Genomic DNA, 57,671 nt, shown 5'->3' on the forward strand with positions numbered 1-57,671 from the left:
CTGCCGTTTAGGCAGCATTTTTTAAAAATAAAATTCTGCTAGCGCTTCCAACTTCTCTGTAACAATTGGAAATTCTAACGGAATGATATCGTGGAAAAATTCCGGCACAGTAGTGTGAGAAACAACATTTTATCAAAGCCTGGACGCTTCAGGCTTGTACCGCTACGCCCACAATCGCTATATAGTTCGACAAGCTCATAATTATCACTCTCGCCAAACTCACGCTGAAAATAACTCATTTGATTTTCAAATGAGCTTAACTGTTCCTTGTCCTTTGTGCTTACCCGACAGTAACCACATATTTTTTCTCTTGCCATTTTCACCGCTCCTTTATCTAAGCAGGGCAGAGTTGCACATATCTACAAAATGCCGTAATTTGCTCTTGCTCTTTACCTCTAAAGCAATCTCGCCATACTGCGTATTGCTTTTTAGTACAAAATACAGATGATTTTTCGTCTTGTTTTTCGTTTCGGACTGATTTCTCTTTTTGCCGACTACTGCCCCCGCTACCAATCCCGCAGGACCGAGCAACGCACCGCCGACAGCCGCCGCACCGACACCGCCTTTTGTTGTGCCTTTCGTGATACTGCTGATAATCTCTTTTTCAGACCTTGAAGAAATAGCGATAATCTGCTCTTTTGTTATGCTCAATATATCGTTGCCGTTCTTTGCTCTGAAAGCAATTCCATCATTAGACAGGTCTATAAACACCTTTGCGTTTTCGTTTGCGGGAAGTCCGTACCAATGAGTACCCGCTAATTCAGCAAAAATACCTCGCTCGGTCATTTCCTGTTTAGCTTTGGAAGCGGCTTTTTTCTTTATGTAAACCAGAGCCACCACACACGCAACTACGAGAATGGGAAATATTATTGCTCCAATATTGCCAAATAAATCTTGTAACATCTTTCTGCACTCCTTTTATACTTTGATATTGTTATTCGGTACTAAGCTAAAGCGTGTGCTTTAGCTTTATTTTTTGCTGATATTATTTCTCTGCTGTTTTTATTCTTGACTTCCATTCATCATCAACCATAAAAATCAGTCGAGATTTTTTCTTTGCCAGTTTTGCCTCCTTTTTCATCTGCCTCCTTTTCTTCCGCAATTCTGGAGAGAAAAAGGGACAGCGCCTGTGTGGGTTGGCTTCTGCAATCCGCAACAACCTTTCGTTTATCTTTGCAATTTCAATTTCATTTTCCGTCTTAGCACTTACCGTAGGACATAATGGTTTTTCAATCTGGTACAGAGGATGAGGGGTCAATGTGCTTGAATCTTGTTTGTTTTTCTCCATTTTCAATCTCCTTTTCTTTTCGTTCGTTGATTGCCTTATATAGCGTACCCTGTGAAATATTGCAGACTTCACAGATTTCTGAAACGCTCATAGCCTTTGCGTCATGGAGTTTTAAGGCTTTTTCGATTGTTTTTTTATCTATCGGCGGTCTGCCGCCTTTGCGCCCCCTTGCCCTTGCCGCCGTTAAACCCTCATTTGTGCGCTGCACCGTTAAATCACGCTCAAACTGGCAGAGAGCAGAAAGGACTGTAACCAGTAGCTTGCCTGTCGGTGTGCTTATATCTATATTTTCTTTTAGGCTAACTAACGTAACGCCCCGCTCATTAAATAACTCCACTAAAGATAATAGGTCTTTTGTGGAACGTCCTAACCTTGACAGGCTTTCTATAACAACGGTGTCGCCCTCACGCATTTTGTCTATTAGCCTGTCTAATTCTGGGCGGCTTTGTTTCGTGCCTGTCATTTTTTCTTGGAGGATTTCATCAACGCCATATTTGCTTAGAGCATCTAATTGACGGTCTAAACTTTGTGCGTCGGTGCTGACCCTCGCATATCCAAACTTCATTTTTCATCACCCCCCTTTTTCAAATATACTCGGACAACAGCATTATAATATATTAACGTGTTTTTGTAAACCTTTATTTGCACTATAATTACAGTTGCAATAATGCTGTATGTCATACTTACGCAAAAATAAGTAGAATTATATAAATGGGAGGTGGTAAATATGTTTATCATACAAAAGCAAGAAACGACAAATAAGACGCTTCGTCTGCCAGATGACTTAATAGAACAGCTTGAGGAGATAGCTACATTTGAAAATATTTCATTCAATCAGCTTGTAGTGCAATGCTGTGAGTACGCTATAAATCATTTGCCGAGAAAAAACAATTCCATGAAAATAACAAGTACCGAGGATTTTAGACAAAAAAAGAAGCTGTATAGAACAGCTTTCTTAAAGCATATGGCGGAACATTCAAATGCAAGTCCTCAATCTGCGTCCCAAGCCTATACTGACGCTACCTTTGCCAGCCGCCCGCAACACTCCGAGCTAAATATAGACTTCTATAAACTGCTTAAAGGTGAGATTTCAATAGAGGACTATCAAAAGGCATTGACAATATATCTTGAAAAAATCGGTAGAAAGCGTCCTGCCCTTGATGTTCGCGGCTATGTCGATAGCTTTAAGAAATTGCAGGAGTTCTTTAAGCAAGCCGACTATATTTGAAATAGCCGAAAATTTTTAGTGCGCATCTTTGAAAATCCTCGAAATAAATCCCGCTATGCTGTGCGAGCGACCATCTATATCCATCTGTCGCATATATCGGGTACCCCACCCCCGCCATGCGGGTAACTGCTTCGTGTCGGTTATCGGCTCGGCGTGTATTGGTGTGTCATGCTTGTATTAGTAGATAGTTAATGCTATATAGGTATGCTGTCATGTTTTTATAATCGCTGTTGTATATCCATATACTAAAAAACGATGGTTTATTGTAATGTAGTTAATGCTCTATTTTCGGAAGGCTCTTTCGTATGGATTTATTACATTTACTTTTATATTTAACTATTTACATTTAACCACCGTTATTTATACTATTGCTATGACTTGTATATTATGTTCTATCTTCTATGTCTACCCCTCGGCGGTTTGTGGCGGCTGTGCGGCGTTATGCACCACGTTTATACACTTCCATATAAAATTACAAAACAACGTAGCATGGGCGTGTGCTACGTTGTTTTGTTTATATATAAGCCATTTTATTAAAAGACTGGAGGATTTGAAATGAAAAGACTATTAAGCGTACTACTTACCTTGACCCTGTTGTTTAGCATGGCAACGACAGCTTTCGCCGCTGAAGAACTATCCGAGCCAACAATATTTTCTGTCGGCTCTATGGAAGAACTGGAAACTGCTGTTGCCGCCGCTGTGGACGGTGATACAATAGAGGTAAAACAAAGAATTATTGTTACTGCCGCTATTAGCACCGATAAGCAAGTTACCATCACAAGAGCAAGCGAGTATTCAAGCGGCGCATTATTGGAATTGCGTGATAATGCTGTATTAGATGGATTTGCCTTTTTAGACAATGCAAGCGAGTTTAATACCATTGCTATAAACTTCTCGACCTTGACCCCCGCCGTTATTCAAAACTGCACCTTTAGCATGACAGGAGAGCAGGGGAGTAATTATATCAATATCAGCGGCAATATGGATATAAACAAGGCTGTTATTGAAAACTGCTCTTTCTCTGGGCGTATGGAGAGAGCCATAAAAATTATGTCGAATACGCAAGTAGAGATAAAAGGCTGTACATTGAATGGCGGTGGTATTAACAATAACGGTGAACTTATCGTAGACAATACCACTATTACAGGTGGCATAGGCGAATCTGGCGGCGGCATTCTAAACGGTGGCGTTCTTACTGTTTCCGATTGCCACATATACGGAAATACAGCGACTAATGATGGAGTGGGAACGGACATTCATTCTTATGGTACTTTGAGCATTACAGGCAGTATGACAGATGGCGAGGGCTTTTATGATGAAGCAACAGGGCAGAAGCTGACCTTGCCTATCTCTGAATACACCACTTTAGCAAAATTAGTGTATCTGACTGATGAAGCGGCGGCAGAAAGATTTAACCCGCCTGCACCTGACCCCGACCCTGTTCCAGATCCAGAGCCTAACCCGCAACCCAACCCACAGCCGGACGATAACGGCGATGATGACGATTATACGCCGCCGGTACATAGACCCTCCCGACCCACTACAACCACGACTGCGCCCGTTGTGCAGCCTACTGCAACGCCTGTGCGTGCTCTTGCCTGTGGCAATGCTGTACTTGATGTTTCTCGCTCCATTGCTCTGGACGGATATAGCGGCGGCAAAGCTGATGATTATTTGACAAGAGCGCAGTTGGCTACAATTATTTATCATCTGTTGGACGCTAATACTCTGGCTAAATATGATACAGCACAAAGCACCTTTACTGATGTTCCCGCCAATGCTTCATATAGCCGCCATGTGGCTACGGTTACAAAGGCGGGAATTATAGATGGTGTCGGAAACGGCTGTTATAACCCGAATGGACGGTTAACATGGGCACACGCTTTGACCGTTTTAACTCGCTTCGTCAAAAGTGAGAATTATACTCTGCAAAATATCAAATATGACGGTTGGGCGGTAAAGGCTGTGCAAACCGCCGTTGCCCACGACTGGATTAGAGATAGAGCGGATTTTAAGCCGACTGCCGCTATTACACTCGGCGAGTTCGTAGAGTTTTTTAACAGCATACTCGGCTTGTATCAGACTATATAAATAAAGGCGGCTATGCAGAATGTTTCCAAACTGTATAGCCGCTTTCTTTAATCTTCAATTTCATCTTCGCCTGTATAGACTATGACATCTGCACCCTCTGGAATCTTAGCAAGTTGTGCTTGTGTCGGCTCTTCAAAAAAGACGAAAAGTGTCTTTTCCTTGATTAGCTTCTTTTCAAGCTTTTTTACTCGCTGTAACAATACTTTACTCTGCATTGAAAAGTTCCTCCAATCTGTCCATTCTGGCTATAATCTCTCGACCGTCAACGTGTCGGGCAGTATAAGTAAATACGAGTTCTGCCGCCCGCAGTTTTGCGTTGGTGGTTGTGTTCGGGTCATTTAGAATAGACAATACCTTTCCCACAGCCATTTCTAAGTTACTCGACATTTTAGTCCATGCGGCATTGACAATCTTTGTTTTCATTTCCTGCAAAGCGAGTTGAAAATCCTCGTTTTCTAAATACTTATATCCAGTTGACCGATTGATATTTGCCACTCGGCAAGCCTGTGAAAGATTATCGGTCTTGGCATACTCGATTAGAAACGCCGATTGCTTTGTTGTTAGTCCCGCTATCTTCTCAATTTTATCGTTATCCATGTAAAACACCCCCTAAAATTATTCTTTGTTGGATTGTAATGGTCTGTACCTCTTTTTGCGTGTATCAAAATATTCTCGCTTTAGCAAAGTTAGAGGAAGGACGTTGGCTATCTGCTTGTATATCGGCGTTTTCTGTGTTATCAATGGTAATACTGGTGTCAGTATTATCAAACGCCGTAGCGGGTAAATCTCGTGGTTCTGCGTGTACAGTATCAACTGGTTTTGTATTACTTTCAGTATCGCTGTATATAGTTTCGTTTGATTTGCTATGACTTTGGTGTGGTTTTTTAGGGTCTTTTTCACCCCTCATGAAATCGAGCGTGGCTGTTATACTACCATCTGGCTGTATATCTGGCTCTTTAGGCTCGGCAGTTACATTGTAGCTATAATTGCTCAGCTTTTTTTCTGTGAAGTCCATATCGAAATATCTATCGAAAAACATATTTATTCACCCCTTTTCGCAGCACTGATAATGGATTCAAACCACGGATTTACTTCTTCCATACTGGGCAACCTCGGCTGTTTCAATTCGTGAAAATAGAAATCACCTGCTTTTTCTGCTTTATCCATGCCCACCCACTCGGACGCTTCACTGAGCATAGCAGTTCCAATCACGTCATTAACTGTCAGCGGGTTAATTTCACTCATCATCTTATCGAGTGCAGCTTCTTTATCCGCATAGAAGCGTTTTTCTGCCGCCGACTGTGCATTCTGTGTGGCGGTGTTGTAGTGGCTTTTTAACATTTCGCTAATTTTGGAGTCTTTGCTAATGTCGGGGTCATTAGCTAAAAACATAATCGCCCTTGCGCCTTTCTGCGTATTGATATATTCTGCAATTACCCGCTCCGCCAATACAGGCTGATTCTTGCACTCATTTACAAGGCGTGTTTTAATGAGCGTCTGCAAAAACTGTAAATCTGTATAGTCGGCGGCTGAATAGTTATGCTCAAAGTAAATATCTTTTGCCTGCTTGTATTCTTCCATCGCCTTGTCAAGTTTCTGGCGGTTCTCCATAACAGCTTTCAGACAAAAATCGTAATATTCCTTGTTAAGCTCCGCAGTCTGCTCTTTCAGCCATTTTGCTGTATACCCTTTATCCTCGGCAATCTGTTTCAACTCCGCAAGCATACGGCGATACGGCTTGTCCTCAATCAGCTTTTGAATTGAGGGGCGGTTGTTCTGACTGTCAATATACCTCTTCATTGCTCCAAAGTTACTCATTTTCTTCAATCTCCTTTATCAATTTTTTTAATTTGGTTGTGGTATCGGCAAACCGACCCTGTTTTAATTTACCGATTATAATTTTCATCTCAACGCCATTTTCCAGATTTTTGTCGCAGTTGCTATATAGGCGAAAGAGGTCATGCACAGTATTTATGAACCCCATTTCTATATCTGTTGGAATATCTTTGCGTTTTCCGCGCATGACCTCACCCTCTTAGTTGACTACAAGAGAAGTAGCCATTCCTTCTTCAACCATGTCTGTAAGCTTTTCCATGATTTTGTTGAGGTCTGCCGTTTCTCTAATATCACCGAACTTGTTATTCTGAACAGGCGTAATGTGTTGCAGATTAAGCAAGAAATCTCTTGCCGCCATATCCCTAAGCAGTTTCAAATCCTCGTCTTTAATTTCAACATCACTGTTGATTTTTCCAACGGAATCCAAATTGCCGCCGTTGATACCGATTGTGCCGTTGCCGCCGATTAGCTTTTCAAGATTGAAATCGAAATTTTCCATCTTGTTTGCAATATCAGCACCGAATGTATAACCGCTATCCCAACCGTCCATAGGATTTAGCATTGTAGCGTTACCCCAATCCGCAATACCCTGTATCATTGCAGTACCGCCATTCCATACATCACCCATTTTGTCAGTTATGTTCCAGTCATCGTATTGCCCTTTTCCTGCAAACATATCTCCTAAAGTGCTGTATGAATCTTTCCACTGGTCGCCTATGCTTTCAAACTCGCCGAGCGGGTCAAGTGCCTTGTTCAAGTCCTCAACCGATTTTCCTAAACCATCAATCCACCCACCGACTGTTCCCGACAGGTTAGAGCCGAAAACAAAATCAATAGCCTTTGCAATCGCCCACAAGATACCGAGAACGCCTTGACCGAGCCAAACGAACACTTGATAAATGCCGACTATTGCGCCCTTGACAACGCCGTATGCGCCCTTTACGATAGAGAATAGAACATTGTAGACGGTTACAAGTGCGCTCCATATAGCAAGTACCGCCCATAAAACAATCTGAACAATACCCTGCACAGCCATTATGACAAGCATACCCGCCCCGACACCTATAACGCCTACCGCCACAAGTGCACCGATCAGCACGTCATACAGTAGATAGGCGAGGAACAGGAAACCGCCTGCAATACCGCCGACTATTTCCCCCGCCGTTACTCCCGCTTGCAATAAAGCGTAAATCAGAACACCTACAAGAGCAACGACAAGCAAAATCGGCCACGCAGCAATGCCCCAAGCTATGGCAGCTTGTATGGCGGCGTATGTAGCTACGACACCAAGCGTTATAAATGCCGCCTGTAAAATATGTGAGCTGTTTTCAAGACCGTTAAACCAACTGATTAAATCACCTATCCAGTCGATAAGCTGAATAATGCCATCTACAACGAATGTAATTCCTGTTGCGAGTGTTTCTAAAAACTTCGTACCCGAAGCCGATTCCAACCACCCGACCAGTTGCCACGCCTTATCATTTATTCGGGCAAGTGCGCCATCACCCGCCGACAGCATTTTAAGAAACCTGTCCCAAATGTTACCGACCATTGTCATAGCCTGTCCAAACTGTTTAGGCGAATCTTCAAAAGTGCTGTCAATGTAACCGCCCATTTCTTGAAAAGCGGCGATAATGCGCCCTGTGGTTAGTTCACCCTCTGCGCCGAGTTGCTTCAAATCTCCTATTGTAGTATTCAAGAACCTGTCAGACAGTACGCCCCTGTCAGCAAGAGCAGTCAGACCCCTTGAAAGTACATCAGTTAATCCAGGTGCATTTTCTCTAATAGAGCGGAGTTCATCACCCTGTAATGCACCCGAAGCAAGAGCTTGTGATAACTGCATGAGTGCATTTCTGGATTCCTGCGCCGACGAACCGCCCAAGAAAGACGATTTATTCAGCAGTTCCGCAAGTCTGATAGCCTGTGCGCCGTTACCGTCCGTTGCTCCTGTTGCTAAAACACGAGCGGCGAGATTAGCCGTACTGTCCAAGTCGGAACGTGAGTTCATAGCCGCTATATACGAAGCGTCAAACAACTGTTGCGGCGTTGCGCCTGTCTTATCGTATGTAGCAAGCCGATACTGAATAGCGTTTAAGCTGTCGGGCGTTTCCATAATCCCTGTCAATGCGTTTGCCGCATTTTTCAGCAGATACACCCCTGCGGCTAAGTTGGCGAGATTAAAGCCATGTGAGCCAATGCGTGACATATTGCTGTTAATCTGCCCTGTGGACTTTGACAGATTACCCGCCATTTTATCCGCTCTGTCTAAGTTGTTCTGCATCTTGATAAGCTGATTATTTGCTCTCTGAATATCCTTTTGCGCCGCTTGATATGCCTTGCTCTGGACACCCTTATTAGATTGCCTGTCCAAGTTCTGCATAACCCGCAACGTGCTGTCCATTGACTTCATCACCGAGCGGAGAACAGGGGACATTCTATCCTGTAAGCTGATAGAGTTTTTAATATTTGCCATTTGTTACACCTGCCTTTCGCTAATATCTACCACCGAGGGGTGGCGGGGAGCAGGGGAAGAAGTCTTTTTAATAGCTTCTGAAAAACTCTGCTCTTTTTGCCGCTTGCGATATTCAACCATATATTTCTGCATATATTCTCTATGCCGCTGTTTCTTTAGTTCCTCTGGAACTTTCGGTCTTGCCATTTAACTCGCCCCCTTTGTCTAAACTTTCTGATAATTCACTCGCCACATTTCCCGAATGTGAGCGTAGAGAATACTCATTTCACTTGCTATAATCGCTATCCACATTTTCACAGTGCCGATTAACAGTAGAAACGGTAATCGAGCGAAAATAATGATGTGGAATGCGATTGCGCTAAGCGCAACGATAATAGCGACTAAAACTGTTTTAATAATTTTCATGTCGGTTTTTCCTTTCTTTATCGAGTTTTTAATCGAGTGCTTATGCGTATGAAGCTATGTGTGTATTGAGCATATATAATATTACATTACACTTCGTTTGCTATTTCAGAGAGCCTAAAAAGCACCGCCGTTACTGGCTTTTCCGCACCTTGCCCCTGAATGAAAAACGTACAATTTTGCTCATTACACATGGCGTAAAATTGTACTCTGTTCTTCGATATATGAGGTTACTTGTGCTATCCGTTCGGGAGTTGATAGATGGGTCTTGCTAAAGGTGGTATCAGCATTTCGCTTCCGCAGGTTCTTCAAAATCTTTTCGGCACAGCTACTTGCTCCGTAACCCTGTATCATGATGTGAATATGCGGGTCTGTTTGGTGGGGAGCAGGAACAACGACATTTTTACCTGTTTCTGGATTCCATGTCAGCCTACTATCAGCACAAATAAACTGTTTTTTGCCGCCTTGGTTTTTAGGCTTGTCATAACCCATCTTGCCGATATAATTAGTGTTCGTAACTGATACGCCGAGAATAAAACTGATTTCTTCTTCCTGCTTATTCTTCAACCGCACACATACTGCCCGAAGTCTGTTTAGCTCTTTTTCAACATCGCATACGCTCTGAAACTTGCGTTCATCACATATAAGATAAGCTGTGTTTACTTTGCTACGCATTACGACCACCCGCCTGTCTGATTTCTATTGCTTTTTGAATAAAGGCGGCGTGCTCTTCGGAGCAGTTAAATAGTTCGACATAATTTGAAAATGTGCCATCAATATTCTTTCTCGTCTTGAACACAGCAACAGGCTCACCTTTTTTAACAAGAGCCGAATAGTTTTCGGTTTCCATCATCAAGTTTAGTTCTCTGAAACTCATTGCCCATGCCCTCCTTCCGTTAAATAAATTATACGACCCTCTTGTGATGAAGTAAACCCGAAAATACTATATATAGTGTTTATTTCGCAAGTTTATAGGAATTAACAACTACATATAGAAAAAGCTAAGGAAAAAGCCTTAGTTATTTTTTTGACCTCTATACAAAATACACAAACAAAAAAGCAAGCTACTCAATGTAACTTGCTTCACAAGGTTATGACCACCACGAGATTTGGGCGAGCTGACACTTTAAGGCGGTGGGTGGTGTGTTTGTACCTCTAAATAGCCGCCGTTCTTCTCGTGGTTATATCGTGGTTGTGTGTGTACCGTTGAAATGTAGTATATAACAGTCCTGTAAATAGCTTAAAAACACCGTTGAAATGTAGTACATAACAAATGATATTTTTGTCAACTTCCGTTTCCTCACCGATGATCTCTAAACGCACTTCTTTGTTCAGCTTCTTACTCATATCGCGTACGATTCTGTGCATTTTGTGAAAGGTCGTCGACAGCGGAACCATCCGGATCGCCATGACCATATCCTGCAATTCCCCGGTGATTTTTCCGAACTGCCGGGCTGCCTTATAGAAATTATCTAGCTGCAGCCCTTTAAGGTCAGGGTTTTGGGTAACCATGGCCTCGGCAATCACCATTTCTCCGACCAGGTCCATCAGTCTGTCCAGCTTGGCGACATTGACACTGATGATGCTCTGCTGGGCAGAAGAAAGAGAGACTTCCTTCTCGGCCTTTTCCTCCCTTTCAACTGTCTGTAGGACAGGAATCTGTGGGGTTAAAGCATTCTCATGTTGATTCATCACCGGTTCGTCTTCCTGATCTTCGATCTGCTCCAACTTCAGCTCTCTGAGGAAAATCGTCTGCATGAAGAATTCATGCATTTCTTCATAGCTTTTATCTGTCCTTAAGACTACTGTAAAGCCCTGTTCTTTAATGACCTGAGCACTCAGATCATTTTCAATAATATCTTCCGGGGTGAAAATGTACTTGTCCACAATTTCTTTCAAATTATGGATGACGGTGTAGGCTCTGATATTTTCCATTTCACAGCCGTCCTGATAGAAAATTACAGCCTTGTACCAGTTCTTTTTAGACAGGGCCGCCGGGGGCTCTGTTATGTTCGGGGCAATATAATATCTGGGTTTTTCTTCAGGTATTTTTTCAGTTATTTCTTCTATGTCTTCCGGCATGTCCTTCAGATCTTCTACTGAATTTTTCTTCGTTTCTTTCCTGGATGTAAATACTTTTTCTGCTGAAGAATTTTGTAATTTCAGTTTGTTCAGGAAATCTGCAATCGTCTCTTTCAGACGCTGTGCATCTCCGTCAACGGGGTCTTTGGCTTTGACTTTTTCCAGTTCGACTTTGAGAAAATCGACACCTTCGAGCACAATATCCGAAAGCGCGGAGCAGTCGACCTCCCTGGGATCGTTTTCGCGGATGAAATAAAACAAGTCCTCGATTGAATGGGCAAGAGAAGCGATGTTGTCAAAAAGCATCATTGCAGATGAACCCTTAATGGTATGCATGATCCGGAAGATCTCATTGACATCGTCTTTGGAAATATGATTGGATTTTTCACTGGCCAGAATGGAATGCTCTAGCTGTTCAAGCAGATTGGACGTTTCGAAAATATACAGGTCTAACATGGATTCATTGGAATAATTACCAGCCATTTTTATCTGCCCCCCAAACATATCAACTGACTATTTTAATGCATTCACCTGATTTAAGGTTTTGACTACGACATCCTCTTTGAACGGTTTGATAATAAAGGACTTCGCACCAAGCGCAACAGCCTGCCTTACCATACTTTCCTGTCCCATCGCGGAAACCATCACGACCTTGGCTTTCGGATCAAATTTCATGATTTCAGGTAATGCTTCCAAACCGGACATTTCAGGCATCGTAATATCCATGGTAACGACATCAGGTTGCAATTGTTTATAGCTTTCCAGGCCTTCCAACCCGTTCGCAGCCTCACCGACGACCTCAAAACCGTTGTTCTGAAGCATATTTTTGATCGCCAGCCGCATAAATGCCGCATCATCTACAATCAGTACTTTAATCAATGGACTCCCTCCTTTGAGGATTAATCTTGTCTTGAATGAAAGAACCCAGGATCGTGTTAACTGCCTCCAGGCATTTTCCCCGTAAAGAGAAAGAATACTGCTGTAGTCTCCACCTCGCGCAAAGCGCTACGCAGGTTCCGATAATAATATCAGTCAGCATCTCACTCGATAGTTTCGGAGATATTTCCCCTGTCTCCTGGCCTTTCTGAATAATTTTCTTTAAAAAAACAAATCGCGTTGAATAAATGTCTTCGACTTTTGATTTTAACGCTTCGTCATAGCGCATAATTTCCAAAGATAGAAGTACTGCGGTGATTGACGGGTAATTTTCGTAATACGAAGAAAATGATTCGACAAGAAAAATAATCGCTTCTTCCGTGGTTTCTTTCTGCTGGGCCGTAAGGAACAGGTCGCTGTCATACTGCGAGAAATAATCCAGGACGCCGAGCATCAGTTCATTTTTGCTTTTAAAATGCTTATAGATGGCTCCCTCGGTGATATTCTGCTTTTTGGCAATCTCGCGTGTTGAAATTTGGTGGATTCCGTATTTATCGATCAGATCAATTGTCGTTAAGATGATGCTTTCTTTCCGATGTATTAGTAAATTCATATGGTAATAAACTCCTATCTTGGAAAGTAAGTGTTTACTTACCATCTTTTACACCTAATATACTGCATAATTTGTCGAATGTCTACAATTTTTGACATAATATTTTAAATATTTTGATATATTCTTCGTATGGCTAAATATATATTTGGATTGGCTTACATACAATTTTAGGGGATAAAAAAAGGCTTCCTGTTAAATCAGATAAGCCTGTTTCCCTATTTAATATTTTTTCGTTGAATTTGGATTAAAGGAATCAAAAAAGAGATTGATGCAATTTGATTGATTCAATCTCTTTTTTGAGCTTTATGATTCGCAGCTTCCTGAACTGCAGTCCGATCCGCACTCACCTTTTAAGGGTGATTTGATTTCAAATTGGTCCCCATCGGGGGTGTCAATATAATTGATTACAACACCCTCAAGAACTTCTGTAAATTGCTTGTCTGCGACAATTTTTAGTCCATGCTGTTCATCAAATATATCGTCAGGGGTCTTTGACTCATCCAGAGTCATGCCGTAATTCGGCCCCCTTCAGCCAATGCCGGCTACATAGAGCCGCAAGTAAGAATCATCCATATTCTGAGTCACCATGATGTCTTTAATTCTCTTGGCCGCGATTTCAGTAACTTCAAACATAATCGCACCTCCTTTTTAGTCTGACAATCATTATTCATATTACATGAATGAGAAATGCTTGTCAAAACTGATTGAAAAACAAATTGAAAAGTTGTAGTATGTCTAATTAATTAGCAGATTTTTACGTATCCTCAAGCAGCGTATTAAACCGGTTTGTTGCCTTGATATATTTCACCAGTTCATTAATAATAATTCCGGTTATGATTCCGGTAGGCACTGAAAAAAGTAGCATAACAGGCAAGTAAAAAAAGATCCCTGAAAACCTTAGAACCAAGGCTGCCATGGCCAATTGCCCGAGATTATGGGCTACAGCCCCTGCTACACTGATACCAACCATACTCAGACCTGTAAATAGATATAACAGCACTGCCATGACGATCGCAGCTGCAACAGCGCCTAAAAAGCTCATAAAAAAACCCATGCCGAATAAGGTCCCACTGAGCAGAGAGCCGAGAATTGTCCGCAGTACGGTAATCTGTAGGGCCGTCTTAAAGTCAAAGACAACCAAAGCCACCAGGGTAATAATATTGGCCAAACCCAGCTTCACTCCCGGTATAGGCAGCGGACTAGGGAACATACTCTCAAGATAATGAAGAACGGAGGCTTGCGCCACGAGAATGGCAATAACAGCCAGTTTCTTTGTTGATATCACATTTTTGACATGTTCCATAACTGGATCTTCCTCCGAATTATGCAATCCCCTTCAGATCATGCAATTTTTATTTGATGTCTTGTTTTAATCGAAGTCTTATTTTAATCAAATAGATTTATTTTATTTGCATTAAACCCATATAAGTACTATTATTCATACGAAACAGAAATTGTCAAAGGAGCCTTTTCAATGATCGGTATGAAATTAGGCCAATACGTCTATGGGAATTCCCTGCTCCATTTGTTGGATCCCCGAACGAAAATATTGAGCTGCTTATTGGTCATTTTTTCCGTCATAATTACCGATAATTTGTATTTTCTGCTTTTCTTGATTCTATTAATGGCTGCTGCCATTATTTCTTCCGGATTAAGCTATCAATTAATTCTGAGCAGTTTATTGAAATTAAGATATCTGCTTCTTTTTACGCTGGTCTTCCAGGGATTTCTCACGCCGGGCGAGACCGTTTTGATGGTTGGAAAGCTCAGTATGACCAGAGAAGGTCTGATCTTAGGGCTGATCAATATATCGCGGCTGGTTATTTTATTTTTAGGCTCTATGATTTTACTGATGACAACATCATCCCTCAAATTATCCGCAGGAATCGAATACTTGCTGCTACCATTAAGGAAATTACATATTCCTATTCATAATTATACAACCATCCTCAGCATTTCTTTTCGCTTTCTTCCTACTTTATTTGAAGAAGCGGCCATCATAAAAAATGCTCAAAAATCAAGGGGAGCCCAATTTGATTCATCAAATATTGCCGTCCGGATAAAGAGCTATACTGCCATTCTCATCCCCTTATTTGAAGCGTCCCTGGTTCGGGCCGCTGACTTGGGTGAAGCGATGGACAGCAGGTGCTTTACTTCCCATCCCAATCAGTTAAGGTTAAACCGTTTGCAAATGAAACGTCGGGATATCCTGTTCTTAATCCAAATGACCGCCGTTTTAGGTACAGGTATTACGATTAGCATTCTTCTATAAGTCAGGAGCCGAAAGTATGACTGCTCAAGGTATCGAATTCGTCAATGTCACAAAGCATTATATAGATTACTCTCAAGGGAAAACACCTGCGCTGAAAGATATCTCCTTGTCGATCAGGAAGGGCGAATATGTCGGTTTGCTTGGGATGAATGGTTCGGGAAAATCTACCCTGGCCAAACTATTAAATGGCCTGCTTAAACCAACGGATGGAAAGGTCTTTATCAATGGGCTTGATACGGCAAACATTGAACAACTGCCTGAAATCCGCAGACTTGTCGGTATGGTTTTCCAAAACCCCGATAATCAATTAATCAGTCCTGTCATTGAGGAAGAAATTTCTTTTGGCCCTGAAAATTTAGGGCTACCAATTTCAGAAATCAATCGCCGGATTAATTGGGCACTCCAGGTGTGCGGCCTCGAAGACAAAAGGCATCATGCACCGCATCTGCTTTCAGGCGGACAAAAACAAAAAGTGGCTCTGGCCTCGGCCTTGGCGATGCTGCCGGAATACCTCGTTCTTGATGAGCCGACTTCGATGCTGGATCCGACAGGAAGGAAGGAACTGCTCGAACAGCTGAAGGTCTTAAATAAACAGGAAGACATGACCATTCTGATCATCAGTCATAATCCCGAGGATTTGGTCCAGGCAGACAGGCTGATTGTTCTGGATCACGGATCAATTTTTTTACAGGGAACCCCAAAGGAAGTCTATGCCAGTGCAAAGTTGGCAGAACTGGGACTGGATACCCCAACGGTTTACCAATTGATCAACCAATTAGGATCAAACGGATATTCTGTTCCCGAAAATGTCAAATCTGTCCGGGAGTTGGTGGATTATCTATGCCTGCAGTTGTAGAAACGAATCATCTTTCTTATACGTACTTACCCGGTTCAGTTTACGAACATCAAGCCCTCAAAGACATTAATATCTCTCTAACAAAAGGAGAATTCCTTGGCATACTCGGACCTAACGGTTCCGGTAAATCGACACTTGCCCAACATTTTAACGGATTGATCCGGCCTACCTCCGGTCATATGACTGTATGCGGGATTCCAACTTCGGACCCCAAATTAAGTAAAGATCTTTGGAAAAAAGCAGGGCTGGTTTTTCAATATCCCGAACAGCAGATTTTTCAAGTTACGGTCTTTGATGAAGTGGCCTATGGCCCGAGGAACTTAGGCCTGCCTGAAACAGAAGTCGCAGAAAGAGTCTATGATGCTCTGCGGCAGGTTGGTATAAACCAGGAAAATATCAACCAACTGTCCCCGGTCACACTGAGCGGCGGCATGCGAAGAAGGGTCGCCATTGCCGGGATGCTGGCCATTCAGCCGGAAATACTCATCCTTGATGAACCCATGGCAGGTTTGGACGCTGCCGGCCGGAAGCTGCTTTCGGATATACTCAAAAAACGTCACGAAAAAAAAGAAACGACGGTCATGATCTCTCATAACCTTAAAGAAATCATGGCCATCACGGATAAGATTGCTATTTTGGACAGTGGATCCATAATCTTTTTCGGAGACGTTAAAGACCTGCTGATGAAACCTGAAATTCTTGGTCGATATCAACTGGAATTGCCGGAGTACTTGCAAGTTGTTTATCGGCTGGCTGAGAAAGGGTTTGCTATCAAAACGGACATCAGCAGTATGCAAGAAGCCAGCGAAGAAATCCTAAGATTTCTTCAAGAAAATAAACATGGGGCGTAACGAAACTTTAGTTTAAGTTTCGATGTGCCCCATGTTTCTGTTATAAGCTTCGAAAACGGCAAAAAGTAAAATAAATCGATAGAATACTCCTTTAGGGGTGGTTATGTTTTGTCCATTTTCTAAGCCTGAACATATCATATTCCAGCAAATGTTTGGAATATTTTTTTTGTTTCAGGAGGATGAATGCAGAGCATGTTTTTTGAACGGGAAGACTGGAAATTATTCAGAAATATGGAAACCTTGCCCCAAAAAGCGGGGGTGCCGAGAAGTAAATTGTCCAGGCTGGTTTGCAAGGAACTCACGGATAATGCGCTGGATCTGGGCGGCGATTGTGAAATCGGTTATGAGGGCGGTTTTTTTTATGTTAAGGATCACGGCAGCGGCCTCGATCCGGAACTGTTTTCCATCAACAGGCCGCTACGGTCCTCCAAGTATTTAAGACTGCCAACCCGGGGGGCATTGGGTAACGGTCTGCGCGTGGTAGCCGGGGCGGTAGTGGCGTCGGGCGGCGAACTCTATGTTTCAACCCGAGGCAAAAATTATAAAATCCATTTTCAAAATGACGGTACAGCCTTCCCGGAAAGCTTAAGCGATTATGACGAAGCCGGGACAAAAATTAGATTTACTCTGGGCGAAATGCCTATCGATTCAAGCTGGGCAAGCCTGGCAATGGAATATGCCCAAGGTGAAACCTACCGGGGAAAGACCTCGCCCTATTGGTATACCAGTGAAAACTTTTTTGAATTGTTTCAGTCCTATAGCGGATCGGTCCGGGAACTAATCACGCAGTTCGACGGTTGTACCGGTGGGAAAGCCGGGAAGATAGCCGCAGAATATACCAAGACGTCTGCCGCAGCCTTGGAGTTCGATGAGACGGAAGCGCTTTTGGCTGAGCTCCGAGCAGCGGTTAAAAATGTCAGTCCCGAGAGGCTGGGGCGGATCGGCAAGCTGGATGGGTACAGCGGCTATTGTAAATCAGCCGGCACCTTTAAGGCCAGGACCGTCAAAGGGGAACACGACGCGGAAATAGCGTTTGTCCTTGAAGTGTACGCGATACCCTCCGATACGCCCCATATAACGGTACTGCTCAATAAATCCCCTGTGACCGGCAATGTCAATATTTACCACAATAAAAATTTGCTCAGTATTTTCGGCTGCGGTTTAATCCTATGTGTGAAAGCCAAACCTGCCGTTATTCTGATCAATATCATAACGCCCTATATCCCGGTTGTGACAGATGGGAAAGAACCGGATCTCTCGATCATCAGCGACACCATGGCAGAAAGCATTCAAAAGGCGGTCAGTAGAGCCCAAAAATCCCTGCCGGGCGATGTGGTGGAACGAAAGAAATCCCAAAAAGAAGTCGTGGCGGCATGCCTGCAACAAGCCATTGCTAAAGCCAGCGGCAACGGCGAATACCGTTTCAGCCTGCGTCAGCTTTATTATGCCGTCCGGCCGTATGTGATCAAAGAAAGTGGCAAAGAACCGGATTACGCCTATTTCTGCACGGAATTGATCAGCAGTTATGAAGCACAGCACGGTGACATTCCGCTAATGTACCGGGATGAGCGGGGGACGCTGTACCATCCCCACTCAGGCCAGGATATTTCCATCGGCACGATCGCGGTGGAAAACTATCAGAAGCCCGTTTGGACGTTCAATAAAATCCTGTATATTGAAAAAGAAGGCTTCTTCAATGTGCTCAAAGAAAAGAAAATCCCGGAGAAATATGATATGGCTTTACTCACCAGCAAAGGTTATGCTAGTGGAGCGGTCAAGGATTTGCTTGATGCGCTCGGAGAGAATTCGGAGGAAGAGATTACTTTTTTCTGCATTCATGACGCGGACGCATATGGCACGACGATCTATGATACCCTGCAAAATGAAACCAAAGCCAGGCCCGGCAGAAAAGTGAAGATCATCAATCTGGGGCTGGACCCGGAAGAAGCCGTCAGCATGGGGCTGGAAATCGAAAAGGCAGGAAAAACAGGCCGCAAGAAGGGCGTGGCCAGCTATATTGATCCCGAGTGGGAGAGCTGGCTGCAGGACTACAGAGTGGAACTGAACGCCATGAGTACGCCGCAGTTTCTTGCCTGGCTGGAGGGAAAAATCAGGCTTTACGATAAAGGCAAAGTGATACCGCCCGAAAGTACCATGCTGGAGAGCCTGGATCACAGCCTTCAGGATAAACTCGGCCAAAAGCTTGCAGCGGAAATATTGGAACAAAACCACTATGCTGATCAGGTTACGCAAGCAGTCCGGCAAGTTAAAGAGCGCTGCGGCGACAGCCAAACCCGGTTAGCTGAGACAGTGCAGGCGGAGCTTAAGAAGGAACCGGTCAATCTATGGAAGGATGTCATTAAGGCCGTGTCTGAGGATATGATTAAAAATTGCCGTTTTTGAGATTTGACTACACTAGTGTAATTAATCTTAAAACAGCCGAATTTTTAAACAGAGGCTGAGATGACCCTCAGGGAAAACCAGACTTGCACAGATCCACAAGCGGACGTTAGTGGCAGCAGCGTAAATGTTCAGAATCTGCTTTGAATTGCTCAGCCCATAATATTATCGAAGACAGGCTGCGGGATCTTTCCACGCAGGCAGTTGATAAAGCCAAGGAATACAATTCAGATTTTCTTGGTTTTACAGAAAAACTCCATCATACTAACCTCTCAGCATGGCAGACGCTAGGATCGGACTGGCGGAAAGCTTTTCTTACAGCGGAAGTAGAAATCGTGGTCGATGCTATGATCGTCCAAACCGGGATGATGGGTGAATAAATTATAATGCAATATCAATTACAATTGATATTGTATCGTTAATTAAATCTCTACGCTTCCTTCGAATACCTTTTCCGGTTTTCCTGTCATATAGACCGTCTCATCCGTATATTTAACAACCAGGTCGCCGCCTTTTAGCTTCACCAGAATATGCTGGTCTTTTTGGCAGAAACCGTTCAGCACTGCAGCAACGACAGCCGCGCAGGCGCTGGTACCGGCCGCAAGCGTTTCGCCGTTGCCACGTTCCCAGACCCTCATTTTGAGGGTATTTCGGTCAATCATCGTGACGAATTCCACATTGACTCTTTCCGGAAATAACGGAGAATATTCGAAGGCCGGTCCTTCAATATCCATCTGAATGCTTTCCTGGTTCTCCACAAAAAGCACACTATGCGGATTCCCCATGGACACACAGGTGATGCGGTAATCGCGACCGGCAATCGTAACCGGCTGATTCACGATAACCTCTCCCGGCAATTTAACCGGAATCTTCTGAGGTTCCAACTCCGCCGGCCCCATATCCACGCAGACCGAATCGACTTTCCCGTTTTGGATATAGAGTTTCAGTTTTTTAGTCCCGCTCAAGGTTTCAATCGAAATCCGATCCTTAACGATGATCTCGTTGTCGTACAGATATTTCCCGATGCATGTAAGCGCATTGCCGCTCATTTTACCTTCGCTGCCATCCAGATTGAACATCTGCATCCTCGCATCCGCTTTGTCGGACGGGCAGATCAGCACGATCCCGTCCCCGCCGATACCATAGTGCCTATCAGATAAATAAACACTCAGGGATTCCGGGCTGACGATTTGTTGATCGAAGCAGTTGAAATAGATATAATCGTTGCCGCAGGACTGCATTTTTGTAAAGGTAAGCTGCCGCCGTTCGCTGCGCATATGGTTGATGTCCACAAGCTCCGTGTTGTTCTGGGAATACCGGCTCTTCAGACTGTTGGCTAACGCATTGGCGGTATCCAGCGAGGTCAGGCACGGAATTGCTGTCTCAACTGCCTTGCGGCGGATTTTGACACTGTCCAGACCGGGTAGCCTGCCTTTGGCGGAAGTCGAAATAATATAATGGATCTTGCCGCTTTCCAGCAGCGTTTGGATATTGTCATGCTCTGATTCATGAATCTTCTTGACCGAAATTACCTGCAGACCCGCTTGCTCCAGCACTTTGGCCGTTCCGCCGGTCGCATAGAGTTTAAAGCCCAGCTCGCTGTATTTCCTGGCGATATCAACCATCTCCGGCTTATCGCCGTTGCGAACCGTAATTAAAACGCCACCCTGCTTCACCATCTTGTACCCGGCAGCCACCAGTCCCTTATAAAGCGCCTCGGCCAGCGATTTGCCGATACCCAGCACCTCGCCCGTCGACTTCATCTCCGGGCCCAGCTGCACATCGACGTCGATCAGTTTTTCAAACGAAAACACCGGAACCTTAACCGCGACATAAGGCGGGGTTTTATACAGCCCTGTGCCATAGCTCATATCGGTCAGTTTTTCGCCAAGCATCGCCCGGGTCGCGAGGTCAACCATCGGCACGCCGGTCACTTTGCTGATATACGGGATGGTCCTTGAGGAACGCGGATTCACTTCGATGACGTAGATTTCTCCGGCATGAACGACATACTGAATATTGACCAGCCCCTGGGTGTTTAAGGCCAGGGCCAGTTTCCTGGAATAGTCAATGACCCGTTCCGTCAGTTCTCCGCTTAAGTTCCAGGCGGGATAGACTGCAATTGAATCACCGGAATGGATACCGGCCCGCTCAATATGCTCCATGATCCCGGGGATCAGAATCTCTTCACCGTCACAGATCGCATCGACTTCGATTTCAATACCTGACAGGTACTTATCGATCAGTACGGGATTTTCGATGTTGTAAGTTAGGATAATGTCCATGTATTCACAGATATCCTGATCACTAAACGCAATAATCATATTTTGTCCGCCAAGCACATAGGAAGGGCGCATCAGAACCGGATAGCCGAGCTTATTCGCCGCCTGCAACGCTTCATCGGTGTTCATCACGGTATGTCCCTGAGGCCGTTTAATGGAGAGTCGTTCCAACAAAGCGTCAAACCGTTCCCTGTCTTCGGCCGCATCAATGCTGTCGGCCGGTGTGCCCAGAATCCGTACCCCCTGGGCTTCCAAGAACTTCGTCAGCTTAATGGCCGTCTGTCCGCCAAAAGCCACGACGACGCCATAGGGCTGCTCCGTATGAATCACATTCAGAACGTCCTCATTGGTCAGCGGTTCAAAATACAAGCGGTCGGCCGTGTCAAAATCGGTCGATACGGTCTCCGGGTTATTGTTGACGATCACGACCTCATAGCCTGCTTTTTTCAGCGCCCACACACAATGTACGGAAGCATAGTCAAACTCGATCCCCTGGCCGATTCGGATTGGTCCTGATCCAAAGACAATAATTGTTTTCCTGCCGCTATTCCGGGCTTGGATAAACTGCTCAGCCTCATTGGCTTCATCGTACGTCGAGTAAAAATACGGGGTCTCCGCCTCAAATTCGGCTGCGCAGGTATCGACCATTTTGTAAGAAGCCCAGCGTTTCTGATAGATCCCCTGCGCAATCCCCTGTTCAATCCTGCAGCCTGAAAGCCGTTCAATCACTTTATCAGGATACCCAAGTTTCTTGGCCTCTTCGTACAGCTCCTGCGTTAGAGGTCCGACGGCTAGCTCTTTCTCCAAAGCTTTAAGGTGAGCCAGTTTGTATAAGAACCAGAGGTCAATCTTGGTGATCTCATGAATCAATTCGCAAGAAATGTCCCTCTGCAACGCTTCAAATATCACAAAAAGCCGTTCATCGTTGCACACCGCAAGCAGCTGTTCAATCTCGGCATCCGTCAGTTTCTTGAGTTTGGGCAGGTTTAAGCTGTCCAGGGAAATCTCCGCTCCCCTGACCGCTTTCATAATGGCCTGCTCAAAGCTCACGCCGATCGCCATCACTTCACCGGTTGCTTTCATCTGCGTACCCAGTGTGCGTTTCGCGTAAACAAATTTATCAAACGGCCACTTGGGCAGTTTCACCACGACATAATCCAGCGCCGGTTCAAAACAGGCATAGGTCTTCCCTGTAACGGCGTTTTTAATCTCATCGAGTGTATAGCCGACCGCAATTTTTGCGGCAACCTTAGCAATCGGATACCCCGTCGCCTTGGAGGCCAGAGCTGAGGAACGGGATACCCTCGGGTTCACCTCAATGACGGCATAGTCAAAGCTGTCCGGATGCAGCGCGAACTGGCAGTTGCAGCCGCCTTCCACTTCCAGGGCTGTAATAATATTCAGCGCAGCCGAACGCAGCATTTGGTATTCTTTATCCGAAAGCGTAACGGCCGGCGCGATAACGATGCTATCCCCGGTATGCACCCCGACCGGATCGAAATTCTCCATACTGCAGACGGTAATAACATTCCCCACCCGGTCCCGCATCACTTCAAACTCAATCTCTTTCCACCCGGAAATACATTTTTCAATTAGGACCTGGGTAATCGGTGAAAGCCTCAGACCGTTGGCCGCAATTTCCTGCAGCTCAATTTCATTATAGGCAATCCCCCCGCCTGTTCCACCCAGCGTAAAGGCTGGACGGACGATGACCGGATAGGAGATCTCCTCCGCAAAGGCGAGGGCAGCAGGGACATCCGTCACGACCAGAGAAGGGATGACAGGCTCGCTGATCGCTGCCATGGTATCCTTAAACATCTGCCGGTCTTCAGCTTTATCGATGGTTACCGGATTTGCGCCCAACAGCTTGACACCTTGCTTTTCTAGAAATCCTTCTTTGGCAAGCTGCATGGAAAGTGTCAGACCGGTCTGACCTCCTAACGTAGATAAAATGCTGTCCGGTCTTTCCTTGATGATGATTCTTTTGATGGTCTCCAGCGTTAACGGCTCGATGTAAATTTGATCGGCCATTGCGTTATCCGTCATGATCGTAGCTGGATTGGAGTTGATCAGAACGACTTCCAGCCCCTCCTCTTTCAAGGCCCTGCACGCCTGGGTCCCCGCGTAATCAAATTCAGCAGCCTGCCCGATGACGATCGGACCTGAGCCAATGACCAGTACTTTTTTTATTGTTTTATTTAACGGCATGTTGAGCAGTCCTTCCTCATCAAATCAATAAATTGATCAAATAAATAGCTGGTATCCAAGGGTCCTGCCGAAGCTTCCGGATGAAACTGTGCCGAGAAAGCTGGCATATTCAGATATTCAATTCCTTCGCAAGTCCCGTCATTGGCATTCTCAAAACGCATGCGGGCATGAGCAGGAAGGCTGTTGGCAACAACCGCATAGCCATGGTTCTGGCTTGTAATGTAGACCCTGCCGGTTTTCAAATCCTTCACCGGCTGGTTGGCGCCCCGGTGCCCGTATTTCAGCTTGGACGTTTCGGCACCCTGCGCCAGCGCCAGCAGCTGATGTCCGAGACATATCCCGAAGATCGGCAGACCGGAGGCAGAAAGCTTCTTCAGTTCTGCGATAATTCCCTTATTGTCGGCCGGATCTCCCGGTCCGTTGGAAAGCATGATCCCGTCCGGGTGCAAAGCCAGGATACTTTCGGTGGATGTCTCAGCAGGCACCGTGATAACCTCACAGCCGCGTTTAATGAGCTCACGCCGGATATTTTCCTTCGCTCCGAAATCCCACAGGACCACCCGGTATTTGCCGGTTACTTCTTTGGCGGTCGCTACATCTCTAGATGTGGCAACGTCAACGGGCTTACCTATGTCTCTGGTTGGGACTATTTCAATGGATGAGATACTCTTCCGTGTTACATCGGTGTTCTCGGTCGGTATTGTTTCCCTGCAGGAAACTGTCTGGATCGCGTCCGTAATTTTATAAGCATTGATTTCAGCCAGATCTTTCTCAAGATTGTCCAGGGTTGCGGTGATTTTGGCGTTCATTACGCCGACCTCGCGGATGATCTTGGTGAGTTCCCGGGTGTCAACCCCATAAACCCCGACAATATTCTGTGCTCTTAAAAAAGCGTCAAGCTCACCCTCACAGCGAAAGTTGGAGGGAACTTGACACCACTCCCGGACAACATAGGCTTTCAATTTCGGGGAATCACTTTCAAAATCGTTCGGAATAATCCCATAATTTCCGATCAAAGGGAACGTCTGAACCACAATCTGCCCGTAATAGCTCGGGTCAGTCAGGGTTTCTAGATATCCGGTCATTGCAGTAGTAAAGACAATCTCACCGACTGCCTCTCCTGCTGCCCCGAAAGGCTTCCCTTTAAAAACCTGGCCATTGGCCAGGATAATATACACATTCTGCTGCACGCGGATCCCTCCGTTGTTCTTATTTCGATCGGCTGATCATCAGCCTGTTTGCCGTCGCTAAGTAAAATGATCTGAAGAGTAAAATCAATGGAATAGAGTTCTCCAAATAGCATTATATCACGGGAATCGCTGAAGATAAAACGACGCCCTTTCATGAATACTGTATTCTCTTGGTGCCGAAATCGAATACCAAGCTTTTTATAGCAACATAAATTGAGAAAATTTTTGTAACCTCTTGTCCACAGAACAACATATGATGTTATTGGAAAAAATTGGAGGTAGAATAAATATGACACCACCTTTTATCACCTATTCGACATTTCACAGGCTGGGGTTAAATGCTAGAAATTTAAACTCCCTATTCAATACCACAGATGATTTTGAACTCCATATCATTGATAGCAATTCGCAGGACGGAACATGGGATTATATTCAAAGTCTTAATGACAGCCGCATCAAATCTAAAACAAGGCTACCCGTAAATTATGGTCCCATTTACGCGCTTAATTACAATCTGGCCCGCAGAAAACCAGACCAGTATTTTATTGTCCTCGAAAGTGATGTGTATTTTTATGTCCCAGATTGGATAAGCCGGTTTATGAAAATATTTAAAACTTTCCCGGAGGTAGGGCTGCTGGGGTTGTCCAAGGCCCACCCGTATCCAGCCTATTATCCGGAGGTTTCCCTTCAAGAGAGAAGCGGTGTAAGCTACCTGCAGTTAATGCATACTGAGGTCGGTAATGTCCTTGATTTTGTACCCGGGCAATGCCAGATCCTAAGACCTGAGCTTATTAACCTTATCGGCTATTGGTCCGAGGAAAACGGCTACGGGGATGCCGAACTGTCGCTCAGAATTAATAAATATACGCCGTTTAAAGCAGGATATGCAATCGACATCCCGATTGATATGCTCCAGACTGTACCTTGTGCGACCTGTGAGGGCAGCCGATGGTGCATCTGCAATAGAATAAATCTTACCTGTTTTGACCTTAGAAACACCAAGCATAAGAATGAATCTTTTGTCTTGACCCACGGATGGAAATACCTTGAATGCTTCAAGGAACTTCGTGAAGGTAAGCGAACAGTATACTGCGCATCAATTCATGATCCGGAATCCTACAAGAATCACCTTTACCATATGGATTGGGCCCTGGAGAATTTCAACTTCTATGTAAGTAATGCCAACTAGTAGATTGATTCGTAAATCCGGCGCTTCACACTCCATGCTCCGCTCAATGCTGGCTATCCATTACAGAGACTTGGTCTGGAAGCTAATGAAATCAACGTTACTCTAGAGAAATAGAAATTAAAAAAGCATTGCAAAGAATAATATTAAGAAGAATGAAAGGACAAAAATTAATGATCAATCAAAAAAAAATAGCAATTCTCGATGACTATTTTCCTAATCTGACGACGGGTTTTAGGATATCTGAATTTAATTACTATTTGGAGAAGTATCCGAACTGTGAAGTGTACGCGACCAGATATGACATGCATCATCATGAATATGCTGCCGTATATCCGCAGTATAAGGATAAAGTAAAGCCGTTTACCCAGTTTGACTGGACCGGCCAGTCTTACGCGCTGTATTATATGGTATTTTTAAGTAACGCCGCTGCTTTTCATTTTGTCTATGAAATGTTTAACACGCCGTTTATATTTGAACTCTATCCCGGAGGGGGATTTTGGATCAATGATGACGAAATTGATGCCAGGCTGATCAAAGTCCTGCAATCCCCTCTTTTGAGAAAAGTCATTGTTACGCAGAAGAGGACGTACGACTATATTACCAGCCGCGGTTTTGTTACGCCGGACAAGATTGCCTATATTTATGGGATGGTGACGTATCCGGAGTATTTCCACTCGACCGTACCCAAGCGATTCTACGGAAAAGATAAAAATACGCTCGACATCTGCTTTGTGGCTCACAAATATATGCCAACAGGAATGGATAAGGGGTATCCCATATTTATCGAGATGTGCAAAAAGCTCGCTTCAATAACAGAGGATATCAGGTTCCATGTCGTCGGCAATTTTGACCGGGATGAAATTGATGTCAGTGAGTTGGGCAGTCGGATCGTATTTTATGGTCTTAGAGATAAAAGCTTTTTCCCACAATTCTTTTCCGGAATGGACATGATCGTTTCACCGAATCTTCCTTTTGTCCTGATACCGGGTAAGAACTTTGACGGCTTCCCTACAGGCTGCTGCATCGATGCTGCTTTGCACAACGTTGCTGTTTTCTGTACCGACGAACTGAATATGAACGACCATTTTGAACACAAAAAGGACCTTTTTATTATCCACGCTGATGCCGGCAAGATTGCTGAAAGTATCATGGAATATTACCAAAGCCCCGAAAAGTTATACAGTATGTCGGCGTGCGGACAGGCAAAATTCAGAGAGATCTTTGACTTTGAAAAACAAATGAGAGACAGAGTATCAGTCATTGAACAATATGTGTAATCAAATAATCGAACAAATATCAAATAGAATCATTCAATTTGGGAGCCACCAATGACAAAGCCGGATGGCATATCCATTATTACCTGTACGCACTTCCCTTTTTACCTGGACAATATCTTCGCGAATTATGCCAGACAAACCTACCCTGTCAAGGAACTTATTATCATCCTGAATGGCCCTGGTATTAATCTTTCCGATTTTTACAAGAGGGCGGAATTGCATCCTCATGTAAGGATCATTCAGCTGCCTGAAAGCTGCTCGGCAGGAACGTGTTTAAATTATGCTGTCAGGCAGACCCATTATCCTTACATCGCTAATTTTGATCATGACGATTATTATGCTCCAGAATACTTGAATGATTTTATGAAAATAGCGCCTTCCAGCGAGGCGGGTGTTTTCGGAAAGAAAACGCACTTCGTCTTTTTTGAAGAGCAAAGAATCCTGGCGCTTTTGCATCCTGGCAGAGAAAACAGCTATGTTGACTATCTTATCGGCTGTACCCTTTTTATGAAAAAAAATATTTTTGAAAAAGTACAGTTTATTGATGCCAATATTGCGGACGAACAATTTGGTGCAGACTGTACCAAAAACGGCATCAAAATTTATGCGATTGATAAATACAATTTTGCTTATATTCGCCGAAATGATCTCAGCCTGCATACCTACAAATTAGATAATCAGCAATTAATGGAACAATATTGTCAGGTTGTCGCACAGGTTTCTGACTTTAAGCCCTGGGTATTAGGGTCATTTACTTTTCATGCTTGTTGATTACCTGAGCCGGTTCTTGCTGCTGGTCGTCACGAGCTCCACCCGGAAACCTTTGCGGCTTTGCCGGACTGTCGCAGTCATAAATCCGAAGAAAATAAGTAACCACAGCCCGCCGGTCAACAGAATTCCGAGTAAAGTCCTGAACAGAACGGGCCAAAATAACGGACGGCTGAGAAAATACAATCCACTGAGCAGTCCTGACTGTACATTCCATTCGAAGGTGACCGGCGGAAGCATCTGAAGCGCTGAGACCAACTCAGCAGGAGGGAATAAATAGCATAGACTTAAACCCAGAATAAGGATGAAACAAAAATTGATCAGATACATCATTAGCGAAGCACTTGGCGATATCCGCATTTGTGGCTTGTCCGGATTATAGCGGCAGTTCTTGATGGAATAATACAGCCCGATGGCACTGGAACCCAGGCTTAAGAAAATCGCCGCCAGCGCCAGGATAAGCGTTAAGCTCGTTGAAACTCCGACTGCCAATGAAGTGCCAACCAGAAGAGCCTCCATCAATAGTAACGTTGGAAGCACAGCTGCAGTTAATTTCCCCCAGACGACAGGCCACCCTGCCAAGGGAACACTATTTAGCAGCCAGTCAGACTCCCCTTCCCTGCCAAATGCCTGCAAGGCCAAATTGCCGCTGAACATAATCGTGTACATGATAAGAACCATTACCAAGCTGGATACACTCGATGCCGAAGCATTGAACAGAAACTGAACCACAAAGAAGGCCATAATGATCAGTGGGATCAAATAGCTAAACCATTCTCTGGTATCCCTTTTCAAGGTCAGCAGATCTTTTTTGGCCACGGCCCACATGCCTGCCCACGTCGAGGCCAGCAAGACTACTGTTTCCTGCTCCTGGCCAACAGTCCCGAAGAAGATCTTTTCCTGTTGGCGGTTCGTCGTATCAACGCTGGAAACTGAACGTCTTTTGCGCCGTCTTCCGCCATCTCCCTGGCTGATGGAAATGAAGCCCTGTCGGAATCCCCGTTCCAAAAGAATCAAGGCAATCAAAAAAAGAAACGCACTGAAAATAAGGACCAGAAGGCTCCATCCCAGCCCAGCGGCAAAGCTATCGGTTATTCCGCTGGTTAAAGCAAGTGAAACCCATCCCCACGGGAAAAAATTCATGACGTGGATCAGCTGCTCTTTGCCTGCCAGCATGGCCCCAATATCCAAGTTACCTTGGCTTCCCAGCATCATTCCCGGAATCTGAAATACTAACGCGATCAAGACACCTGCCAGCCCTCCCATGAGTCCGACGGCTTCTTTGCTCCTGTGAGGCGGAACAATACGCATAACCAAAAGGTTCAGCAGTTCGGCCAGCGCTGTCCCGCTAAGCCATAAACCGCAGCCTGACAGAAAAACAAGAAGATAATAGGATGCTTTGGCCTCAAAAAGCAGACCGCAGAACACCCCCGGCAAAAAAACAAACAAGAACGCAACTAAAAGATTGCTCACAAGTACAGAGACTGTTTTCACGGCAAAAACGACCCGCAGAGGAACCGGTGCCATGAAAAGGAGTTCCAAATCTTCAGACATATACAGCGCTGCAAAAGCTGCCGTAAGACCAAAGAATATCTGGCTGGCCAGTCCCATCAGAAAGAACAGGGAGAGAAAACCCTGGACGGTCTCAGGCTGCATCGATTTCAACATCCCATAGGATATGGCCCCCATGGAAATCAGAAAACTCAAAAACACAATCATCAGGATACCCATTCCGATGAAAGTTCTCTTCCGTTGATGTTTTAGCGTGTTAAGTGTCACCCGCAGCTGATTTGTTAGCAGCAGGACAAAATCCTGAACAAACGACTTTTCCGCAGGCGGGGTATCCAGAGGCGGCGGTATGATCATTTTCACCGTTTATTCCTCCTCCAGGCTTTTGATTAATTCAGCATTCTCACGGACTCCGGTAAGTTCCAGGAAAATATCTTCCAGGCTTTCCCCACCGTTTCCAACTTTTTGCCGGAGTTCTTCAGGGCTGCCCTGCGCGATCAGCATGCCATCTTTCAGAATACCGACCCGGTGGCACATTCTCTCGGCAATCTCAAGAATATGGGTCGAAACAAATACCGCGGCACCCTGCCGGGCCATTTCCTGAAGAATATCTTTGAGGAGGCGTGCGCTGGCCGGGTCAAGACCCACAGTCGGCTCATCCAAAAGAATCACCTTGGGCTGATGAATTAAGGCCCCCGCCAGAACAACCTTTTGTCTCATACCGTGAGAGTAGCCCTCTAACAGCTCATCCGCGCGCTCCATGAGACCGAACATTCCTAAGAGCTGCTCAGCCCGCTCTTTGGCAATGCCTTTTGGGACTCGGTACAGGGCTGAAATAAGGTGCAAAAATTCACGGGCTGACAGTTTGTTATACAATTTTGGCTGGTCCGGTACATAAGCCATTAAGGCTTTGGCCTGAGTGGGCTGCCTGCGGATATCGTAATCACAGATGGAGATCTCTCCCTCGCTAGGATCCAGCAATCCGGTAAGCATTTTAATCGTTGTTGTTTTACCGGCACCGTTCGGTCCCAAGAAACCGAAAATCTCCCCGCTTCTTACCTCCAGGTTTAGATCATTGACAACCGGCACTGAACCATACCTTTTGGTTAAACGATTTGTTCTGATCAAGACCCTTTCCATTGCGTACCTCCTGCTAACTTTCTCGTTCCTCACGCTTCATTATAGTAATCGTGCCCTTGTGATACTGTTCTTTCCATATTTCGCGTTGACTTGATCGATCACTTTTGTCAGGTTTCCCATATCTTTTTGAGGTTCATCAAACAACGTCAGTTGCTCAGTTTGATCCGTTAAGTTATTCAAGGTGATTCCAATTAGCCTAAGCGGCTGATTCATGGAGAGCTCGCGTAAGAGCGAACAGGCTTCGTGGTAGATCAGATCATCCAGATCTGTGGCCTGAGGGAGGGTGCTGGAACGCGACAGGGTTCTGAAATCCGGATAACGTGCTTTCAGCGTAATTGTTTTCGCTCTCAGCGCATGTTTGCGCAGGCGTCTTCCCACATCCACCGCAAGCTTCAGCAGCTCTTTTTCAAGTACGTCGACATCAGCAATATCTGATGGGAATGTCGTCTCCCTGCCAACGGATTTCGCCATTCTGTCGGTTTCTACGGAGCGATTGTCAATACCTCGGGCGAGTTCGTAAAGCTGTTTGCCCATGACACCGAATCGTTTCGAGAGAGCACTTTCATCCAAAGCACGCAGATCTTTCACTGTTCTGACCCGAAGCTCATGCAGCTGTTCCGCCGTTTTGATGCCGACCCCCCACACCCTTTCCACTGCCAGAGGATCGAGAAACTCCTGTACTTTATCCGGAGGGACAACGACAAAGCCGTCCGGCTTTTGCAGATCGGAAGCAATCTTGGCGAGGAATTTATTGGGGGCCAAACCCACTGAAGCCGTCAGGCCAAGTTCCTGCCGGATACGTTGTTTGATCAGCACGGCAATATCTTGGGCAAATCCAAAAAGAGCCGTTGATCGCGTAACGTCCAAAAAAGCTTCATCAAGGGACAAAGGCTCGACGAGCGGCGTGTAGGACAAAAATATTTCGTGTATCCGGTCTGAGGCTTCCTGATATTTTTGCATATTGACAGGGAGAAATGCGGCCTGCGGACAGCGTCTGAAGGCCTCGGTCATGGGCATCGCAGAATGAATGCCAAATTTACGGGCCTCATAAGAAGCAGCAGAAACAACACCCCGGCTGTTTGGCTTGCCGCCCACGATAACAGGCTTTCCGAGTAAGGCTGGATGATCTCTCTGTTCTACCGCAGCATAGAAAGCATCCATATCGATATGGAGTATTTTTCGATGGTTTTGCCATTCTTCCATAAATCAATTATACCACTATGCGCTCATAATTGAGCTAAATCATAAAAAGATGACCCCCGCGCAAGACAGAAATCATCTTCTAAGTGCATCATGCCTTTTAAATTATCCTTCACATAGGGTCGACTTCATTGGTTTCATCATGTTTTACAGCGACCCCATTATCCTCAGCTTTTTTCTCTGCTTCTTCATCATTGTTCTGTAACACATTCGTGTCTTCCTTTTGTTTAGGCTCTTCTTGGGAAACCTTTTCTTTGGGAGATGTATCCTTTAAGCTGTCCATTATCGTGTCACTCTGCATACTAATCGTATTTGAAAATTCTCTTGTCAATTCGTTCATCATCTTGCGACCTTGTCTAACCAATTTTCCAATTGTTTTTGCAATTACGGGCAAATCATCGGGGCCAAAAAGAATCAAGGCGACAAATAAGATTAATGCAATTTCTGTTAAACCCATTTAAATCACCTCTTCCTCTTCTCGCTTCAGCATTTTTGTTCTTCTTCTTACTACAATATAGCCTACCCAAATACTGATTTCATAGAGAAGATACATCGGACCGATGATCAAAACCTGGGTCATCAGATCGGGTGTTGGAGAAAGAACAACAGCCAATATCACAATCACAAAAAAGGCCCATTTCCTATATTTTGCGAGAGCCTGAGGAGATATGATGCCTATTCGGATTAACAGTATCAATACAACGGGCAATTGGAAAAATAACCCAAAGCTAAGTGCCAAAGTGAAAACAAAATTAATATAGGAAGACTTGGTGACAAATGGCGTTGTATCGATTGCCCCTATCCCTGCAAAGAGTAAGATCTTTAAGCAGAGAGGCAGCACAAATAAAATAACAAAGGCTGCGCCTGCAAAAAAGAGAAGAAGAGATGAAGGAAAGATGAAATAGAGGTATTTTCGTTCATTAGATTTCAAAGCCGGCAGGATAAAACTCCATAACTGCCATATGATGATTGGCAAAGCCACAACTACACCCGCAATGAGTGATACTTTTAATTTAACCATTAATGGTTCCATCGGTGTTGTCGTAATGAAATGCACCTCACTGAGACCGGACATTGGTATAGCCAGGAAACGAAATGCATAATCACTGAACGCCCATCCCACTATTGCTCCGATGGCGATCGCATATACAGAAAATAAAAGCACTTTGCGCATTTCTTTAAAGTGGCTAAAGAAAGACATTTCGTCACTTTGCTTCTTCCTACGTTGCACAGTACAAACCCCTTCCTTTTCCTGATCTAATTAAAACTAATTTTTCCAAATACGGTTACTCAGGAGTCTCTGGTTTAAACATTTCTTTCATTTTGGCAGATAATACCATCTTGCCGTCAGTATCAATGATCAGGCCCCATGCGTTATTCTTTTCGATTAATTGCAAGCCCTTTTCAGGACCTAATACGAAAGCTGCTGTAGCCAAAGCATCCGCCATTATCGGATTCTCCGTGACGACAGTACAACCACTGACCTCTTTTGAAGGATACCCAGTACGAGGATCAAGAATATGACTGTATTGTATTCCATCAACAGTAAAAAATCGTTCATAGTTGCCTGATGTATCGATTGTGAGATTCTCCAACTCAACATAGCCAATGATCTGTCCTTTGTTTAAAGGATCTCGAATTCCAATGTGCCAAGGCGTTCCTCCGTCTTTTTTGCCTATGGCATAAATATTTCCGCCTGCCGATACCATCCCTGATGGAATATTACGATCCTTAAAAGCATCTAGCGCTTTGCTTACGGCATAACCTTTGGCAATCGCTCCGAGGTCTAAGCTCATCCCCTTCTCAACTAAAAAAACGGTCCTTTGTTCTTTATTCAATATTACTTTCTTGTAATCAACAAAATGAATGGTTTCGGCAATCTGTTCCTGTGGAGGTACAGATTTCTGAATGCCGTTCTCTCCAAATCCCCACAATTTAACTAAGGGACTAATGGTCGGATCAAAAGCGCCATTGCTCAAATCCGCAATTTTCAAGGACTGTTCAATAACATCAAACGTTAACTCCGATACCGCGACAGGTTGTTCTCCTGCATGAATATTGATGGCGTATACCTCACTATCAGGCGAGAACTTATTAAGCTTGGAATCTATTTCTTCCATAATGCCGAGAGCTTCTGTTACTGCCTTCTTTGCTCCCCAGCCATGAGCCTCAACATATACTTCTGTGTCAAAAAACAATTTGGTTTCTTGATAATTAACATTACGTTGATAATACTCATAACCTTGCCAAGACGATATACCGATAATAATCAACAGAAATAAAAGTATCTTAAAGCTCTTTTTATGGTACATGCTGAACTTATCCTCTATTTGCATTTGAATAATACTTTATTGCGTTATGCCTATGCCTCTTTTATTGTTTCACTCTCTTCCTTTTCGCCCTCAGAAGCACTCCTGAATTCCTTGATACCTCCGCCTAAAGCTTTTCCTAATTGGGGCAGCTTTCCTGGTCCAAATACGATTAGAGCGATGACCAAACCTATTACAGCTACAGTTGGGGTAATCATTCCAAAAATCAATTGCATTTTTATCTCCTCCATTTTATATGATTAGTATAAACTCACAAAAATATTAAGAAACCCCTGTTTATAGATTATCGCAAGATATAAAGTATTATTCAATATATCCTAAAGTAAATAATAATTGTTTGTAGAGTTAGTGTCAATATTCGTCCACCAAAAGCTCCTAAAAACCATCTAACTGTTCCTGATGTTAAGCACAAAAAATGATTTAAGAAAGAGCATTCCTTATACAAATGGTTATTCAGATCCCGCATTCTCTAGTATGATAGGTTAATTAGGCCAGATACTAACGGCATGGTGCCACCCGCAGCAAAATTTATAAAAATGCTGATAATAGTCTGTAAGGGCTATTACCAGCATTACATCAATTTAGAATTACTCTTGTTTAGGGGGATGCCCCAACATTTAACAGAGAACCTTTAATTATTAATGCGTCTGTGGCGCTTGAGCAACCGCCGGATACTTGTACATCTCCGGCCACTCCAGCCACCATCTGTATTTATCGATGCTTTCTGTGCCGTACCCAAACATATCGTCAATTGTTTTCAGCAATTTTGCGGAAGCTTCATTTTTACTTCCAATCCAGGTTCCAGCCTGGTGGAACCAGGAATCCTCCTTGGAGTTCCAGGGGCAGACTTTCATGCACCGTCCGCAGGACACTCCGTCTTCGTTAAGTATCCTGAATTCTGCACATTTTTTCATATCGCTGTTCCAACGCAGGTATCCGTTATACTCCACAAGATCCGAATCATACGTAATGGATTGGTTGGGACAGTTTTCAGCACATTTTTTACAGACCCTGCAGAAATCCTGCAGTCCAAAGTCAATCGGTTTGTCGGGCGCCAGCGGTAAATCAGTAGTAACAGCAGCAACTTTATGCCGGAACCCCAAGCGGGGATGAATTGAACAGTCACCGGTACGGGAAAGCTCCCCCAACCCAGCTGAAATTACTGCCGGTGGCATAACCGCGTTATAATTGAAAGCATGATTTGCCCTGGCATTATATCCAAGGCTCCGGATATAAGTGGCTAAGATAACTGCTATATTACCGGTTGCATGATAACTCTTCATAGACATTGCACCGCTGATTCCGTCATACCCAGTGGATCCCAACATGGTTTGAAGATTTTGGTCAACCATCACGACGATGACGTAAGGCAAGCGTTCTGTTACCGGTATGACACATTCTTCTACAGGTTTGGTCATCAAACCAGCCTTATCCGTAAGTTTCTGGGAATAATAAGCATATTCTGGCATCTTGCCGATACCGACTTCATCAGCGCGCAAAAAATAGGCGGCATCTTTAATATGCTGGGACATTTGTTCCGGATCAGGGATCTCCAGTTTTTTGGGAGACGACTTTCCTTCAACCGCAGCGGGCGGAGCAATGAACATGCCTGCATTGGCTATTGCCGCTCCAAAAGGATGCCTGAAAAAGAAACTCAAAGACGCCGCTTGTGTCTTTTTATTAGGAAGCAACCCCCTGGTAGCCAAATTGAATCCCATATCAGCTTCGCTGAAGTTCTTAACTTTTCCGACAATTTTTGTAGTACCTAACCACTGATCATTATTTTCCGCAAAATGTACTGTCGCACTGCCATAGTCATGCTCAGGATGAAGTTTGGACCATTGTCCCTTTGCTGCAGCAGTATACTTCAGACTTGCTCCGGCTGCGTTAGCTACTTTGGCAGGAGCTTTTATCGCTCCAATCACTCCCATCGCAGAGGCTGCAACGCCAGCTTTGAGAAAATTCCTGCGACTTAGCTGAAACTTTTTCTCTTGTTCATTAATCACCATATTTTCACATCCTATCAAGCTTGTAATTCACCTGTATTCCCCGCTTTTTTCACACCAATGAATCCCAGCAGGCGGGCCTGAACAACGGCAAGAACCACAGATATCCCCAGAAACAGGAATATTGCTGTGCTTGTGGCTTTGACATGTCCAACCGATGCGTTAATGTAGATAAAGGAAACCCCCATCCAGGTAATCCCATACCAGATAACAAACAAGGCCCAATTAACTACTGTTTTCCACATTTGTTCACGTTTAGCACGAGGTTTAATAAATAAAATACCCGCTAAGAATAATACGCCCGCTAAAAAAATTAAGAATGTACCCATCATTTTCACCTCCCTTTTGATAATTCAGTCATTTTTATGACTATAGGTACATTGTATTTAATAATTTTGAGTGAAGTTTAGTTGTATAACTAAAACTATACATCTTCAAAATATTTTTTTGTTTTAAACTGTTGACTAGAAAATTGAATAGAGACACAGGTAATTTAAAATAATACAAAAAAATACTCCATTTCTCTAATGAAATGGAATTCAAAAAATAATTTGTACAAAATGAATTGTCAAACTTAATTCTAATAAATATATTTATAAATATGCTTCTCATGGGTTAATTCTTTAAGTTTTTCCAGATCATGAATAATTATTTTGTCTTTTTTCTTTTCAATAATTTTTTGCTCCTTTAAATACTTTAATACTTTGGAGACTGTAACATAATGTGCTCCTGTTATCTCAGAGATAAATTGCAATGATAAGTCCATACGTATTTCGTAAGAATCTCCTACCGATATTCCATTGGTAAGATAAAGTCCATGCAGCAATCTTAAGATTCTAATCGTTGGATTGTAAAAGTCTCTTTCTATCGTTTGTCTCATATAATAACTTACTTTGGAAAGACAATTTCTAAGCACTTCAAAGATCATGTCTTCATCTTGACGGAAAATAATTCTGAGGTGCTCTTCGAAAAAAAGACATACTTTAGAATCTTCTATGGCAACCGCATAAGTATCATTTTCATTTTCCATCTTATACAAACGACCTAAAATTCCATTTTCTCCTGAAAAATAAATCACTCTTTCCCTGCCGTCTTCCGTCATCAGGTTCAAACTTATCCTTCCGGAAAGCACATAAACCAGCATATAATCCTTACCTCCCGGTAAGATTACATTACTGTCCTTAGCATAGGTTTTTACTACTCCTATATGCGTGAAATCCCTCAGTTTTTCAATCGGATAGAAAGTGTCAGGAATAGCCCTTGCCCCCTCGCATCTTCCATAATCGTATTGCATACGCTTCCTCCTTCCAATTATTCACCACCATTACCAGCCCAGGATTTATTTTGCCACCCACTAAATCCCTCTTGTAATAACAGATGTACGTCCCGCAACTAAATTCTACACCAAAAAACAATTAAAAACGTAACAATTGAATCTAGTCCGCGCCAGGAAGAACACATTAACCAAATACCGTACTTAAAAAGCAATGCAAATTCAATGCATATATTTTACATTATACTTAAATTTATTATACAATTATTTTTGCTATTTTAATTTAACATATAACTAAAACCTCAAGTTTTACACTTTTAATATTTCCTCTGATCAGGTATTCGACACTCAGAAAAAGATAATTCTTTCTACTATTAGATTAAATATTATTAAGAGGCACGTTCAGTAACGTGCCTCTTAGTAATACTTAGAAATTAAGTTAATTCAATTAACTGGGAATATTGATTTTATAAAGCTCGGGCCATTCCAGCCACCACTTATATTGGGTAATCTCTTCTGTACCGTAACCGAACATATCATCAATTTTCTTAAGCAATGCTGAGGCGGTCTCGCCTTTGCTGCCGATCCACAAGCCTGCTTCGTGGAACCAGGAGTCTTCCTTGGAATTCCACGGGCAGACTTTTACACATCGGCCGCAATTGACACCTTCGTCATTTCCGGCCCGGAAGGTCGCGCATTTCTTCATATCACTGTTCCAGCGCAGATAACCGTTTTGTACAACAGGATCTTTATCATGGGTAATGGCACCGGCCGGACAATTGTCCGCACATTTATTACAAACCCGGCAGAAATCCAGCAATCCGAAATCAATGGGTTTATCGGGCACGAGCGGCAGATCGGTTGTGACTGCGCCGCATTTGTTGCGGAATCCCATTCTGGGATGAGCAACGCAGTCTCCCGTACGGCTGAGCTCACCCATTCCGGAAGCGATAAGCGCCGGCGGAACGGCCAGATCGTAGTTGCCAAAGTGATGCGCCCTGGCATTATAACCTAGACTCCGAATGTACCGCGCCATAATGACCGCAATATTTGCTACGGCATGATAACACCGGAATGACTGGGATACGGATATTCCGTCATAGCCGGTCGAGGCTAGATAAGTTTCCAAATGCTGTTCCACAGCAAACGTAATAACATAGGGCAAATCCGGTTCTGTGTTCGGGATCTGGTGAATCGGCGTATCCGGCGGAACGATACCCGCGGGGAACAGCCCCTGGGGCGGAACCTGCTTAAATCCATAATAAGCATAGGACGGCATATTGCCGATACCGACTTCATCTGCCCTGAGATAATACGCAACATCTTTCATATGCTGGGACATTTGTTCCGGATCGGGTATCGGAAGTTTCTCGGCATTCGGGACACCGATACAAATCTCATCCGGGCTAACCGTCGCTATTGCCCAGCCAATTCCATCTGTAAGCGGATATCGCTTGGTCTGGGTAAGAAATCCCCATCTGGCCTTCTCTCCGAGTAACCCTCTAAGCGCCAAAGTAAAACCTGAGTCGTATTCACTTGATCTCTGAATCGGCCCCACAATCTTGCTTGTTCCCAACCACTGGTCGTTATGCTCGGCAAAACTTACCGAAGCGCCGCCATAGTTGACAGTAGGACGCAGTTTTGACCATTGTCCCTTTGCCGGCGTATAGTCTAAGCCAAAGTTACTTACAGCCGCATTTGCTATCTTCGATGGAGCTGCGACCGCTCCCATTACACCCATGGCTGCTGCAGCTACACCGCTTTTTAAAAAGCCGCGGCGGCTTACCTGCCCAGGCAGCTTTTTACTTTCGGAATGATCCGACATCAATTTTCCTCCTTTCAAGCCTGTGAAGACTCGGTGACCTTCTTTTTCATTCCAATAAACCCTAATACGCGGGCTAACACTACGGCCAGAACCACCGAGATCCCACCAAACAGGAAAATAGCAGTACTTGTGGCCTTGACGTGTCCTACACTGGCATTAATGTAAACAAATGATACCCCTATACATGTAATAAAAAACCAAATAACAAAAGTTACCCAAACAGTCACGGTCTGCCATGTTTTATTTTGCTTGGCTCTGGGTTTGACGAAAAGAACTCCCGCTAAAAAAAGAATACCAGCCAGGAAAATTAACAAAGTACTCATTTTTTCACCTCCTTTAATTTCACAAATTATATCCCTTGCCAAGCTTTATTGTACTCGTTTTTAAATGTTGGGCATTATCGACTGTTAATCTTTTCTATCCTTGTACGAATATTTTTTATCATTGTTAATATAAGGCCATCTCTTATCTCGACAGATATGATACTGAGATTGATGGCGTATTTCAGCAGGCCTTAAATAGGTGCTTAAAAATAAGAAGCCGCTGCCAACAATCCATAAAATTGCTGGCAGCAGCTTCTTTCGAGAAAACAGTATTTATTGTTTATCTGCCGGTATTCTGATTTTATACATTTCCGGCCATTCCAGCCACCACTTATATCGAGCAATTTCTTCCGTTCCGTAACCAAACATATCATCAATTTTTTTGAGCAGTGATGAAGCTGTCTGTCCCCTGCTTCCAATCCATATTCCGACATCATGGAACCAGGATCTTTCCTTGGAATTCCACGGACAGACTTTTACACACCTGCCACAGTTAACGCCTTCCTCGTTGCCGGTTCTAAACGCTGCACATTTATAGGCATCGGTATTCCAGCGCATGTAGCCGTTAAATGGTATGGGATCTACATCATAGGTTATCGCTTGGTTCGGGCAGGTTTCGGCGCATTTTTTACATACCCTGCAGAAATCCAGCATACCAAAGTCGATCGGTTTATCCGGTACCAAAGGCAAATCTGTCGTAACTGCGGCTACTTTATTTCTGAATCCCATCCGGGGATGCGCCACACAGTCCCCTGTACGGGTCAGTTCTCCCATACCGGCTGCAATCAAAAGAGGTCCCATAACCGCATGATAATTCCCGAAATGATGGGCCCTGGCATTATAGCCTAAGTTACGAATGTATTGTGCCATGACGACAGAAATATTGGCTGTAGCATGATAACTGCGGAAGGACTGCTCAAGGGAAATTCCGTCATACCCCGTTGAAGCCGCATACGTCTCCCAATGCTGTTCCACAGCAACACAAATAACGTAAGGCATTGACTCCGTAACAGGTACATCATCATAAGGGGTTTCAAGGGTAACAATGCCGGCAGCATAGGCTCCTTCAGGCGGATCCATAACCGCTTTATAGTAGCCATAGGCTGGCATTTTCCCGATCCCTACTTCATCCGCTCTCAGATAATACGCAAGATCTTTGATATGCTGAGACATTTGCTCCGGATCAGGAATCGGAAGTTTATCCGGCTTCGGAACGCCGTTTACAATGTTTTCTTTGCTTATTTCCTGCGTTGGAAGCATCAGGGCATCTCCGAGTGGATATCTTATCGCCTGCGAAACAAATCCATATTGGGACTTCTTTCCCAGTAATCCTCTAATTGCATATGGAAATCCACCGTCAGATTCATTTGTTCTTTCTACCTTTCCCAGAATCTGAGAGGTTCCAAGCCACTGATCATTATGCTCTACAAAATGGACTGCGGCGCCGCCGTAATCCATCTTCGGCTTTAATTTTGACCATTGGCCCTTGATGGGTGTATACTCCATTTGTTTATATAATGAATTTTTGTACCCGAGATCAATTACAGCATTTGCCACTCCGGGCGAACTTGCAATTGCTCCCATCACGCCGAGGGCCGTTGCAGCGGCCCCTGCACCTGCTTTTAAAAAACCCCGGCGGCTTACGTGCGCTTGCTGATTGGGTTTTTTATTTCCTTTTTCCGGAATCTCTGACATTAGTTCTCCTCCTTTAGGCTTGTGACGTATGATCTACTTTTTTCTTCATCGTGATGAATCCCAAGATACGCGCTAAGATGATAGCCAGCACCACGGAAATTCCTCCAAATAAGAAGATTGCGGTGCTTGTCGCTTTGACGTGCCCTACGCTGGCATTAATGTAAACAAACGAAATTCCAATCCATGTGATGAAATACCAAACGACAAATAGAGCCCATACCAGCACTGTCTGCCAAATTTTATTTTTAGCAGCGCGCGGCTTGATAAAAAGGATACCGGCTAAAAAAAGGACACCCGCTAAGAAAATCAAAAAAGTACTCATTGTTTTACACCTCCTATCTTCTCGTTAGTAATATCTTAATTAATTAACATTGTATTAGATTTAACAAAACCAGACTTAGTCTAGTATAAGAATTTTTCTTTACAGTTTATTTTTTTATAATGATATAAATAAAAAAAATGCCGACAATGACTTTGTCGACAATCTAATGGTCTTTCGGCTGCGTTCAAGTTTTCATCCACTCTTCAATCAAATCATGTAACCGTGGCAAATCATAGATAATAATCTTGCCTGAATTTTTCTTCAGAATATTTTCTTTCTTCAAATAGCGAAATAGTTTGCAGATTGTCACAAAATGAACACCGGTTATTTCGGATATCGCCTTTTGTGATACTCTTTCATCAATCTCATAAACATGGTCAACCTGGTCAACTTCTTTTCCCTTCTGACGGCAGAGTTCATAAAGCAACCTTAAGACCCGGACTGATGGTTTATAAATTGCCATTTCTTTAGATTCACGCATAAAATAAGTGCATTTCGATGCATAACAGGTAATAAATTCAATAAGAACTTCTTTATCCTGTTGAAATATACTAAGAAGTTGTTCTTTATCAAAGAAGCAAACCGTACTCCTTTCCTCTGAAACAACATGAACAAAACATTCCTCAATGGCAAATAATCGGTCCGCAAAAGTAAAAGGGTCAGCGTAAAACATAAACTTTTGCCTTCCATCATCATTCATAAAGCTAATACCCAATTTTCCCGAAAGCACAAAGACAACTTTATTAATGATCTCTCCAGGCAAAACAATCGTATCTCCTTTGCGATAATTACGTATGACCCCCAAATGCGTATAATTACATAGTTTCAAAATCGGATAAAAATTACCTGGCAGAATACTATAGTGATTGCTTATTACCCTTTCCATTTTTGTCCCCTCCCCGCCAAAAGAGTCTCCAAAGCAAATTCTAATAACTTCCTTAATATCATTTTTTAGCATAGGCTAAGATCTCGGCAGAAGTTATAAAAAAAATTAATCCCTACTAAGTTCTCAAAATCAATTCAATATTTATTTATACTATCACATTCCTACATACCATTGCCGGAGATAAAAAAAACACCGCTGCCGGTGTTTAGTTTTTACTGTTCTCATTGATTATTTCCTTAAGCCGTTCCAAATCATTAATAATAATTTTATTTGTTGTTTTTTGCAAAATATTTTCTTTTTTTAGCCAGCTAAATACTCTGCAAATTGTAACAAAATGGACACCCGTCATTTCTGAAATTGCCCTTTGAGATAATTTCACATCTATTTCATAGACGTTGTCAACTACTTTACCTTCAGTAAGACATAATTCATGAATCAATCGTAAAACGCGAATCGATGGGTTGTAAAGGGCCATCTCCTTTGATCCATTCATAAAATGAAAACATTTTGATGAATAGTTTACGAGAAATTCATTAAGAATTTCATCATCCTGTTTAAAGATTATAAAAAGCTGCTCTTTGGTAAAAAAACAGATTTTGCTTTTTTCTTCTGAAATAACATGAACAAAACAATTTTCTAACGGAAATAGTCGATCAACTATGGAATATTGTCCAGCCTTGTACATCAATTTTTGCCTTCCGTCATCATTCAGAAAATTTACAGTGAGTTTACCGGAAAGTACATATATTATCCTATCTATTGTTTCTCCAGGTAATACAACGGTTTCCCCTTTTTGATAATTACGGACTACCCCCATATGGACAAAATTCTGCAATCTTTCTATAGGATGAAAAGAATCTGGGATAAGTTGCTCTTTAAGAGTTTCCTTCATAATCATTCACCCCTTAAAAAATTTAAACATACCAAAAAATTTATGTCATCTTTAGGATAATTGTTTGCATATGCTAAATTAATCATAGCGTACACCAAAAAAGGAATCAATGATATTAGCGTACGATAATATTATTGCTAAGAAAAATTTTGTATATTAATTGACCTTCTAATGTAACTGCACCGAGTTGGAAGAGGTCATATAAAAAGGTCATATTAAAGCCCCATTTGGAAAGCAGTCATTATAAATAATAGCATGTATTTGTATTAAAAAAAAATTCATGCAAATATTAACAAACACTAAAATATACAAATTAGTAGAGGATTATAATTTAGTTGCATCCCTCTTATAAGCGTTGCGATTTATAAGAATACTTGACAATTTGTTCTATTAATAAGGATTCTGAAAGCCCTATGCGGTTCGGACGATCTTTTAAAGGTTCGCTACATAAAAAAGATGTCCCAAAAGTTTCTTAATACTTTCGGGACACCCTCTTAAATAAATCAGAAATTAAGCAATATCACTTAGCTGGTACAGTTGGTACAGCTGGTATCTGAAATTTATAATTTTCCGGCCACTCCAGCCACCATTGATATTGGGTAAGATCTTCAGTTCCGTAGCCAAACATGTCGTCAATTGTTTTAAGAAATGTTGAAGCTGTCTCGCCTTTACTGCCAATCCACAGTCCGGCTTCATGGAACCAGGAGTCTTCCTTGGAATTCCAGGGACATACTTTGATACATCTTCCGCAGTTAACACCCTCATCGTTAGCGCAACGGAATACTGCACACTTCTTAGAATCGGTATTCCAACGGAGGTAACCATTGTGCGGTATAGGATCATCATCAAAGGTAATCGCTTGGGCAGGACAATTATCCGCACACTTTTTGCAAACTCTGCAGAAATCCTGCATGCCAAAATCAATCGGTTTATCTGCTACCAAAGGCAAATCTGTCGTTACTGCTGAAGATTTATGGCGGAAACCTATACGGGGATGGGCGGCAGAATCACCTGTTCGAGTAAGCTCGCCCATTCCGGCAGCGATTAGACAAGGCGTCATAACAACCTCGTAATTTACATAATGCTGTGCCCTGGCATTATAACCCAGGCTGCGAATATAATTCGCCATGATGACCGCCGCATTGGCAGCTGCATGGTAGGACCGCATGGATTGGACAACTGAAATACCGTCATACCCTGTAGAAGCCATACTCGTTTCCAAATGCTGCTCTACTGCCAAACAAATAACGTAAGGTAATTTATCTTTGATAGGAACATCTGTCATTGGCGTCTGAAGTGGGACAGCGCCGGAAACATAAGCACCTAGAGGCGGGGCCTGGGTGCCTTTGTAATAAGCGTAATCAGGCATAACGCCGATACCCACCTCGTCGCAGCGAAGATAATACCCGAAATCTTTAATATGTTGGGACATCTGTTCCGGGTCCGGAATCTGGAATTTGTCTGGACTTGGCTTGCCACTGACCATTGCCGCGAGGGGTGACATCGGTATTTGAAAAGAAGCCGCCATAGGATATCTTTTGCCTTGTGTCATTATTCCGTACTTTGCTTTATCGCCTAATAATCCTCTGAAAGCTAAAGCAAATCCAGCGTCTTTCTCGTTTGTTTGAATTACTGGCCCAACAATCTTGGATGTACCTAAGCATTGATTGTTAATTTCAGCATAACGTACTGAAGCACCGCCATAGTTGTTAACAGGACGCAATTTCGACCATTGTCCTTTGGCGGGCTGATAGGTTAAACTAGCTGATGCTGCGTTGGCCATCTTGGATGGCGCTGCAATCGCCCCCATGACGCCCATCGCTGCTGCGGCTACCCCGGTTTTCAGAAAACCACGACGGCTTACTGAAACTTCCTGCCGGGGTCCTTTTTCTTTATTACCTGAATTTACGGACATTAATTTTCCTCCTTTAAGCTTGTAATGAGTCATTGACCTTTTTCTTTGCACCAATAAATCCTAATACACGGGCTAAGACGACAGCCAGAATTAGCGAAATCCCCCCAAACAGGAATATCGCTGTACTTGTCGCTTTGACATGTCCGACACTGGCATTGATGTAAACAAAGGAAATCCCCATACAAGCGATAACAAAGAAAATAACATATAAGGTCCAAATAATCACGGTCTTCCAAATCTTATCCTGCTTTGCACGAGGTTTGATAAAAAGGACACCGGCTAAGAAAAGAATTCCCGCCAAAAAAATTAAGAATGTACTCATTTCTTTCACCTCCCTCCTGACTTATTCAATTGATAATATAACTTTATCAAGTTCATTTTAATTCTTTTTCAATTTTGGATATTAGCAGTTTTTAAGATTTTTGAAATAATTAGATTCCAAAATTATTTAGAAACCTCGTATTTGCGATGTTGATTTTTGTTTATTTTCGGAAAAAAAAATGAACCCCATGAATTATTTGATCATGGAGTTTGTTAGCAACCTAAATGGAGCCATTTGGGGCATTACATATAATATTTCATATTCATATCAATGGTATCTTTAAGCCTTTGCAAGTCATAGATAATGATTTTATCCGAAGTCTTCCGCATAATTTTCTCTTTCTTCAGCCATCCAAGAATTTTACAGACTGTCACCGAATGAACACCTGTTATTTCTGAAATGGTCTTCTGTGTTAACTTAATATCTATTTTATAGACATCATTAACTAACTTTCCTTTGGTTAAGCAAAGTTCATTGATCAGTCTCAGAACCCTGGCGGATGGACTATAAAAGTCCATCTCCTTGGCAACATGCATAAAAAAACTACATTTGCACGTAAGATTTGTAATGAATTCGTCATGTGTTTCATCATCTTTTCTAAATATTTTATATAGTTGTTCTTTTGAGAAAAAACAAACCGTACTGTTTTCTTCTGCGACAATGTTCCCAAGAATTACTTGATACGAAAACAAATTATCAACGACACAATGACGGCAAGCATAAAACATTATTTTTTGTTTTTTATCTTCAAAAAAGTTTAAACTTACCTTTCCTGAAAGCACATAAATGACTCTGTCAATTTTTTCTCCAGCCGGGATAATAAACTCTCCTTTTTGATATTTACGTACTACGCCCATATGAACATATTTTTGAAGACCTTTGACAGGATAAAAATTATCTGGGATTATGCAGTAATCTTTGATAACCTCATTCATACGATAACTTCCCCTCCAAAATAAAATGATACGGAGATAATCATTACGTACGCATTAACAAAGTTAGTGTGGGATAACTTTTCTTAGATAATCGTACCATGCCATCTTCAAAAAATCTACATTAAGTTGAATAGTCTTTGTAAACACGCCTTATATCCTGATTGCTACATAAAAAAGGTGTCCCAAAAGTTCTCCTGATACTTTCGGGACACCCTTATAAAACCAAACTTACAAATTAAATATTAATTAGGTTGGTATTTTAATTTTGTAATTTTCCGGCCACTCAAGCCACCATTGATATTTGGTGACATCTTCGGTTCCGTAACCAAACATATCGTCGATTGCTTTAAGGAATTTTGAAGCTGTCTCACCTTTGCTGCCGATCCATAGTCCCGCTTCGTGGAACCAGGAATCCTCTTTGGAATTCCAGGGACACACTTTAATACATCTGCCGCAGTTGACGCCTTCTTCATTGCTGGCCCTGAAAGCTGTACATATTTTTGCATCCGTATTCCAACGCAGATAGCCGTTATGTTCCACTGGATCTACGTCGAAGGTGATCGCTTTAGAAGGACATTCATCTGCGCATTTTTTGCAAACCCTGCAGAAATCCAACATCCCAAAATCAATCGGCTTATCCGGGGCTAACGGTAAATCGGTGGTGACAGCTGCTACTTTCGTGCGGAATCCAAATCTGGGATGAGCAACACAGTCTCCAGTACGGGTAAGCTCACCCATTCCGGAAGCGATCAGACACGGACCCATTACGGCTTCATAGTTGCCAAAATGTTGGGCTCTCGCATTATAGCCTAAATTCCGAATGTATTGCGCCATAATGACAGAAATATTAGCCGTAGCATGATAGCAGCGGAACGATTGCGATACGGAGATTCCATCATATCCAGTCGTTGCCAAGTAGGTTTCCAAATGCTGCTCCACCGCAACAACAATAACATTTGGCAGGTTACCCGTCACAGGCGCTTTTGAGATTGGGGCATCAGGGGGAACTGCACCTGATGCATACGCTCCTTGCGGCGGGGCCATTGTACTTGCATAATAAGCATAGGCAGGCATTTTGCCAATCCCTACTTCGTCAGCTCTCAGATAATAGGCGAGGTCTTTGATATGCTGTGACATCTGTTCCGGATCCGGAATCGGCAGTTTATCAGGTCTAATAGGTCCATCCACCATATCAGGTCCGCTGATTGCTCCAAGAGGGTTTAAGAACCCGGTTCCCAATGGGTATCTTGGAGCTTGTTGGAAATACCCGTATTTTGCTTTTTCACCTAAAATACCTCTAATGGCCAAGCAGAATCCGCCGTCTTGTTCATCGGTTTTCTGAACGGACCCAAGGAGCTTACTTGTCCCAAGCCACTGGTCGTTATGCTCCACAAAACTGACCGAGGCTCCTCCGTAACTCATCTGCGGCTTCAGTTTCGACCATTTACCCTTACCTGCCGCTTTATAACCCAACGTACTAACCGTTGCGTTCGCCATCTTTGATGGAGCCGCAATTGCACCCATAACACCCATAGCAGCAACTGCTGCCCCGGTTCTCAGAAAACCGCGGCGGCTTACCGAAAATTGCTGCTTGGATTCTTTCTCTTTATTTCCTGAAATTTCGGACATTAACTTTCCTCCTCTAAGCCTGTAATGACTCGGCCTTTTTCTTTGTACCGATAAATCCTAAGATACGGGCTAAAACCACAGCCAAAATCAGCGAAATCCCCCCAAACAGGAAGATAGCTGTGCTTGATGCTTTGACATGTCCTACACTGGCATTGATGTAAACAAAGGAAACTCCCATACAAGCGATAACAAAGAAAGTTACATATAAGGTCCAAATAATCACGGTCTTCCAAGTCTTATCCTGCTTCGCACGCGGTTTGATAAAAAGGACACCGGCTAAGAAAAGAATTCCTGCCAAAAAGATTAAAAATGTACTCATTATTCTTTTCACCTCCTTACTCAAATATCTTTTAGAAGTTGCATTCCATAATTTATTTTAAGCATAAGTTAAATTTAAAGTTTTAGTCTCACATAAAAGTATTATTTATTAGACAAAAAATTTTATATTTTAACTGGTTTAATTAACATCCATTAACTTTTTTGTGTGTATTTTGTATTATACTAATTGTTAAAAAGAATCAAATGGAAAATTTGTATCAAAGTTCCAGCCACTCATTAACTAATTCTTTAAGCCTTTCCAAGTCAATAACCATGATCTTATTTGTTGTTTTATACAAAATGTTTTCTTTTTTTAGAAATCCGAATATTTTGCTTATCGTCACAAAGTGTACACCTGTTATTTCAGAAATAGCCTTTTGAGATAGTTTAATGTCTATTTGAAAGACATTATCAACCGACTTCCCTTGGGTGAGGCAAAGCTCGTAAAGTAAACGTAAGACCCGGACCGATGGATTATAAAGAACCATCTCCTTGGCTTCCCGCATAAAATAGCCACATTTTGATGAATAGTTTGTGATGAAATCAGAAAGCACTTCTTTGTCCTGCTGGAAGATTTCAAAAAGTTCTTCTTTGGAAAAAAAACAGATTGTGCTATTTTCTTCTGCAATAACATGAACATAACTTTCGTCAAATGGAAATAATCTATCGGCATAGGTATGAGGATCCGCATAGTACATTAATTTTTGCCTTCCGTCTTCATTTAGAAAGTTTATGCTCAATCTTCCTGAAAGCACATAAACGATCTTGTATATTAATTCTCCAGGCAAAACAACGGATTGTCCTTTGGAATAATTCCGAACAACTCCCATATGAATGTAATTTTGTAGCTTTTTAACGGGATAAAAATTATTTGGTAAGATGTAATAACTATTTGTTTTTTCCATACTTACATTCTCCCCTTGAATTTTTTACTGACAACTTTCTCACAGGTAAAAATACTTGATTTTCAAAAAGATACTTATCTCCTTATACTTTACATTCCCTACATCACTTCCTTACCTTACTTTGCTTTGCAATTCAAACAATTACAAAGCTTGGCTATAATATTATATTTTTTTTCTATATATTTTTTTAGTAGAAACTAAATGGCCTTAATTTGTTTAGCATAAGCTAAATTGCCCACTATTATAACATGATAGACTTTCTATGTGATAACCACTCGATAAGAGTGGTTATTTATTATTTCCGTTCATTATTTCTTATATTTTTTTCCAAAGGGAGGATTTATTATGGAAAATGCAAATCAGGAAAACCCTTATAACACTGAGGTCGGTAATGGAGCTGATATTCTGGAATGTCTGAATAGAGCACTCCCTTACTTTCACAAAATGATACCTCTGGATAACATGATTGCCCTCTCTGATACCGAAAAGTATCTTAACAGTGTCGAAAGTGAAAAAACAAGGATGCCTTTCAACGTCATAGGAATGCCGCTGCCTCCGGGTGATGCCCTTGCTGAAGCGGTACGCACTGGTCAGCATACTGTTATGACAGTCCCTGCGGAAGTATTTGGTTTTTCCTTTAAAGGCTTTTCCTTTCCGGTCAAAGATGATAACGGTAAAATAATCGGAGGCATCGGCCTGGCCTTTAATCTGGAAACCCAGAATTTACTTACCGACACAGCACAATCTTTGTCCGCCTCTTCACAAGAGGTCACAGCAACAACCGAGGAATTGTCTGCCGCTGCCATGAAACTGGCCCAGGAATTGGAAGGAATAAAATCCAGGGGCGAAAGAGTTCTGGAAGAAATCAAAAAAACCGATGAAATTCTCAAGTTTATTAATGATCTAGCAGCCAACTCCAACCTCCTAGGCATTAATGCCGCTATTGAAGCTGCCCGGGCAGGCGAACAAGGACGCGGATTTGCCGTTGTCGCGGAAGAAATAAGGAAGATGGCTACCAACAGTGCTTCTTCAATCAAAGATATAAAAGAAATCGTTTCTTCTATTAAAGACGAATCCACGAAGTTAATTAGTCAAGTCATCCAAGCCTCCGGATTAGGCGAAAGCCAAGCTGCTGCTTCTGAGCAAATCACAGCTTCCATGTCCGAATTGGCATTATCCGCTGAAAATATTATGAAAGTGGCCCAGATACTTTAGCTTAACTCGGGAACCGTTAAGCAAACCCTAAGTACCAATTTGTGTAAGTAAACAGGTAAATAAAAAAGCGACGTACTTAAACGGTGCGCCGCAGAAAATTTATATTATGGGTTTATAAAATTATAAGCGGCAGATATTGCACCCACCGCTTAAGATTCTATATTCGTTATTAGTATTTGATCTTATATCTTTCCGGCCATTCCAGCCACCATTTATATTTATCAATCGTTTCAGTGCCATACCCAAACATATCATCGATAGATTTGAGGAGTCTCGCATTACTTTCTCCTCTGCTGCCTATCCATATCCCCGCTTCATGGAACCAGGAATTTTCTTTAGAGTTCCATGGACATACTTTCATACAACGTCCGCAAGAAGAACCTTCTTCGTTTGTGCACCTGAAGATCGTACATTTTTTGAAATCGGAATTCCATCTCAAGTACCCGTTGTGTTCGACATAATCCTTATCAACTGTAATCGCACCACTTGGGCAGTACTCCGCGCACTTTCCACAAACCCTGCAAAAATCCTGTAACCCAAAGTCGATCGGTGGATCCGGCACGAGCGGAAGATCCGTTGTCACTGCAGCAACCTTATGCCTAAATCCCAAACGGGGATGAACCGTACAGTCTCCCGTTCGGGAAAGTTCACCCAACCCGGCAGCAATGACGACCGGAGGCATGACAGCCCCATAATTTCTGGCATGATGTGCACGTGCATTATAACCAAGGTTTCTAATATACTGAGCAAGTATAACCGCAATGTTTGCGGTTTGGTGATAACCGAGGAACGATTGCGAGCCGCTGATCCCGTCATAGCCGGTAGACGCCATGACTGTCAATAAATTCTGATCAACCATGACAACGATTACATAGGGCAGGCTCTCCGTATACGGCTTTGTCCAGGTTTCAACAGGCGCTAACATTTTATCTCTTCCTACCAACGCTCTATGCGAATAGTACGCGTAAGCAGGCATTTTTCCAATACCGACTTCGTCCGCCCGTAGGAAGTACGCGCAATCTTTAATATGTTTGGACATTTGTTCAGGATCTGGAATCTCCAGTTTCTGAACAGCAGGTTTCCCGCTGACCGCAACATCCGGACCAACATATGTAAGCCCAGCAGCGATTGATGCACTAAACGGATGTTTAGCGACAATGGTGAGCGATCCTACTCTGGTCTTTTCTCCCAATAATCCTCTTCCTGCAAGGTTGAAACCCATGTCCGCTTCACTTGTATTTTTAACAGCACCTACAATTTGAGTTGTCCCCAGCCATTGATCATTATTCTCTACAAAACGGACAGCAGCTCCTCCATAGTTTACTTCAGGGCGCAATTTTGACCATTGTCCCTTGGCCGCAGGAGTATAAAGTGTGTCACTGGCCGCATTAGCGACTTGGTTAGGAACTTTTACGGCTCCTATAATGCCCATCGCTGCTGCGGCAGTTCCTGCTTTCAGGAAACTCCTACGGTTAATTTTGAGCCCTTGTTTCTGCTCACTTTTCTCCATCTTTTCTCCCCCTTTAAGCTTGTAAAGAAGTTGGATTCCCTGTTTTCTTTACTCCAATGAAACCTAGTAATCTGGCCAGGATAACTGCCAACACTACAGATATCCCTAAAAACAGGAATATCGCAGTACTTGTTGCTTTCACATGACCAACAGATGCGTTGACATAAACAAAAGAAATCCCAATCCAAGTCATCCCGTACCAGATAATATACAAGCTCCAGTTCAGGACAGTCTTCCACCTTTTTGCCTGTTTGGCATAAGGTTTAATCAGAAGAATCCCCGCTAAAAATAAGATACCAGCTATAAAGACCAAAAAAGTACCCATAACTTTTTCACCTCCCCTTTTTAAATAGTCACCGGAAACTCTCCCTTAGTTCCATAATGGTTCCAAGTGGATATATTTTAGTTTCCAGATGCTACTTCATTTGAGAAAATATTGCTATGGGTACATTGTATAAAATGTCTTAAGAGAAAAGTTTTAATCTAGATTAAAAACCATAGACATGTTAAGAATGTTGTTTTTCTTCAATTAGACTCCAAAAATTTGCATATCATAACTAAGACTTATATAGTTATTTTGTATAAAAATATGAGTTCCCTGTGTCAGCGTTTTGAGCTTTTCGTTATCATAGATAATAATTTTATTCTTCTTCTTTTCCAAAATATTCTCACTTTTTAAACAATTCAATACTTTGGAAACGGTCACATAATGTGCACCAGTAATTTCCGAAATATTTTTTAGAGACAAATTAATATTGATTTCGTAAGAATCCTCAAGCGGTATAGACTGCGTTAAGTAAAGCTCATAGAGCAACCTTACAATTCTGACCGCCGGACTAAAACAATCTATTTCTGCAAATTGTTTTATGTAATATGACATTTTAGTTACATAGTTTTTTAATAAATCAAATACAAGTTCTTCATCCCGACGAAAAACTTCTCTAAGTTGTTGCTTAGAGAAGAAACAGATGCGACTGTCTTCTATAGCCATCACATAAATATCATTACAAGTCTCATACAAACGTCCGATTAAACCGTACTGCCCGGCATAATATAATAATCTTTCCCGTCCGTCATCAATTATTTTATCGACCCTTAACTTTCCCGAAACCACATAAATTATTACAGAAGTCGCTTCACCAGGCATGACAACAACGCTTCCTTTAGCAAAATATTTTGTGGTCCCCAGGTCAACGTGTTGTTGAAATCTTTCAACAGGAAAAAATGTGTCCGGAATCGGTACCAGATTTTTATTCAATTCTTCTTCCATATCCTAATTCCCTTACCTCCATTTTTTTCTGTCTGTTTCGGCATTACTGTTGAGGGTAAAAAAACATGTAAAGACATAAAAGATCATTAGATTGAGGTAAAGCAGTAGATATACTACTGCTTTATTTTTAAGCAAGCGAGGTTTTATATTATTTTACCTGGTATTTAAATATTCCGCAGGTAGTCGAGACTACATAATTTTGTAGATTTACATGAGAGACATAAATAAGGTAAATCCTATAAGCAATCCTGCTTTTGCTTCCTCACAAGGAAGAAAATCCAACATGGGCTTTAAAGCCTCATGTCCGTCCGGATATTTTGTGTAATCAATATTTTCTTGCATTAATAATTCCTCCCTTATTTGTAATTTCTGACGAATTCGCTGACAGCTAATAAATTTTCCCGATTGCAGTCCTGGGGTGCAGTTGTAAACTTGTCTGTGCTGAGAATAAGGCCCCCGTCTGCCCCAACTTCATCAATGACTCTTTTTACATAATCAATACATTGTTGCTTTGTTCCCTTGCTAATTAAATCCAGAGGTATTCCGCCCCATAAACATAAGTTCGGAAATCTCTTTCTGGTTTCGAATATATCATCCGATTCAACGTAGAAACAAAAATGTCCTTTGGGAAGTTCCTGCAAGTATTCCGTTATATGCTTTGTTGTACCTTCACTCAGTATAAACATTGTATTACCCGTTTCGACGACCTTATCCGCAATTTCTTTAAAGTATGACCAATAATATGTCTCAAACTGATGACGGTTTACCATATTCTGACTTAACAAGATTGCGAAAGCTGTAAAGCAACTGGTTGGAGAATCAACCTTTTTGATATTATTGATATCATTTTTGACAAAAAACTCATGATACGTATCACAAAATGCTTTTACTTTTTCCGGGCGAACCCTAAGATCCCTGGAAAGTCCCTTCATACCCCTTAAGAAATTATATAAAGATTCAAAAGCAGGGTATATTCTTGCGCCATTTTGCACGTCTAAGATAGGAGGAACTCCGCACTCATCAATAAGCCTTTTTGTTGTTTTTTCCATAGCTTGAGCGTATTCTAAAAATTTGCCCAGGGTATTTTGCAATGTTTCCAGCGGCATATCCTTCGTAAATAAAGAATACTTCCTAGGCATGATGTCTTCCCATAAGGTCTTCACAGGATTATTAATAAAATTATCATAATCCTCTTCTTTGAAGAAACATTGTTCTTTTACCATCATCGTGTTATTTTCGTCATTGATGAGATATTCATAATTACCCAGACTTCTTGTCATTTGCAATGGGTTTCTGTCGCCGATGTCCAATAGCAGATCAAATTGATATCTTTGTTGAAACTGAATAATCGCATCTTCCACACCCTGCGTGCTTACCAAAGCCTCGCTTAATTTCATACCTAAGTCATAATAACGCCACAGACAGTCATTGGTAACAAAGGGTACTCTGGATGGGCGTTTTTTCATACGTACGGCATCATCAAATATCTGAATCCTTTCGTTAAACAGTTGTTTGCTGTCCATAATCTCACCCTTCTTTCCATAATTATTTTTTAAATTTACCTGTCACTTGTATTTGACCATATTTTAACCTTAATCTACCCATCTTTGACATATTATCACGCCTTCTGCTGCATTTGTGGTAAATGCATCTGCAGCAATGTGCTTACAAGCTTCCGCCGTTACGGGATTCCCGCCAATGATCACCTTCACCTGCTCGCGTAGCCCTGCATCCGTAATCGCTGCCACGGCACTTTTCATCGAATCCAAAGCAATGGTTAAAACTCCGCTCATACCTACGATTTGAGGCTTTATCTCTTTTATTTTTTCTACAATGGTATCGGCAGGTACATCAATTCCGAGATCAATCACTTCAAAGCCGGCTGCCTCCGACATACTCCTGAAAATATTTTTACCGATATCGTGTAAGTCCCCTTGAACAGTGGCGAGAAGTATGCTTCCGGCTTTCTCCGTATTTTCTCCGCCTAAAAAGGGTCTAAGCGTTTCAATTGCAGTAGTAAGCAATTCCCCGGCGAAAATCAGATCACCAACAAAATATTCACCCTTTTCGAAAAGATCTCCAACGATCGCCATTCCTTGCTGACAAGCATTTACAACCTTTCCGGCTTCATCGCCGCTGGGGTTGGTTGCCGCGAAATCTTTTAGAATCCTTATTACCAATTCTTCATTAAGATCTCCCATCGCCTGGGTCAATACCCGATAATCTGCCATCGTAACATCTCTCCTTTATAACATTTTTTTTGATTAAGACCAGTGTTCCAACTAAATTTCTAACCATTTTGTGCTTACTTCGTATAATTTTTCAATAGTTTCAGGTTTATCCTGTCCCGGAAGATTAACATCGATCTCGTAACCTTCCTTGGCAAGCATATATGAAAGGCTGGCATAACTCGGCCTATATTTTCTAAATTGCTCCTCCTGTATTACAAGCTTATTATTTGGATAAACAGGAACTAATAAATCCTTTTCGTAAATACAGTCAAAGGAAGAAATTCGCCACATATCTTCCCTTTTTTCCACTCTGAAATGCAGCCGTGAATATGACATTAAATCTACTGGAAACCCGTCTAGTTCTCCTAAAATATGAATGGTTGCCATCATCTCGGCAACAGCCCTGTATTTGTTTAACCAAACTAAGGTGTTGTTAATTTTATGCTTTGCATCGGACAGCATTTTCTTGGATGCTTCAATAAACTCATGTCCTGTTCCTCTGAACCACGATATATTGACAGAAGAATCAGGATGAAAGCATTTCTCCATTTCATTCCATAACTTTTGGTCCCTGCAGTATCTTTCAAACTCAATCAATTCTCTAATATTAGATTTATCAACAACTTCTTCCACCGTGTTACTTCCCATACGTCTTTCAAACAACATACTTTTTACTCCTTACTTTTCAATAAAATCAGCTTAAATTAATCTTTAATCGTTGCAAAGATCAGTCTGTTAGCAATTGCTTCCTTGTTTAATTCATTTAGCAAATCCATTAGTAAACATTAAATTATACTATAGTACAATTTGACAAATACGTAATAGAGCCCGGCTATCCCACCTCGGAAATATGCTCATGGTTTAAAATTCGTTTGCGTTTTTGGATTTCATTATATACAATATATACAATTACACATAGCTGAACAATGTATCATAATTTAATTTTTAAGAATCAAAGGATGATTAATTCGTACTACAGCACAAACAACCATCCTTAAAGGAGCGCGAATGCGATTAACAGAGATCGTAACCCGGATCAATAAGTTTGCTACCTATTCTTTGCCTTTTAAAGACGAAACGGTAAATATTCAAACCTATGCCTTCATACAGAAGGAACAGACATATTATATTCCCGGATGCCTTTATATCGGAACAGTATCAGAATTGCCGCCAATACCGCCTAATATGAACGTGATTTTTTTATGCATCGAGGATATAGCGCTTCCAAGATTATATTTGGAAGCAACACATCTTAACCTTTGTTGCATTGCTAATTCAGAAATAACCCAGCACGAAATACTCGATCACGTCTCAGTGATCATAAACGAAGACGTTAATTTTTCCTGGAACCTTCAAAAATTATTTGATGCAGTATATTCAAATCTGGGGTTACAATCCCTCATCGATACAGCCACAGAAATCTTCGGACACCCTATGCTTTTACACGATACCAGCTTTAAAATCCTGGCATTCTCCGATGAAGCAAAAAATATTATTGGAATTATTGAAGATAAAAACGGCGACAAATATATCGATGCGAAAACAATCTCATTTATCCGCGATAATCATATCTATTCAAAGATACGCAACCATGGATATTCTGTTTACGTAAAAAAATCTGAACAATATAATGGAACACTCGTTGCAATCATCCATATACACGGAATTGAAGTCGCACAGTTAGCTATCTATGAAGCAGGCAAACAGTTTCAAGAAATCGATTTCAAGCTTATTAAACATTTTCGAAAAATATTATCGATAGAATTACAAAAAAATGATTTCTTTAGCATCAATAAAAACCTGTTGCCTAACTATTTCCTTACGGACTTGCTGGATAA

The 57,671-nt window shown here is 42.5% G+C and carries 61 protein-coding genes (1 of these 61 running past the window's edge); 12 read left to right on the forward strand and 49 right to left on the reverse strand.

What is annotated here, in order from left to right; translation table 11 throughout:
- Window positions 1-74: 74 nt before the first annotated feature.
- The 4 genes from A7D23_RS07865 to A7D23_RS07875 form a co-directional block, all read right to left on the reverse strand.
- Window positions 75-317, reverse strand: coding sequence for a recombinase family protein (locus A7D23_RS07865; RefSeq protein ID WP_068883482.1), 243 nt, complete (start codon window positions 315-317; stop codon window positions 75-77).
- A 13-nt stretch (window positions 318-330) separates the two neighbouring features.
- Complete coding sequence (locus tag A7D23_RS07870) at window positions 331-903, reverse strand: hypothetical protein (RefSeq protein ID WP_068883484.1); 573 nt, start codon at window positions 901-903, stop codon at window positions 331-333.
- Between the two features lie 82 nt (window positions 904-985).
- A complete protein-coding gene (locus A7D23_RS15830; RefSeq protein WP_141690655.1) occupies window positions 986-1,288 on the reverse strand; it encodes a hypothetical protein in 303 nt (100 codons plus the stop codon).
- Window positions 1,230-1,853 (reverse strand): recombinase family protein, encoded by a 624-nt coding sequence (locus tag A7D23_RS07875; protein ID WP_068883486.1) that lies wholly within the window; start codon window positions 1,851-1,853, stop codon window positions 1,230-1,232. Before A7D23_RS07875 ends, A7D23_RS15830 begins: the two co-directional genes overlap by 59 nt.
- 162 nt (window positions 1,854-2,015) lie before the next feature.
- Here A7D23_RS07875 and A7D23_RS07880 point away from each other — a divergent pair, with 162 nt between their 5' ends.
- On the forward strand, window positions 2,016-2,516 hold the full coding sequence (locus tag A7D23_RS07880) for a hypothetical protein (RefSeq protein ID WP_068883487.1): 501 nt from the start codon (window positions 2,016-2,018) through the stop codon (window positions 2,514-2,516).
- A gap of 555 nt (window positions 2,517-3,071) precedes the next feature.
- Window positions 3,072-4,607: an S-layer homology domain-containing protein gene (locus tag A7D23_RS07885; protein ID WP_068883489.1), complete on the forward strand. Its 1,536-nt coding sequence runs from the start codon at window positions 3,072-3,074 to the stop codon at window positions 4,605-4,607.
- Window positions 4,608-4,654: 47 nt separating this feature from the next.
- Here A7D23_RS07885 and A7D23_RS16035 read toward each other — a convergent pair whose 3' ends face one another.
- From A7D23_RS16035 to A7D23_RS07960, 14 genes are all read right to left on the reverse strand, one after another.
- Window positions 4,655-4,822 (reverse strand): hypothetical protein, encoded by a 168-nt coding sequence (locus tag A7D23_RS16035; protein WP_158208146.1) that lies wholly within the window; start codon window positions 4,820-4,822, stop codon window positions 4,655-4,657.
- Window positions 4,812-5,204, reverse strand: a complete 393-nt coding sequence (locus tag A7D23_RS07890) for a hypothetical protein (RefSeq protein ID WP_068883491.1) — start codon at window positions 5,202-5,204, stop codon at window positions 4,812-4,814. The genes A7D23_RS16035 and A7D23_RS07890 overlap by 11 nt, the downstream gene beginning before the upstream one ends.
- Window positions 5,205-5,268: 64 nt before the next feature.
- On the reverse strand, window positions 5,269-5,646 hold the full coding sequence (locus A7D23_RS07895; protein WP_068883493.1) for a hypothetical protein: 378 nt from the start codon (window positions 5,644-5,646) through the stop codon (window positions 5,269-5,271).
- Window positions 5,647-5,648: 2 nt separating this feature from the next.
- Window positions 5,649-6,425 (reverse strand): hypothetical protein, encoded by a 777-nt coding sequence (locus A7D23_RS07900; protein ID WP_068883495.1) that lies wholly within the window; start codon window positions 6,423-6,425, stop codon window positions 5,649-5,651.
- A complete protein-coding gene (locus A7D23_RS07905) occupies window positions 6,418-6,630 on the reverse strand; it encodes a hypothetical protein (RefSeq protein ID WP_068883497.1) in 213 nt (70 codons plus the stop codon). The genes A7D23_RS07900 and A7D23_RS07905 overlap by 8 nt, the downstream gene beginning before the upstream one ends.
- Before the next feature lie 12 nt (window positions 6,631-6,642).
- Entirely contained in the window at window positions 6,643-8,916 is a 2,274-nt protein-coding gene (locus tag A7D23_RS07910) for a tape measure protein (RefSeq protein ID WP_068883499.1), read from the reverse strand.
- Between the two features lie 3 nt (window positions 8,917-8,919).
- Window positions 8,920-9,102 carry a hypothetical protein gene (locus tag A7D23_RS07915; RefSeq protein WP_068883500.1) on the reverse strand — a complete coding sequence of 61 codons (183 nt, stop codon included), beginning with the start codon at window positions 9,100-9,102 and terminating at the stop codon, window positions 8,920-8,922.
- 402 nt (window positions 9,103-9,504) lie between these two features.
- Window positions 9,505-9,993 (reverse strand): hypothetical protein, encoded by a 489-nt coding sequence (locus tag A7D23_RS07925; protein WP_068883505.1) that lies wholly within the window; start codon window positions 9,991-9,993, stop codon window positions 9,505-9,507.
- On the reverse strand, window positions 9,986-10,195 hold the full coding sequence (locus tag A7D23_RS07930; RefSeq protein ID WP_068883507.1) for a hypothetical protein: 210 nt from the start codon (window positions 10,193-10,195) through the stop codon (window positions 9,986-9,988). Before A7D23_RS07930 ends, A7D23_RS07925 begins: the two co-directional genes overlap by 8 nt.
- A gap of 278 nt (window positions 10,196-10,473) precedes the next feature.
- Window positions 10,474-11,883 carry an Hpt domain-containing protein gene (locus A7D23_RS07935; RefSeq protein WP_242871510.1) on the reverse strand — a complete coding sequence of 470 codons (1,410 nt, stop codon included), beginning with the start codon at window positions 11,881-11,883 and terminating at the stop codon, window positions 10,474-10,476.
- A gap of 30 nt (window positions 11,884-11,913) precedes the next feature.
- Window positions 11,914-12,279: a response regulator gene (locus tag A7D23_RS07940; protein WP_025205328.1), complete on the reverse strand. Its 366-nt coding sequence runs from the start codon at window positions 12,277-12,279 to the stop codon at window positions 11,914-11,916.
- Window positions 12,272-12,889, reverse strand: coding sequence for a TetR/AcrR family transcriptional regulator (locus tag A7D23_RS07945; RefSeq protein ID WP_025205327.1), 618 nt, complete (start codon window positions 12,887-12,889; stop codon window positions 12,272-12,274). Before A7D23_RS07945 ends, A7D23_RS07940 begins: the two co-directional genes overlap by 8 nt.
- A 303-nt stretch (window positions 12,890-13,192) precedes the next feature.
- A complete protein-coding gene (locus A7D23_RS07950) occupies window positions 13,193-13,399 on the reverse strand; it encodes a hypothetical protein (protein ID WP_015044371.1) in 207 nt (68 codons plus the stop codon).
- A gap of 244 nt (window positions 13,400-13,643) precedes the next feature.
- Window positions 13,644-14,192 (reverse strand): Gx transporter family protein, encoded by a 549-nt coding sequence (locus A7D23_RS07960; protein ID WP_025205325.1) that lies wholly within the window; start codon window positions 14,190-14,192, stop codon window positions 13,644-13,646.
- Window positions 14,193-14,363: 171 nt separating this feature from the next.
- Here A7D23_RS07960 and A7D23_RS07965 point away from each other — a divergent pair, with 171 nt between their 5' ends.
- From A7D23_RS07965 to A7D23_RS07985, 5 genes are all read left to right on the forward strand, one after another.
- Window positions 14,364-15,161, forward strand: a complete 798-nt coding sequence (locus A7D23_RS07965; RefSeq protein WP_025205324.1) for an energy-coupling factor transporter transmembrane component T — start codon at window positions 14,364-14,366, stop codon at window positions 15,159-15,161.
- Between the two features lie 16 nt (window positions 15,162-15,177).
- On the forward strand, window positions 15,178-16,017 hold the full coding sequence (locus A7D23_RS07970; RefSeq protein WP_025205323.1) for an energy-coupling factor transporter ATPase: 840 nt from the start codon (window positions 15,178-15,180) through the stop codon (window positions 16,015-16,017).
- Window positions 16,002-16,868, forward strand: a complete 867-nt coding sequence (locus tag A7D23_RS07975) for an energy-coupling factor transporter ATPase (protein ID WP_025205322.1) — start codon at window positions 16,002-16,004, stop codon at window positions 16,866-16,868. Before A7D23_RS07970 ends, A7D23_RS07975 begins: the two co-directional genes overlap by 16 nt.
- Before the next feature lie 183 nt (window positions 16,869-17,051).
- Entirely contained in the window at window positions 17,052-19,271 is a 2,220-nt protein-coding gene (locus A7D23_RS07980; protein WP_038603134.1) for a hypothetical protein, read from the forward strand.
- A gap of 140 nt (window positions 19,272-19,411) precedes the next feature.
- Window positions 19,412-19,648, forward strand: coding sequence for a Ger(x)C family spore germination C-terminal domain-containing protein (locus A7D23_RS07985; RefSeq protein WP_025205320.1), 237 nt, complete (start codon window positions 19,412-19,414; stop codon window positions 19,646-19,648).
- Between the two features lie 42 nt (window positions 19,649-19,690).
- Here A7D23_RS07985 and carB read toward each other — a convergent pair whose 3' ends face one another.
- Together carB and A7D23_RS07995 are read right to left on the reverse strand one after the other, a co-directional pair.
- Window positions 19,691-23,758, reverse strand: coding sequence for a carbamoyl-phosphate synthase large subunit (gene carB, locus A7D23_RS07990; protein WP_025205319.1), 4,068 nt, complete (start codon window positions 23,756-23,758; stop codon window positions 19,691-19,693).
- Window positions 23,749-24,948, reverse strand: coding sequence for a carbamoyl phosphate synthase small subunit (locus tag A7D23_RS07995; protein ID WP_025205318.1), 1,200 nt, complete (start codon window positions 24,946-24,948; stop codon window positions 23,749-23,751). The genes carB and A7D23_RS07995 overlap by 10 nt, the downstream gene beginning before the upstream one ends.
- Window positions 24,949-25,237: 289 nt before the next feature.
- Here A7D23_RS07995 and A7D23_RS08000 point away from each other — a divergent pair, with 289 nt between their 5' ends.
- From A7D23_RS08000 to A7D23_RS08010, 3 genes are all read left to right on the forward strand, one after another.
- Window positions 25,238-26,137, forward strand: a complete 900-nt coding sequence (locus A7D23_RS08000; protein WP_025205317.1) for a glycosyltransferase family A protein — start codon at window positions 25,238-25,240, stop codon at window positions 26,135-26,137.
- Between the two features lie 170 nt (window positions 26,138-26,307).
- On the forward strand, window positions 26,308-27,414 hold the full coding sequence (locus A7D23_RS08005; protein WP_242837036.1) for an LPS biosynthesis protein RfbU: 1,107 nt from the start codon (window positions 26,308-26,310) through the stop codon (window positions 27,412-27,414).
- A 51-nt stretch (window positions 27,415-27,465) separates the two neighbouring features.
- Complete coding sequence (locus A7D23_RS08010; protein WP_025205315.1) at window positions 27,466-28,185, forward strand: glycosyltransferase; 720 nt, start codon at window positions 27,466-27,468, stop codon at window positions 28,183-28,185.
- On the opposite strand, the gene A7D23_RS08015 is transcribed toward A7D23_RS08010, so the two are convergent.
- The 22 genes from A7D23_RS08015 to A7D23_RS08120 form a co-directional block, all read right to left on the reverse strand.
- Window positions 28,186-30,054 carry a hypothetical protein gene (locus tag A7D23_RS08015; RefSeq protein ID WP_025205314.1) on the reverse strand — a complete coding sequence of 623 codons (1,869 nt, stop codon included), beginning with the start codon at window positions 30,052-30,054 and terminating at the stop codon, window positions 28,186-28,188. It abuts the gene before it with no gap.
- A gap of 3 nt (window positions 30,055-30,057) precedes the next feature.
- Window positions 30,058-30,831 carry an ABC transporter ATP-binding protein gene (locus tag A7D23_RS08020; protein WP_025205313.1) on the reverse strand — a complete coding sequence of 258 codons (774 nt, stop codon included), beginning with the start codon at window positions 30,829-30,831 and terminating at the stop codon, window positions 30,058-30,060.
- A gap of 39 nt (window positions 30,832-30,870) precedes the next feature.
- Window positions 30,871-32,034 (reverse strand): DNA polymerase IV, encoded by a 1,164-nt coding sequence (gene dinB / locus A7D23_RS08025; RefSeq protein ID WP_025205312.1) that lies wholly within the window; start codon window positions 32,032-32,034, stop codon window positions 30,871-30,873.
- 109 nt (window positions 32,035-32,143) lie between these two features.
- Window positions 32,144-32,488 carry a twin-arginine translocase TatA/TatE family subunit gene (locus A7D23_RS08030; RefSeq protein ID WP_019225057.1) on the reverse strand — a complete coding sequence of 115 codons (345 nt, stop codon included), beginning with the start codon at window positions 32,486-32,488 and terminating at the stop codon, window positions 32,144-32,146.
- Entirely contained in the window at window positions 32,489-33,262 is a 774-nt protein-coding gene (tatC, locus tag A7D23_RS08035) for a twin-arginine translocase subunit TatC (protein ID WP_019225056.1), read from the reverse strand. It lies immediately after the preceding gene.
- A 55-nt stretch (window positions 33,263-33,317) separates the two neighbouring features.
- The gene (locus tag A7D23_RS08040; RefSeq protein ID WP_019225055.1) at window positions 33,318-34,343 is read right to left on the reverse strand and encodes an FAD:protein FMN transferase; all 1,026 of its coding nucleotides are present in this window, start codon (window positions 34,341-34,343) and stop codon (window positions 33,318-33,320) included.
- A gap of 50 nt (window positions 34,344-34,393) precedes the next feature.
- Entirely contained in the window at window positions 34,394-34,576 is a 183-nt protein-coding gene (locus A7D23_RS08045; RefSeq protein ID WP_019225054.1) for a twin-arginine translocase TatA/TatE family subunit, read from the reverse strand.
- Between the two features lie 423 nt (window positions 34,577-34,999).
- Complete coding sequence (locus A7D23_RS08050; RefSeq protein ID WP_025205311.1) at window positions 35,000-36,367, reverse strand: reductive dehalogenase; 1,368 nt, start codon at window positions 36,365-36,367, stop codon at window positions 35,000-35,002.
- Between the two features lie 17 nt (window positions 36,368-36,384).
- Window positions 36,385-36,696, reverse strand: a complete 312-nt coding sequence (locus A7D23_RS08055) for a hypothetical protein (RefSeq protein WP_025205310.1) — start codon at window positions 36,694-36,696, stop codon at window positions 36,385-36,387.
- A gap of 251 nt (window positions 36,697-36,947) precedes the next feature.
- Window positions 36,948-37,661 (reverse strand): Crp/Fnr family transcriptional regulator, encoded by a 714-nt coding sequence (locus A7D23_RS08060; RefSeq protein WP_019225051.1) that lies wholly within the window; start codon window positions 37,659-37,661, stop codon window positions 36,948-36,950.
- A 427-nt stretch (window positions 37,662-38,088) separates the two neighbouring features.
- Window positions 38,089-39,465, reverse strand: a complete 1,377-nt coding sequence (locus A7D23_RS08065; RefSeq protein WP_019225050.1) for a reductive dehalogenase — start codon at window positions 39,463-39,465, stop codon at window positions 38,089-38,091.
- A 14-nt stretch (window positions 39,466-39,479) separates the two neighbouring features.
- Window positions 39,480-39,788, reverse strand: coding sequence for a hypothetical protein (locus A7D23_RS08070; protein WP_019225049.1), 309 nt, complete (start codon window positions 39,786-39,788; stop codon window positions 39,480-39,482).
- A 273-nt stretch (window positions 39,789-40,061) separates the two neighbouring features.
- Complete coding sequence (locus A7D23_RS08075) at window positions 40,062-41,483, reverse strand: reductive dehalogenase (RefSeq protein WP_025205309.1); 1,422 nt, start codon at window positions 41,481-41,483, stop codon at window positions 40,062-40,064.
- 13 nt (window positions 41,484-41,496) lie between these two features.
- Complete coding sequence (locus A7D23_RS08080) at window positions 41,497-41,805, reverse strand: hypothetical protein (protein WP_025205308.1); 309 nt, start codon at window positions 41,803-41,805, stop codon at window positions 41,497-41,499.
- Between the two features lie 184 nt (window positions 41,806-41,989).
- Entirely contained in the window at window positions 41,990-42,691 is a 702-nt protein-coding gene (locus A7D23_RS08085) for a Crp/Fnr family transcriptional regulator (protein ID WP_025205307.1), read from the reverse strand.
- Between the two features lie 205 nt (window positions 42,692-42,896).
- Window positions 42,897-43,583 (reverse strand): Crp/Fnr family transcriptional regulator, encoded by a 687-nt coding sequence (locus A7D23_RS08090; protein ID WP_025205306.1) that lies wholly within the window; start codon window positions 43,581-43,583, stop codon window positions 42,897-42,899.
- Window positions 43,584-44,103: 520 nt separating this feature from the next.
- Window positions 44,104-45,498 (reverse strand): reductive dehalogenase, encoded by a 1,395-nt coding sequence (locus A7D23_RS08095; protein ID WP_025205305.1) that lies wholly within the window; start codon window positions 45,496-45,498, stop codon window positions 44,104-44,106.
- 13 nt (window positions 45,499-45,511) lie between these two features.
- A complete protein-coding gene (locus A7D23_RS08100; protein ID WP_068883509.1) occupies window positions 45,512-45,820 on the reverse strand; it encodes a dehalogenase in 309 nt (102 codons plus the stop codon).
- A 242-nt stretch (window positions 45,821-46,062) separates the two neighbouring features.
- A complete protein-coding gene (locus A7D23_RS08105) occupies window positions 46,063-46,755 on the reverse strand; it encodes a Crp/Fnr family transcriptional regulator (protein WP_068883511.1) in 693 nt (230 codons plus the stop codon).
- Window positions 46,756-47,001: 246 nt separating this feature from the next.
- The gene (locus A7D23_RS08110; protein WP_068883513.1) at window positions 47,002-48,384 is read right to left on the reverse strand and encodes a reductive dehalogenase; all 1,383 of its coding nucleotides are present in this window, start codon (window positions 48,382-48,384) and stop codon (window positions 47,002-47,004) included.
- Between the two features lie 13 nt (window positions 48,385-48,397).
- Window positions 48,398-48,703 (reverse strand): dehalogenase, encoded by a 306-nt coding sequence (locus A7D23_RS08115; RefSeq protein ID WP_068883515.1) that lies wholly within the window; start codon window positions 48,701-48,703, stop codon window positions 48,398-48,400.
- 217 nt (window positions 48,704-48,920) lie between these two features.
- Window positions 48,921-49,607, reverse strand: coding sequence for a Crp/Fnr family transcriptional regulator (locus A7D23_RS08120; RefSeq protein ID WP_068883517.1), 687 nt, complete (start codon window positions 49,605-49,607; stop codon window positions 48,921-48,923).
- Between the two features lie 345 nt (window positions 49,608-49,952).
- Between A7D23_RS08120 and A7D23_RS08125 the strand changes: the two genes are divergently transcribed.
- On the forward strand, window positions 49,953-50,822 hold the full coding sequence (locus tag A7D23_RS08125) for a methyl-accepting chemotaxis protein (RefSeq protein ID WP_068883519.1): 870 nt from the start codon (window positions 49,953-49,955) through the stop codon (window positions 50,820-50,822).
- Between the two features lie 169 nt (window positions 50,823-50,991).
- Here A7D23_RS08125 and A7D23_RS08130 read toward each other — a convergent pair whose 3' ends face one another.
- The 7 genes from A7D23_RS08130 to A7D23_RS08155 all read right to left on the reverse strand — a co-directional run bounded on the left by A7D23_RS08130 (window position 50,992) and on the right by A7D23_RS08155 (window position 56,499).
- Complete coding sequence (locus tag A7D23_RS08130) at window positions 50,992-52,332, reverse strand: reductive dehalogenase (protein ID WP_068883521.1); 1,341 nt, start codon at window positions 52,330-52,332, stop codon at window positions 50,992-50,994.
- A 13-nt stretch (window positions 52,333-52,345) separates the two neighbouring features.
- Complete coding sequence (locus tag A7D23_RS08135; protein WP_068883524.1) at window positions 52,346-52,657, reverse strand: dehalogenase; 312 nt, start codon at window positions 52,655-52,657, stop codon at window positions 52,346-52,348.
- 204 nt (window positions 52,658-52,861) lie between these two features.
- Entirely contained in the window at window positions 52,862-53,602 is a 741-nt protein-coding gene (locus A7D23_RS08140; protein ID WP_068883525.1) for a Crp/Fnr family transcriptional regulator, read from the reverse strand.
- 207 nt (window positions 53,603-53,809) lie between these two features.
- Window positions 53,810-53,944 (reverse strand): hypothetical protein, encoded by a 135-nt coding sequence (locus A7D23_RS16555; protein WP_282432013.1) that lies wholly within the window; start codon window positions 53,942-53,944, stop codon window positions 53,810-53,812.
- 14 nt (window positions 53,945-53,958) lie between these two features.
- Window positions 53,959-55,125 carry a uroporphyrinogen decarboxylase family protein gene (locus tag A7D23_RS08145; protein WP_068883528.1) on the reverse strand — a complete coding sequence of 389 codons (1,167 nt, stop codon included), beginning with the start codon at window positions 55,123-55,125 and terminating at the stop codon, window positions 53,959-53,961.
- 69 nt (window positions 55,126-55,194) lie between these two features.
- Window positions 55,195-55,833, reverse strand: a complete 639-nt coding sequence (locus A7D23_RS08150) for a cobalamin-dependent protein (RefSeq protein WP_068883529.1) — start codon at window positions 55,831-55,833, stop codon at window positions 55,195-55,197.
- A 51-nt stretch (window positions 55,834-55,884) separates the two neighbouring features.
- Entirely contained in the window at window positions 55,885-56,499 is a 615-nt protein-coding gene (locus A7D23_RS08155; protein WP_068883531.1) for a nuclear transport factor 2 family protein, read from the reverse strand.
- A 570-nt stretch (window positions 56,500-57,069) separates the two neighbouring features.
- On the opposite strand from A7D23_RS08155, the gene A7D23_RS08160 reads away from it, so the two are divergent.
- Window positions 57,070-57,671 carry the start of a helix-turn-helix domain-containing protein gene (locus A7D23_RS08160; protein WP_207644968.1) on the forward strand. Its footprint extends 730 nt past the window's final position, so the window shows 602 of its 1,332 coding nt (coding positions 1-602); it begins with the start codon at window positions 57,070-57,072; the stop codon falls past the right edge of the window.

Origin of the sequence: Dehalobacter sp. TeCB1 (assembly GCF_001707455.1) — a bacterium.
GTDB lineage: Bacteria > Bacillota > Desulfitobacteriia > Desulfitobacteriales > Syntrophobotulaceae > Dehalobacter > Dehalobacter restrictus.

What these genes read in the sequence shown, in the direction of transcription:
- A7D23_RS08075 (WP_025205309.1), bottom strand. Translation starts at nt 41,483, where the DNA reads ATGTCAGAGATTCCGGAAAAAGGAAATAAAAAACCCAATCAGCAAGCG.
- A7D23_RS07950 (WP_015044371.1), bottom strand. Translation starts at nt 13,399, where the DNA reads ATGACTCTGGATGAGTCAAAGACCCCTGACGATATATTTGATGAACAG.
- A7D23_RS08030 (WP_019225057.1), bottom strand. Translation starts at nt 32,488, where the DNA reads ATGGGTTTAACAGAAATTGCATTAATCTTATTTGTCGCCTTGATTCTT.
- A7D23_RS08040 (WP_019225055.1), bottom strand. Translation starts at nt 34,343, where the DNA reads ATGTACCATAAAAAGAGCTTTAAGATACTTTTATTTCTGTTGATTATT.
- A7D23_RS08115 (WP_068883515.1), bottom strand. Translation starts at nt 48,703, where the DNA reads ATGAGTACATTTTTAATCTTTTTGGCAGGAATTCTTTTCTTAGCCGGT.
- A7D23_RS08055 (WP_025205310.1), bottom strand. Translation starts at nt 36,696, where the DNA reads ATGGGTACATTCTTAATTTTTTTAGCGGGCGTATTATTCTTAGCGGGT.
- A7D23_RS08120 (WP_068883517.1), bottom strand. Translation starts at nt 49,607, where the DNA reads ATGGAAAAAACAAATAGTTATTACATCTTACCAAATAATTTTTATCCC.
- A7D23_RS08020 (WP_025205313.1), bottom strand. Translation starts at nt 30,831, where the DNA reads ATGGAAAGGGTCTTGATCAGAACAAATCGTTTAACCAAAAGGTATGGT.
- A7D23_RS07970 (WP_025205323.1), top strand. Translation starts at nt 15,178, where the DNA reads ATGACTGCTCAAGGTATCGAATTCGTCAATGTCACAAAGCATTATATA.
- A7D23_RS07945 (WP_025205327.1), bottom strand. Translation starts at nt 12,889, where the DNA reads ATGAATTTACTAATACATCGGAAAGAAAGCATCATCTTAACGACAATT.
- A7D23_RS08045 (WP_019225054.1), bottom strand. Translation starts at nt 34,576, where the DNA reads ATGCAATTGATTTTTGGAATGATTACCCCAACTGTAGCTGTAATAGGT.
- A7D23_RS15830 (WP_141690655.1), bottom strand. Translation starts at nt 1,288, where the DNA reads ATGGAGAAAAACAAACAAGATTCAAGCACATTGACCCCTCATCCTCTG.
- A7D23_RS16035 (WP_158208146.1), bottom strand. Translation starts at nt 4,822, where the DNA reads ATGCAGAGTAAAGTATTGTTACAGCGAGTAAAAAAGCTTGAAAAGAAG.
- A7D23_RS08155 (WP_068883531.1), bottom strand. Translation starts at nt 56,499, where the DNA reads ATGTTGTTTGAAAGACGTATGGGAAGTAACACGGTGGAAGAAGTTGTT.
- A7D23_RS08005 (WP_242837036.1), top strand. Translation starts at nt 26,308, where the DNA reads ATGATCAATCAAAAAAAAATAGCAATTCTCGATGACTATTTTCCTAAT.
- A7D23_RS08145 (WP_068883528.1), bottom strand. Translation starts at nt 55,125, where the DNA reads ATGGACAGCAAACAACTGTTTAACGAAAGGATTCAGATATTTGATGAT.
- A7D23_RS07935 (WP_242871510.1), bottom strand. Translation starts at nt 11,883, where the DNA reads ATGGCTGGTAATTATTCCAATGAATCCATGTTAGACCTGTATATTTTC.
- A7D23_RS07865 (WP_068883482.1), bottom strand. Translation starts at nt 317, where the DNA reads ATGGCAAGAGAAAAAATATGTGGTTACTGTCGGGTAAGCACAAAGGAC.
- A7D23_RS07890 (WP_068883491.1), bottom strand. Translation starts at nt 5,204, where the DNA reads ATGGATAACGATAAAATTGAGAAGATAGCGGGACTAACAACAAAGCAA.
- A7D23_RS07895 (WP_068883493.1), bottom strand. Translation starts at nt 5,646, where the DNA reads ATGTTTTTCGATAGATATTTCGATATGGACTTCACAGAAAAAAAGCTG.
- A7D23_RS08130 (WP_068883521.1), bottom strand. Translation starts at nt 52,332, where the DNA reads ATGGAGAAAAGTGAGCAGAAACAAGGGCTCAAAATTAACCGTAGGAGT.
- dinB (WP_025205312.1), bottom strand. Translation starts at nt 32,034, where the DNA reads ATGGAAGAATGGCAAAACCATCGAAAAATACTCCATATCGATATGGAT.
- carB (WP_025205319.1), bottom strand. Translation starts at nt 23,758, where the DNA reads ATGCCGTTAAATAAAACAATAAAAAAAGTACTGGTCATTGGCTCAGGT.
- A7D23_RS07925 (WP_068883505.1), bottom strand. Translation starts at nt 9,993, where the DNA reads ATGCGTAGCAAAGTAAACACAGCTTATCTTATATGTGATGAACGCAAG.
- A7D23_RS08135 (WP_068883524.1), bottom strand. Translation starts at nt 52,657, where the DNA reads ATGGGTACTTTTTTGGTCTTTATAGCTGGTATCTTATTTTTAGCGGGG.
- A7D23_RS16555 (WP_282432013.1), bottom strand. Translation starts at nt 53,944, where the DNA reads ATGCAAGAAAATATTGATTACACAAAATATCCGGACGGACATGAGGCT.
- A7D23_RS08070 (WP_019225049.1), bottom strand. Translation starts at nt 39,788, where the DNA reads ATGAGTACTTTGTTAATTTTCCTGGCTGGTATTCTTTTTTTAGCGGGA.
- A7D23_RS08140 (WP_068883525.1), bottom strand. Translation starts at nt 53,602, where the DNA reads ATGGAAGAAGAATTGAATAAAAATCTGGTACCGATTCCGGACACATTT.
- A7D23_RS08125 (WP_068883519.1), top strand. Translation starts at nt 49,953, where the DNA reads ATGGAAAATGCAAATCAGGAAAACCCTTATAACACTGAGGTCGGTAAT.
- A7D23_RS08080 (WP_025205308.1), bottom strand. Translation starts at nt 41,805, where the DNA reads ATGAGTACTTTTTTGATTTTCTTAGCGGGTGTCCTTTTTTTAGCCGGT.
- A7D23_RS07915 (WP_068883500.1), bottom strand. Translation starts at nt 9,102, where the DNA reads ATGGCAAGACCGAAAGTTCCAGAGGAACTAAAGAAACAGCGGCATAGA.
- A7D23_RS08110 (WP_068883513.1), bottom strand. Translation starts at nt 48,384, where the DNA reads ATGTCCGAAATTTCAGGAAATAAAGAGAAAGAATCCAAGCAGCAATTT.
- A7D23_RS08060 (WP_019225051.1), bottom strand. Translation starts at nt 37,661, where the DNA reads ATGCAATACGATTATGGAAGATGCGAGGGGGCAAGGGCTATTCCTGAC.
- A7D23_RS07960 (WP_025205325.1), bottom strand. Translation starts at nt 14,192, where the DNA reads ATGGAACATGTCAAAAATGTGATATCAACAAAGAAACTGGCTGTTATT.
- A7D23_RS08095 (WP_025205305.1), bottom strand. Translation starts at nt 45,498, where the DNA reads ATGTCCGTAAATTCAGGTAATAAAGAAAAAGGACCCCGGCAGGAAGTT.
- A7D23_RS08090 (WP_025205306.1), bottom strand. Translation starts at nt 43,583, where the DNA reads ATGAAGGAAACTCTTAAAGAGCAACTTATCCCAGATTCTTTTCATCCT.
- A7D23_RS07880 (WP_068883487.1), top strand. Translation starts at nt 2,016, where the DNA reads ATGTTTATCATACAAAAGCAAGAAACGACAAATAAGACGCTTCGTCTG.
- A7D23_RS08065 (WP_019225050.1), bottom strand. Translation starts at nt 39,465, where the DNA reads ATGTCGGATCATTCCGAAAGTAAAAAGCTGCCTGGGCAGGTAAGCCGC.
- A7D23_RS07885 (WP_068883489.1), top strand. Translation starts at nt 3,072, where the DNA reads ATGAAAAGACTATTAAGCGTACTACTTACCTTGACCCTGTTGTTTAGC.
- A7D23_RS07870 (WP_068883484.1), bottom strand. Translation starts at nt 903, where the DNA reads ATGTTACAAGATTTATTTGGCAATATTGGAGCAATAATATTTCCCATT.
- A7D23_RS08150 (WP_068883529.1), bottom strand. Translation starts at nt 55,833, where the DNA reads ATGGCAGATTATCGGGTATTGACCCAGGCGATGGGAGATCTTAATGAA.
- A7D23_RS08000 (WP_025205317.1), top strand. Translation starts at nt 25,238, where the DNA reads ATGACACCACCTTTTATCACCTATTCGACATTTCACAGGCTGGGGTTA.
- A7D23_RS07905 (WP_068883497.1), bottom strand. Translation starts at nt 6,630, where the DNA reads ATGCGCGGAAAACGCAAAGATATTCCAACAGATATAGAAATGGGGTTC.
- A7D23_RS07965 (WP_025205324.1), top strand. Translation starts at nt 14,364, where the DNA reads ATGATCGGTATGAAATTAGGCCAATACGTCTATGGGAATTCCCTGCTC.
- A7D23_RS07900 (WP_068883495.1), bottom strand. Translation starts at nt 6,425, where the DNA reads ATGAGTAACTTTGGAGCAATGAAGAGGTATATTGACAGTCAGAACAAC.
- A7D23_RS07875 (WP_068883486.1), bottom strand. Translation starts at nt 1,853, where the DNA reads ATGAAGTTTGGATATGCGAGGGTCAGCACCGACGCACAAAGTTTAGAC.
- A7D23_RS07980 (WP_038603134.1), top strand. Translation starts at nt 17,052, where the DNA reads ATGCAGAGCATGTTTTTTGAACGGGAAGACTGGAAATTATTCAGAAAT.
- A7D23_RS08100 (WP_068883509.1), bottom strand. Translation starts at nt 45,820, where the DNA reads ATGAGTACATTCTTAATTTTTTTGGCGGGAATTCTTTTCTTAGCCGGT.
- A7D23_RS08085 (WP_025205307.1), bottom strand. Translation starts at nt 42,691, where the DNA reads ATGGAAAGGGTAATAAGCAATCACTATAGTATTCTGCCAGGTAATTTT.
- A7D23_RS07975 (WP_025205322.1), top strand. Translation starts at nt 16,002, where the DNA reads ATGCCTGCAGTTGTAGAAACGAATCATCTTTCTTATACGTACTTACCC.
- A7D23_RS07910 (WP_068883499.1), bottom strand. Translation starts at nt 8,916, where the DNA reads ATGGCAAATATTAAAAACTCTATCAGCTTACAGGATAGAATGTCCCCT.
- A7D23_RS07930 (WP_068883507.1), bottom strand. Translation starts at nt 10,195, where the DNA reads ATGAGTTTCAGAGAACTAAACTTGATGATGGAAACCGAAAACTATTCG.
- A7D23_RS08010 (WP_025205315.1), top strand. Translation starts at nt 27,466, where the DNA reads ATGACAAAGCCGGATGGCATATCCATTATTACCTGTACGCACTTCCCT.
- A7D23_RS08105 (WP_068883511.1), bottom strand. Translation starts at nt 46,755, where the DNA reads ATGAATGAGGTTATCAAAGATTACTGCATAATCCCAGATAATTTTTAT.